The sequence below is a fragment of the Marinobacter sp. CH_CUG1437-1 genome (assembly GCF_037029655.1).
Classification (GTDB): domain Bacteria; phylum Pseudomonadota; class Gammaproteobacteria; order Pseudomonadales; family Oleiphilaceae; genus Marinobacter; species Marinobacter salsuginis.
In genome coordinates this window covers 1-57,671 of sequence record NZ_JAYMEW010000010.1, presented here as the reverse complement: position 1 = coordinate 57,671, position 57,671 = coordinate 1, and the positions used below count along the sequence as shown (strand labels likewise).

Sequence of the window (57,671 nt, the reverse complement as noted above, 5' to 3'; positions counted from 1 at the left end):
CCTCTTACACAACTTTTGAGTAGCGGTTTGTTCTGCTTACACCACGACAATGCCCGTAAACAGGGGGAACTTCGGGATAACGGGTTAACAAAGCACTCTGCTTACACCATTTTGGGAAACGGAAGGGCTTTTGCTTACACCATTGGGGTAAGAGCCAGCTTTCGTGCTGCTTACACCATATTTGGAGCCGCTATTGTGATGCTTACACCATGCAAATTTAAGATTTGGGAGGCCTGCCTTGATGACCGATAAGGATAATATATGCTTAATCAGGTGATGGTCGCCTAGACCCTAACCTTAGGAGAAAGCGAGGCTTCAATGCTCTATAAAAAGCGTAAAATGTAAGCGTTAAACAAAAAATCCAAGTCATTTCAGGATATCCCGTGCGACTAACTGGTATTGAGCCAACACCGTTTCATTCGCTGCCCTACTGGACGAGCGGGCCCGGCAAAACCCCTTATCAAAGAGGGCTGCCGTTTTTCCATGCTAAAGCTGAAGGACTCCCAGACGGCATTGAGTCTCTGGTTCTGTTGTCAGACCTGCAAGGAAGGGAATACTTGTCTGTTAATTTAGAAGGCACTGAACGCTTACTCGGCGAAGCGGTTGCGGAGGAGCTCTCGCTGCTTAAGGGCCTCGGTGAAATACCCGGCATCAGCGCGATACTGATATGCGGTGATCTATACGATTACCCGGACTGCCGTAAACCTGGGGGAACTGGCCCTGTTGAAACTGTACTTCTATCGCTTTCAGAGGTCTCTGAAGAAGTGATCGCCGTTCTGGGGAACCACGACACGTTGGACTCTCAAACTCAACTACCCTCCAAAATCAGTGTTTTGGACGGAAAGGTCATTACAACTAACTTTGGTCTGCGGATTGGTGGTCTCGGTGGAATCATTGGGGATCCTAAACGCCACAATCGTCGTGATGAGGACACCTTTCTCCGTCACATGAAACTGTGTACCCAAAAGCGTCCCCATATTCTTATGCTGCATCAGGGCCCCGAGGACAAGGAAAGAGGCCGGGAGGGCAATCCCGCAATTACTCAATCGTTGGAAAAGAGCTTTTCAGGCCTCACTTTATTCGGTCACACGCACTGGCCTGATTGCCCATTAATCTGGATCGGGGATGGCCAAGCACTGAATCTAGACGCGAGAGTAGTAGTAATTGTCCCGAGCAATCATTGATGCTGAACTTGGTTGGCCATTTCGTGTTTATGAGGCATCCGAGTGTCAACTTCTCGTGACTTAATCGCAAGCCTTTTACAGCTTCGCGTTTATCCGGAATGTGACCTTCTGCTTTCCTGCCAATTCACGTCATTTGATTGAGAAGCGTTGACAGCAGTGTTTTTTTGCTTGAAAGCCTTAAGTGGTGCGTCAACCACTTTACGGAAGACCGAGAGGGAACCAATGATTTGAACTTCTACCTTATCAAAAGAGAGGGCTGTGTATACCCTAATTCGATCCATAACTCTCCCTGCTTTCAGTAGAACGATTACACGCCGGAACTGGTCGCCTTGAGCTTTATGCAGGGTCATCGCGTAGCCAAGTTCCAGCGCATCCAGTGACCCACCTGCGGTTTCGACAGAATCCCCTGTGTCCAGCTCTACGATACCCAAAACGTCACCTTTTTGCTTAACTCTTACCAGCTTCCCGTGCGACCCGTTTCGCACACCGGCCCCGGGATTGTTTTGGGTAAACAAGATCTGACTGTTCAATCGCAGTTTTAGGTAATATTCTTCGCCTTACAATTTGAAACTCATAACCGGTGAGTCGCCGTTGTAAGCGAGCCCAAAGCTGGCGAGCTTTAGACTCTCCGATCCCCGCGAACGCTTTGTCCTTACCAACAAAGGTGATGAAGCTTTCGAGAGTCGCCAGTCTCAGGCATGTGAAGCTAGAACACTTCCTGCCGGTCATAGGCGCGTTCGTTGGTCTTGTAATGGCCATCATCCGTTTTTTTGACCGTCTTATTACCATGCACCTTCCAAAGCTGCCCGGAAGCTAGGTTTACCGGAAGAAACTGGGTTTCCGCAATCACTGAAACGAAATAGGTTGCCGACTTCACCCCGTGGTATTGGTTGACCAGCACTTCCCGAATCACTGTTGTGAAGCTGTGCCGGAATGGCACACTGGCGACCCGAATCTTTTCTTCGCAAGGGTTCAGTTCGTCGCACATTGCGTAAATACCGCTAAACCATCAGTGATTGCTTCGACTGTTTCCTTGCTTGGTGAGAGCCTGGATCGAAGCGCCTCGTTTTCTCTATCAAGCTCTCCGATTCGCACCCTCAGGTCATGATTGTCGGACTCCAGGTGTGCGACTCGTTGAAAGTCCATGGAGGCACGTCGTGCCTTCTTGTCATAGAGCGTTGGCCCCAACTGGGCCTTTTCACCTTCTTCGGTGAGTGGAGGCACCCCCCGATCCCTTGTGTCGCTCTCGAGATTGCTTAGGGCAGATGCCACCCCGGGATTTTTCTTGATCATACCCCCCCTCAAAAGGCCCTCTAAACCACAAAACGACCAAATCCGACCGAGTTGACGTGCCCAAACCAATAACGGCCTTGCAGAGCCTTTCCGAAGGCTCAGACGGAAAAGGGATACTTAATATGCTCGTGATGTTGGTAGCCGGTTACCTCAAAGTCATCCACGGCCACCCAGGTCTCAATGTCTTCGAGAGTCCTGATGTTCGGGTTGATATAGAACTTGGGTGATGGGTAGGGCTCTCGTTTAAGCTGGACATCCCGCATCAGATCCACCTGATCTTCGTAAATGTGGGCGTTCACGATCTTGTGATAAACCTTACCGGGCTTATGGCCGGTGATCTGAGCCATCATCGCAAGCAGGGCCGCACACTGAGGCGCATTAAACGAAATTCCGAGCGGCCAGTCTGCCGATCGCTGAGTGCTCGTTAAGAACAGCGTATCTCCGAGCAGGGAGAAATTGTGCGTGTGCATACAGGGACGAAGGCATCCCAAATGGAACTCACCGGGATTGTAGAAGGTGACGATTTCACCGCGGTCATCAATGCCTTTGGATAGGTTGTTAACCACCTTTCGAAGTTGATCAATGGTTTCCCCGTCCGGCCGCTTCCAGCGCCGGCCTTGCACGCCATAAACCCTGCCCATATCGTCCTCGCCCTTGCGAGCAGGATTATTCAGCCAGGCTTCATTCTGATTGGCATTGGCGTTCCATGTGTTGCACCCTATAGCTCGAAACTGAGCCGCGCTATCGTAACCTCGGAGGTAACCCAGCAGCTCTGCTATCGCCCCCTTCCAGAAGGCCTTTCGCGTCGTTACAAGCGGGAAATCGTTGTTGCTGATATCGTACTCCATGTCAGCATTTATGATCGTCAGGCATCGCTTTCCTGTCCGCTCATTGGTGACCCAGATGCCCTCATCAAGGATCCGCTGGGCTATCTCAAGATATTGCTTCATTTGTCCTCCACCGTAATCGTGTTGAGAAGGTCGCAAACGCGCCCGTACTCTTGCTCAAGCTCACGAACTCGCCCTTTCAGGGCTTCCACTTCTTGCTTGTAACTTTCCCGAGTTTTAGAGAGATACTTGACGTTTTCATTAGCACTCTCGTAGAACGCTTTGACCTCGTTGTATTGATTAAACCAATGCAAAGTTTCAAGTCGGGCCATTTCCAATTTCGATGTCAGAACATCCAGAGGATTTGGCATATCTGTCTTGTCGGTTTTCCGTTCTCGTTCAGCCTTTCGTTCAGCCTTAATCGCCTTGAGTCTCTCAGCCGGCCACTCTCGGTTCCTGATGGTATTTCGATGTACTTTTGCTCTTTTCGCCAATTCAGTAATCGTCGCTTTGACTTTCGAATCGGACGCAATTTCCAGAAGAGCCTCGTTGATCCGCTCAGTGACATCCTCAAAGTCTTCCTGGTTCCGCTGATCGAATGGTAATTCGGTCATTCAAAATGCCCCTAAAGACTGTAAAACCATTCGAGCTTCATTGGCTGCCTCCCGAGCGTGTTCTGTGGACACATCTTCACTTCCACTTTCAACAACTCTCATATTCTCGACATACACCTCACGCCACTTCGGAATGTGGGCCTCCGTGACGACAGCATTTGAGCATCGAACGGGATTGCATCTAAGCCCGCCAATACAAGGAAGGCTTTCATCGAAATCTTCGGTTTTACCCCCGTAACACATCCCAGTCCCAACGTTTGCGATTGCCATACCTTGCTCTGCCATAGCCTCAAAGATCTCTTCTTTAGTGAAGCCAGATGCCTGGTAGCCCTCAAAAACTCTTATCATTCTATTTTTGTGGTCTTCACCATTTACTCCTGCATAGGCTGCATCCGGATCGAAAGCGGCTCGCACAGCATCAACTTCTGCCTTATGGCGGAGATTTCTCGCTCTCCCGGATCCACTCAGCTGCTCGCCGATCTCACCGTAGCTCAGGGTGTTTACGGAAAAGCCTTTATTCGATGCTGTACTAAACGCACCCACGAGATTGCCGAAATGCTTGAGCTGGTGACTGATAAACGGAAGCCCTAAGTCGGCCCTGAAAAGCTGGTATGCAAGGGTGTGTCGCAGGAGATAGGGGTAGACCTCAATCTCTTCATAGTCCTCGGGAACAATTTGCTGAAAATGCAGCTTGAGCGGGGTTTTCAGCCCGTTTGCAGAGTAATGAGATGGCTCGCCACCGAAAGCTGTTGTCCCGTCTTTTGAAAGCAGATAGGGATTTACTCTGATGCGTGAAATGACCTTCGCTGCGTTAAGGGCATCAACCATTGCGGGAATGCAAACCCATTTATCGTCGAACAGCGATCGCTCAAATTCCTGGTGTTTTTTTACATGCGACACAATGCAAGGAACGCCGAAGGACTCTTCAAGAGGCTTGTCCAATCTAATTTCGAATAGCTCTGATGGACGCATCCCTGTGTATTGAGCAATGATATAGAGCGCTGATCGATAGACCAGAGCCAGATAGTCTTGAACAAGAGCGGATCCATTTCTAGCGTCAAAACGCTGGTTTAAAGCCCCGCGCATCGAGGCAACTTGCTGACCTTTCGTCAACAAGTTTGAAACATCGTTTAGATACTTAAGTGCTTCATCGTAGGGATAGCCTCGGCCTAGCAACCTATTCATTGTGTAGGTATCTATGACACCCCAATCAACATCTAGCAACCCCAGATCTTCAACTTCGAACGGAAAATTTCGCCTCATCTTTAGTGCAGTTTTGTCCGTAACTTCGACTCCAAGCTTTGTTAGAAAATCAGTTATAACATACCCCGAAATTGCAGATACTTTCTCAAAGACCTCACCTGGTAAAACCTTATCGCGGTCTCGCTTCGTAGACTCAGAAACTACTGCTTTTGTTTGGGCTAACCGAGGGAGAGCGAGCTTTTTGGCAAATACATATTCGCGAATACGCTTAGCATGAAAAAAACCAAAAGCTCGCTCAATCAGAGTTGCAGTTTGGCTTGTGATCTCAAAACCCTCGGAATACTCAACGAAGTGGGTCCTTTTCAGGTCCTGCAACGATTGGAAGTTATCGCTCACGACATCAGCACCAAAAGCATCAATCAAAGAAGAAAAGATGTGATCAAAATACCTAAGGGTAGCCTTGAACATGCTCGTGAGGGACTGAATTTTGAACAATGTGTTCTTTTTCTCAATCCTTTGGAGTTCAGAGCGTGGGAGTAGAGAGACCATCAAAATAACCATTTTTAACTCAAAAATGATGGGCTCAGGAATGTTTGGGTAATCATCAAAATTGAACTTAAACCTATCCTTTGATATTGATTTTGCAGACTTTTCTTGGGCTTCCTCGAAATGCCAAACTTTGTCTGAAAAAATTGAGGAACCAGATACTTTCAGATTCAATATTTCAAGTAGAGCCTTGACCTCTTTCGATTCCGAAGCACTGTTAGCCTTCTGTCCTTTCAGACTCAGTATGAGGAGCGCAGAGGATATTTGGCGGTACTGCCTTAAACTCTCAAATACATTCCCAATATTCATACAGCCGCCCCATCTATCATCACCGCAGAATCAATGTACCTGGAGAGCCGTTCGGCCTTTTCCAATTCGCTTTTCTGGAACTCCGATTCGTCTCCCAAAATCAGTTCTAGGATTTCAATATTCTCACGAATGACTGAGCCGTACGGCGTTGCTGCAACGCTTCCGTTTTTCCAAGCGACTCGGTAGTCGCGCAGCAAGGCAAAAAGATCTGGAAGGTGGGAAGTAGTGATTATCACATTTTCGCAACTCAAGCACTTATTGAAGTTAGAACATGCACCACCATCATAACTAGCTGAACTTTTTATGAAATCTGGCGGATTAAAGATATTCGCACACCCTCCCAAAGGAGTCTTAAAAATAACCTCCCCATGATCCTTTTCCTTCTCAGGCAGTTTATCCTTCTCCTGAGGAACCCAGGCGTTGTTATAAATTATCTCCAGCTTTTCGAGAATCATTTGGCGAGATTGTTTATTGAAATCCATTCGATCCAAATAGCTAAGGGTAGTTTTTATCGAAGAGTGCCCCATCATTAACTGAATTTCGCGCACAGACACTCCTGCCTCAATCATCTCGCTGACCATAGAGGCTCGGAAGCGCGTAGCAACAATTGAAACCATCTCGCCCGTATCAGAGTCTGTGAGCTCATTGATATATCTCGTTTCGAAAATATTTCGATACTTGTCGTAGCCAGAGGAGTAGAAACGAAGCACCGTGCCAAGGGCCTGTGGCGGTTTTGCTTCGGCTATAAACAATAGGTTTTTGTTCTCGTGATCTTCAGGGAGGCTGTCTCTGAGATTTTTTGTAAGAGCTTTTACTCTTTCAATAATTTCAGAAATCTTGGATGCTTGAGACGCTGAGAGCCACGTTATCTCAGAGCGAAAGATATCAAGGTGCATTTCCTTCGCTCCACTGCTTCGTTCTTTCCAATAACGCAAGCATGGCTTCAGTGTCGCCGGATGCTTTGGCTCGAATGAATCGACCTCTAAGTCCAAAGCGGACATGGGGTTCATGCCTGTGACTTGGACCAGACGCATGTAAAAAGCAAAAATGTCCTCTCGGTAAGGATTCCTTGGAACACCCCAGCAGTCGTAGAGCTGCGACAAAGTCATTTGCTCATCAGAATAACGCCACCGGTATTGCTCAAAGCCTGATCGGAAAAGCTTCTCGTTTGATTGGGCCTCACTCCCTATAAGTTCACTTAGACGGAATGGCTTACTCCCAAGTTTGTGATCGAAAAACCAACGCAAGTTTTCTTTCGTACAAAGGCTTCCGTCGATCTGGAGTCCACTTTTCGTTTCAACCACAAAGGTTTGACCACTCTGTGTAGGTTCGTAAACGCTAGAATATTGCTCCCATACTCGCCGCATATCTTTTTCCAAGACACCGGCGATAACTTCGCGTTCCGTTCGAGAGTAAGGCTGGTACTTCTCAGTTGTCCTTCCCATCACCTTAAAGCCAGAAGCTTTTATAAAATCGAAATGTTCCGCCCCGACCAGCTCAGAGAAGCGTTGAAGCGACCTCAGGAGATTCGAAACTTGTGTCGAGCCGTAGGTTGGAGAGATGTCTTTTGCAGCAATTAAATCTTCCAAATAGGCTCGAAACTTCACTGCAAGATAATCACTCAAGACTTCTCGGACAGTTTCAGAACCATCCATACCTTGAGATCTCAGGAAGCTTTCTACGAACTGCGCGGTTGTCCTGTATTGTTCTATTGCTGACAAAGACGATACACCTCGCGCACCAAGTGCGAACAAAAAATAGACCGAATCAAAAGGCTTTTTGCAAAGAGTCTCGAACTCTGAAACTGAAGAGATATCGATGCCATCCCTAGTTTCCTTAAAAGTATTATTTGCTGGCTCAGAACGCGGTTTTCTATTTGAGGCTGTAAATATTTCATCGCAAAGACCAGCCTTTTTGAGCTCATTAACAACTTCCGGCGCAAAAACACTGTGGAAATACTCGTATGAAACCCTTGACGATCGGTTGAAGGCAGACTTTGTGAAAATCGTTGGAAATTCGTACTCAGGAAACTCGTGGATAAATCTCGTAACCTGAATTTTTCTCCCGTGCATTGGAATTCTTTTTAGCAGGGCCGGATTCTTTTTAGCCCTCAATAAAAACAACTTCAGTTTGTTTATATGATTCATATTCTGAGCAGTGGCACCCGGGGTAACCAAGCCCTCAGAGCGCATCATCTCAAGAATTTGATCCAATTCGCCCCGACACATGCTGGGCAATACCCGGACAGCTTGCCTGCGCGAAAGACCAATCTTGACCCCTAAGTCGCCACTGCTAACTATCGGAACCTCGGTATTTCCCCGATCGGTCAACTTCACCTGGTAGAGAATCCCAGGATCTTTGGAGGCTTCTCCTATCCACTCCTGAACAAGCCTTCGGCATAAGTCCTTATTTTTTCGGCTCTTCAATTCCATCACTTCCTGTCTCCCGGCTTGATTCTGAGCTTGGTCTGTTCAACAACCTTTTCCATCTTGTCGATTTTGGTCCTCAGCGCGCCAAGTTCAGAATCTGCTATGGAGTTGTATATGTCGTGGGGAATGCTTGTATAACGCTCAGTGGTCGTAATCGAAGAATGACCAAGCGTCTTCTGGACATTAACCAAGCGATCAAGAAAATCCTCACCAAGATCGGGGTCTTCCAACGTCAAATAAGCTGATGCGTGTCGGAAAAGATGTGCGTGGATCGTTTTCGAAATACGTCCCTTTTTAAGAGCCTTGTCTGAGCGCCGCTCTATCATTTTCGCCAAGGAGTCTTCGTTGTAAGGGTTGCCTTCCGTGTTTAAGAAGGCAGGAAAAGTGTGTCGATTACGATATTTCTGCTGATATCGTTTATACAGTGGAGTCGAGTGGTACGAAGCGATTCTCTTCAAAGTCGCCGTCGTAACTACGGCAAACCGCTCTTTCACCGAGCCCCCCCGGCCCTTTGCGCCACGTATGAGCACGGGCGCATAGCCAGGACGAACAGGCACATCGACTTTCTCTGAATTTACAAAGGCCGAGTTCGTAAATCTTATAGCCTTTTGGACGTCCCCAAAGGTAATTCGCTCTACCTCGCTGATTCTGACACCAGCGTCGTACATAAACTGGAGAAGCAGTCGATCTCTCTCGTAACGACATTCATACATCAGCGCTAGGAGATCAATTAAAGAAGCACTGACAACCTGCTTCTTATGTGGTTGAGCGCTAATGTATTTTTTGGGGAAAGGGCTCTTTTCAAGAACAGAATCTTGCCGTTCATTGTCAGAAAGGAAATCATATAATGATCGCACTGAACTCTCGCGATTTCGGATCGTTGACCGATCCAACAACCCCGAATCCTGCTGTCTGATAATCCAGTCCTCAAGAACCGAGCGATTTACTCGGAGAAGAATTTCATCAGGAGCTAATCCAACGTATTCCGGCCTCTCAATCAAAAATTTGAGGAAATAGATCGTATTTCGCCCGTATGTCTCGGCGGATTTATATGAGATTTCCTGTAAATCAAGAAGCGTAGACAACCAATTGGAAGGATATCTGATAACTTTTTCATCATCATCCAGAACCAGAGCACCTGAGACGGTCTGCGAACCTAGACTCAATCCATCGATCTGGCTCTTGGATAAATTTTGTTTGTTAGCGATGAATATCTGCACAGCTTTCTCCCATCTTAACGGAGATGATAGCTACGCATTGTGCAAAATTCAATTGTCGGAAATAAATAGGAGTAAGACTTGGTGAGCGTTACGCAGCTACCATATATTGTGCATCTTTTTCTTGTTCGTCTAAAAGGAACAGGTCGGCGCTGCGCTGGTAGAGCTGGCAGGAAAGCCTGCCGTCGGCCACGTAGAACTGGAACAGGCAGTGACAGGGCGCCAGGGCCATGCGGCCTTCGCGAACGTTGTCCTGGGGACCAATGGATTCGTCCGGCAGTTCCGCCGGGTTCCAGGCGGAGACAATCAGACGGCGGGAATTGGGCTTGGTGCGGATCTGTTCGATCACTTCGCTGATCTGGTCGACCACCTCACCATTCGGGCACTGCCAGCTACGCCACTGTTTGCCGTAGATGGGTCCGAGGTCACCATTCTCCAGTGCCCACTCGTTCCAGATGGAGACCTTCCGCTCCTGCAGCCAGGTGTTGTCGGTGGAGCCCCGGAGAAACCAGAGCAATTCATAAATAATGCTGCGCAGGTGGACCTTCTTGGTGGTCACCAGGGGAAAGCCTTCCTGCAGGTTGAAACGGATCTGGCGGCCGAACACCGACCGGGTGCCGACACCGGTACGGTCTCCCTTGTCGAATCCGTTATCAACAACGTCTTGCATCAGGTCCAGATAGGCTTTCATCGGGCTTGTCTCCGGTAGGCAATAAACATCAGGGCGGCGCCGGCAACGATCATCGGGAAGGACAGTACCTGCCCCATGGTTAGCCAGTCAAAAGCAAGGTAGCCCAGTTGCGGATCCGGCTGGCGCACGAACTCCACCAGGAACCGGAATACGCCATAGCAGACCAGGAAAAGACCGGAAACCGCCATGGTCGGCCGCTGCCGGGATGAGAACCACCAAAGGATCACGAACAGGGCGACTCCCTCCAGGGCAAACTGGTACAGCTGCGAGGGGTGCCGGGCGAGCGAGTCCGGCGCCGTACGAAATACCATGCCCCAGGCAACATCCGTAGGCTTGCCCCACAGCTCGCCGTTGATGAAGTTTCCGATCCGCCCTGCGCCAAGACCCAGGGGTACCAGCGGCGCTACAAAATCGGCCATGCGCCAGAAACCACTACCCACCTTGCGGCCATACCACCACATGGCAAGCATCACGCCCAGCAAACCGCCATGGAACGACATACCGCCCTCCCACACCCGGAGCAGCCAGAGAGGATCCGCCAGGAAGGCGTCAAAGTTGTAGAACAGGACATAACCGAATCGACCGCCGAGTATCACCCCCAGAGCCAGATAGAACAGCAGGTCCCCCATCTGCTCTTCGTTGATCGGAGACCAGGGCTTGCGGGTACGAATGCGCCCAAGCCACCAGCCGGCCACGAAGCCGAACAGATAGGTCAGACCGTACCAGTGAATCTTGAACGGGCCGATGGCGATGGCCACCGGATCAATCTGGGGATGCTGCAGCATCAACTACCTCTCAGCTCAGTAGAAAACGAAGCCCCACCAGCAGGAGCATGATGGAGAAAGTGCGCTTGAGAATCCGGGCATTCAGCCGATGGGCCAGGTTGGCACCCACCCGGGCAAATAAAACGCTGGTGAGAATGATACCGATCAGGGCCGGCAGATAAATGAATCCGGCACTCAGCTCCGGCAATGCGGGGTTGCTCCATCCGGTCCAGATGTTACCCAGGGCACCGGCGATGGCAATCGGCAGGCCACAGGCCGCCGATGTTCCCACCGCCTGCTGCATCCGCACGTTGCACCAGCTCAGATAGGGAACCGTAAGGGTTCCACCACCGATTCCGAAAATCGCGGAGGCCCAGCCGATGCCGCCGCCGGCAACGCCCAGACCGGCGACGCCGGGGACATCGCGACCGGGTTTGGGGTCGACCTGGAAAAACATCTTGAGACCCACCAGGATCACGAAAATACCGATCACCAGTTCCAGGGCGCGCCCGCTCAACAGGGATGCTGTCCAGGCACCAACCAGAGCCCCGGCCACGATTCCCGCGGTCATGGGTCGGAACAGGTCCCAGCGCACGGCCCCATGCTTGTTATGGGATCGGATAGAGCTGACCGAAGTGAAAACGATGGTTGCCAGCGAGGTACCAACGGCCAGATGGGGAATAATGTCCGGATTGATTCCCTGCAGTCCAAAACTGAACATCAGCACAGGCACAATGATCAGCCCGCCACCAATGCCGAACAGGCCCGCTACGGTGCCCGCCAGGGCTCCAAGGGCAAGATACGATGCAATTACATAAAACAGGGTCATAGTTAGAGGCACACCGGGGAAAACCAAGGCTGGTATGATACACAGCGCAAGAGTCAACTTCATTAACTCCGGGAGCGCCATCTTCCACCATGTGCCTGATCGCCTTTGCCCTTGGCCAGAACCCTCATTTTCCGCTGGTAGTCGCGGCCAATCGGGATGAATTCTTCCGTCGCCCGACGGCCGCCATGGACTGGTGGACCACGGACTCCGGCACCCGGGTACTTGCCGGCCGCGACCTGCTTTCCGGGGGCACCTGGCTTGCGGTGAATGCCAAAGGCGAGGTCAGTGCTGTGACCAACGTTCGCGAAGGCACACCGGAAACCGGTCGAATCAGCCGGGGCGAACTGCCTTTGCGGGCTCTGACCGAGTCGCGGGAGCAGCTTGAGGGCTATCTGCTCGATAAGGCCGACCAGTTTTCCGGCTTCAACCTAGTGCGCCTGTCTGCTGAAAGCGGCTGGTATTTCAGTAATCGGGATGCACACCCCGGTCGGCATGTCCACCGTGGGGTCTATGGCCTGAGCAACCACCTCCTGCAGACACCCTGGCCCAAGCTTCTGCGTCTGCGCGAATCTGCAGGCGAGATCATTGGCGCCGCCGGCCAGAACGCCGAAAAGCTGCACAACGACCTGATTCCCCTGCTTCAGGACAGCACGCCGGCACCGGACCATCTGCTGCCCGACACCGGCGTTGGACTGGAGACCGAGCGTTTCCTGTCATCGCCCTTTATCGTCGGGACCGATTATGGCACCCGGGCAACCACCGTGGTGACCGTCTCTGCAGGGGGCGAAATCCAGGTGACCGAACAGAGCTGGGGCCCGGACGCCGAACCCGGTGAACGACGTCACTTCCATTGGCAGCGATAGCGATCAGGCTCTGGTATAATCCGCGAAATTCTGCCACCCGATCGGAGGGCCCCTGATGGCCGGTGAACAAGGCGCCACATCGATAGCCGATTTTGAGAAATCTCTGGATGAGCTGGAAAGGCTGGTTCGCGATCTGGAACAGGGCGAGCTGTCTCTGGAACAGTCCCTCACGGCGTTTGAGCGAGGTGTAAAGCTGACCCGTGAATGCCAGCAGGCGCTGAAGAGCGCCGAGCAACGGGTTGAACAGCTGGTCCAGAACAGCGACGGCACCCTCGAAACCCGCCCGTTTTCTCCGGATGATGCTGACTGATGCCCGGACCAAACCCGCTTGCCTCTGATTTTCTGGAAACCTGCCGGGCCCGCGTCGATGCGGAACTGGACCGTTGCATCACCCGTGATTCCGCCTCCGGCCGATTGCAGGAAGCCATGCGCTACAGCGTACTGGGCGGCGGCAAGCGGATCCGGCCAGCCCTTTGCCTTGCCGCGGCAAAGGCACTTGGACAGACCGGCGACGAGGCCCTGATCCCGGCCTGCGCGGTGGAATTGATCCATGCCTATTCACTGATCCACGATGACCTGCCGGCCATGGATGATGACGAATTGCGCCGCGGACGGCCCACCACCCACATAGCCTTCGACGAAGCCACAGCCATCCTGGCCGGAGATGCCCTGCAGGCGCTGGCATTCGGCTGGCTGGCCGAAGCTCCGGGACTGCCAGAATCCGTGCGCCTGATCATGGTGCGGGAATTGGCCCGGGCCAGCGGCCACGGTGGAATGGTTGGTGGCCAGGCCATCGATCTTGAATCCGTTGGCAAAACCCTGGCACTGGCCCAGCTCGAAACCATGCACCGGCACAAGACTGGCGCCCTGATCGAGACCAGCGTGCGGATTGGTGCCCTGACCGCACCCTCTGTCAGCGAACAGGCTCTGGCCTCCTTGACAGAGTACGCCAAGGCATTGGGCCTGGCCTTCCAGGTTCAGGATGACCTGCTGGACATAGAAGGCGACACAACGGTCATTGGCAAGCCCCAGGGTTCGGACGCGGCCCGAGCCAAGCCCACCTACCCCGCTCTATTGGGCGTGGCCGGCGCCCGGGAGCATCTGGCAGATCTGCTTGAACAGGCCCAGCGAAGCCTGAAGGATTTCGGCGCCGAAGCCGACCCCCTCAGGGCCATGGCCGATTACGTGGTGGCAAGAACCCATTGAACCCCGGCGCCCCGAAGGCGCACACTGGCCGTAAATATTTTCGTAACAACTGGCCCGCTTTGTGTGAAACAGCTTCCCCTGTTCCCTTATAATGCCAGTCAGTTACTGAACGTACCGGAAAAGACCCGAGCAGATGCAGGACACTTATATTTTCAAGGAAATCCCGTCGCAGCGGCCCAACACGCCTCTGTTGGACCGGATTGATGAACCGGCCCAGCTGAGAGAGCTGGCCCCGGAGCAGTTGACCCTGCTCGCCCGGGAGCTCAGGGCATTTCTGTTATGGTCAGTGGGCCAGACCGGCGGCCATTTCGGCGCGGGCCTCGGCGTGCTTGAGCTTACCGTTGCCCTTCACTATGTCTTTGATACGCCCAGTGACCGCCTGGTCTGGGACGTCGGCCATCAGGCCTATCCCCACAAGATTCTGACAGGCCGGAAGGAATCAATGGGCAGCATCCGGCGCAAGGGCGGGCTGGCCGGCTTCCCGAAACGGGCCGAAAGCGAATACGACACCTTTGGCGTTGGCCACTCGAGCACTTCCATCAGCGCAGCACTGGGCATGGCCATCGCCGCGCGTCTGCAAAAGTCCGGCCGCAAGAGTATTGCCGTTATTGGTGACGGCGCCATGACCGCAGGTATGGCGTTCGAGGCCCTGAATCACGCCGGTCACCTGCACGCCGACATGCTGGTTATTCTCAACGACAACGACATGTCGATCTCCCGCAATGTGGGGGGCCTGTCCAATTACTTTGCCAAACTGTTGTCCAGTCGCACCTACAACCAGGTCCGCGACAGCAGCAAGAAAGTTTTGCAGGGAGCGCCACACCTGATGGCGCTGGCCAAGAAGACCGAGGAACACTTCAAGGGCATGATTGCCCCGGGAACGCTGTTCGAGGAACTGGGGTTCAACTACATCGGCCCTATCGACGGTCATGATCTGCCCCTGCTGGTGGATACCCTGGAGAACATCCGCGAACTTGAAGGTCCGCAGTTCCTCCACGTGGTAACCACCAAGGGCAAAGGCTTTGCGCCTGCCGAGGCCGACCCGATTGGCTACCACGCCATCAACAAGATTGAACCGGTGCCACCGAGCAAGCCCGAACCGGTCAAGCCGACACCGAAGAAGCCCAAGTATGCCAACGTGTTCGGCCAGTGGCTCTGCGACTCCGCCGAGCAGGATGAGCGCGTGGTCGGCATCACCCCTGCCATGTGCGAAGGGTCGGATCTGCTGGCATTCTCACAGCGCTTCCCGGAACGCTATTTCGATGTCGCCATTGCCGAGCAGCACGCCGTCACTTTAGCCGCGGGCCTGGCCTGCGATGGCGCCAAGCCGGTTGTCGCCATTTACTCGACGTTCCTGCAGCGGGCTTACGACCAGTTGATCCACGATGTCGCCATACAGAACCTCGATGTCCTGTTCGCTATAGATCGGGCAGGGCTGGTCGGAGAAGACGGCCCGACCCATGCCGGCGCCTTTGATATCAGCTACCTGCGCTGCGTGCCCAACATGGTGGTGATGACACCGTCAGATGAAAACGAAACCCGCCAGATGCTCCAGACCGGCATGCTGTATGAGGGGCCGGCGTCAGTGCGCTATCCCCGCGGTACCGGGCCCGGCGCCGAAATACAGCAGGAATTGACCCCTCTGGAGATTGGCAAGGGCCGCAAGCTTCGCCGCGGCAGAGGAGTTGCCATCCTGAACTTTGGCACCCTGCTGGCCCCGGCGCTGGAGGCGGCGGAGGCAATTGGTGCAACAGTTGCCGACATGCGCTTCGTAAAGCCCCTCGATGAAGAACTGGTTCTGGAACTGGCCGAGCAGCATGAACTGCTGGTGACGCTGGAAGAGAACGCCATTGCCGGTGGCGCGGGCAGCGCTGTAACCGAGTTTCTGAACAGCCGGCTGGTGTCCATGCCGATTCTTCAACTGGGCCTGCCGGACACCTTTATGGACCATGGCAAGCATGGAGAACTGCTGGCCGAATGCGGTCTGGATGCAACCGGCATTGAATCTTCCATTCGCACGCGGATGGAAACCCTCCGCCACCAGAGCCTGAAAGTCGTCAAATAAACGAGCAAGTTGCCCTAAAAACGCAAAAAGTCCGCGAAACTCGCGGGCTTTTTCGTCAGCAGATCAGTAGCGGGTCGAGTCACACCTCGGGATCATCGTCCTGGTGTGTCTCCAACCAGTGCCCCAACTTGCTCTGCTTGGTATCGAGATAGTGTTCATTGTGGGGGTTTCTGCCCACATGCAGAGGCACTCTCTCGGCAATAGCAATACCGTAGGAAGATAACGCCTTCACCTTGCGGGGATTGTTGGTCATCAGCCGCAGGCTCTTGATACCCAGGTGCTCCAGCATGTCCTTGCACATGCTGTAATCGCGCAGATCCGCCGCAAACCCCAGGCGCTCATTGGCTTCAACTGTGTCAGCACCCTGATCCTGCAGGTGGTAGGCGCGGATTTTGTTCAGCAACCCGATGCCCCGCCCTTCCTGACGAAGATACATCAGAATACCCCGACCTTCCCGGGCGATGCTGCGCAGAGCCTCTTCCAGCTGATAACCGCAATCACAACGCATGCTGTAGAGGGCATCGCCAGTCAGACACTCGGAATGGGTGCGGGCAAGCATGGGTTCGTCACTGTCCAGGTCGCCCAGAGTCAGGGCAACGTGTTCCTTTCCGGTGTCCGGTTCTTCAAAGCCGTGCATATCAAACACCCCGAACGGGGTCGGCAACCGGCAGGTCTGGATGTAACGAACAGCCACAGTGTTTCCTCGTGGTTCAGTCAATCGGGCCGCGCATTCTAGCACGGGCCCGCCCGCTTGGCGTAGTCTCGGCACTGTCGCTCCTCCGGAGTGGTTCTGATAACCAGCTTTTACGAGCGCAGCGGTTCGCCAGATCAGGCGTTATCGGCGACCCAGTGGCCACTCCGGCCGCCTTTCTTCTCCAATAGACGCACCGAACCGATCTCCATGCCACGGTCTACGGCCTTGCACATGTCGTAAAGCGTCAGTGCTGTAACACTTGCTGCTGTCAGCGCCTCCATTTCGACACCGGTCTGACCGGACAGTTTGCAGCGGGTGAGAATATGCACAGATGCCCCATCGCTGCCCGGGTTCAGTTCGACTTTCACGGAGGTCAGGTTCAGTGCGTGACACAGGGGAATCAGGTCATGGGTTTTCTTGGCCGCCATGATGCCGGCAATTCGGGCAACGGCCAGCACATCACCCTTGGGGTGCTCACCCTCAATAATCATATTCAGGGTTTCCGGCGCCATGCGTATGGTGGCTTCAGCGCGCGCCTCCCGCTCAGTAGCCGCCTTGTCGGTTACATCCACCATGCGGGCTTCGCCCTTGTCATCGAGATGGGTCAGTTTGCTCACGGAATCCCCCGGAATCGGTTGTGCAAGATAGTGAAAAATGCAGGAACGACAGCATAACAGAGATGGGCCCGGCGTCGCTGACAAGCGTCAGTTCCGGGGCCACCAGAAGCCGATGCCGGCTATTCCCTGGCCGCCACATTGACGGGCTTCCTGAATATCGCCGGACGACAGCCCGCCAAGCGCAAAGACCGGCAGCGCAGCTTCCGACACCAGCTCGGCAAAGGCCGGCCAACCGAGGGTGGGCGCACCCGGGTGACTTTCCGTGGGCTGAACAGGCCCCAATGTCACGTAGTCCGCGCCAATAGCCTCTGCATGATCGATTTCCTGCCGGCTATGACAGGAAACTCCCAACCACACCTCTTGCGGAACCGGCCGGGCCGAGAGCGCCGCAGCCTCGCGCCAGGGCAAATGCAGCCCCCGGGCACCGGGGGTCGCACGGAATATCTCGGGACCACCGTGAACCATGAGCGCGACTCCGGCCCGGTCACAAACCGACACCGCTTCCTCAGCCAGCTGCCGGTACGCCCGCTCGCTCAAGGCCGGGGCCCGGAGCACCACCAGGGGCGGCCTCGCGAGTTCAAGCCCCATCTCAAGGCGTTTAACCGTCGGCTTCAGGTCACCGGTTTCGCCAGTGATCGCAAGCTGCCGGGGTAACCGCAGAGCACGAATGATTGGCCGGTTGGCGGCCGGGAAATCCTCGTCCCGTAGCTGATCCGGGGCGAGCCATTCAACGGGTTGCCCCTCGCACCCTGTTGCTTCGCCTTCCGCCGCCCCGGTTTCCCAGACGTCCAGAAAGACTCGCTTGTCACCGTAGTCGTGGCGAATTCCGATGACAGGCTCCAGGGAATCCTCAGGCACACGAAGACCGGTTTCTTCGGCAATCTCACGCACCAGTGCAGCCTGGACACTCTCCCCCGGCTCAACCTTGCCACCGGGAAACTCCAGCAAACCGCCCTGGTGGACATGGTCTGGCCGCCGCGCAATCAGCACCCGTCCATCCCGGACAATAACCGCAACGGCAACGTGAACTTCTTTCACCCCGGCTTCCGACGCAGACGCAGAGTCAGACATGGTCAGGTACGGTACTCGGCGTTGATGGTGACGTAATCATGGGAGAAGTCGCAGGTCCACACCGTCTCCCTTACCTCTCCCCGCTTGAGGTCAATGGCAATGGTGATCTCTTCCCGATCCATCACGGCCTGGCCACGGGCCTCGGAATAGTCGTCAGCGCGACCACCGTTGCGAACCAGGCAGACATCCCCCAGGTAGATTTCCAGGGCCTCAAGGTCCAGTCCGTCGACACCGGCGCGCCCGACTGCCGCGAGGATCCTTCCCCAGTTCGGGTCCGAGGCGAACAGCGCCGTCTTGACCAGCGGCGAATGTGCCACGGTGTATGCCACATCCAGCGCTTCCTGCTGGCTGGCAGCGCCGCTCACATCAATGGTGACAAACTTGGTAGCGCCTTCACCGTCACGGACGATGGCGTGAGCCAGTTCCAGGTAGACCTTTTGCAGCGCCTCCCGCAGCTTTGGCAGCGTCGAACTGGAGGCGGTAATCTCGGGGCCGGAATACTGGCCACTGGCCATCAGCATGCAGGCATCATTGGTGGAGGTATCGCCATCAATGGTAATCCGGTTGAAGGATTTCTCTCCCAGCTCGGAGGCAAGAGTCTGCAGCAGCTCTGGCGCAATCCGGGCATCGGTGGCAATAAACCCGAGCATGGTCGCCATGTTCGGGCGAATCATCCCCGCGCCCTTGCTGATGCCAGAGATGGTGACCGTGTGACCGTCCAGCTCAACCTGACAGGAGGCGCCTTTTGGGCGGGTGTCCGTGGTCATGATGCCGCTGGCGGCCTGTGCCCAGCGGTTCTCGGCGGTGTTCGCGAGGGCATCCGGAAGGGCGCCGACAATCTTCTGCACCGGCAGCGGCTCGCCAATCACGCCCGTGGAAAACGGCAGGATCTCGGCTTCGGCAACGCCCGCCTGGCTTGCCAGAGCCTGGCAGCAGGCCACGGCATCCCGCATACCCTGCTCACCAGTGCCGGCATTGGCGTTACCAGTATTGATAAGCAGATACCGGGGCGAGGTCTCGGCCAGATGTCGGCGGCTGAGAGTAACCGGTGCCGCGCAGAACTGGTTTTTCGTGAAAATCCCGGCAACCCGGCTTTCCGGGGCCAGCTCAAATACAACCACGTCCTTCCGTCCCGGCTTCTTGATGCCTGCACTGGCTATACCGATCTTGACTCCCGCCACCGGGTGAAACTCAGGTAAGGTTCCCGGACCTACCGCCATTCTGCCACTCCTCTTGTCTGGGATTGCGCTCGAAGTACCGCCCAACCCGCTGGAAACGAAAAAACCCGCAGCCCACCAGTCATGGCTGGCAGATTGCGGGTTCCGATGGTGCAGTCAGTATTCTGTATTAGCTGACCTTGCCATGACACTGCTTGTACTTCTTGCCGGACCCGCAGGGGCAGGGTTCATTTCGACCCACCTTGCGCTCCTGTCGAACGAAGGTTTCGGGGGTCGACTGGCGGGAATCGTCGGCGTTGCCCTCGCCCTGACTCTGGGCCGTGGCGCTGGTCTCATCGTGGCGCAGGCGAGCCCTGGCAAGCTCTTCTTCCAGTTCCTGCTTGCGACGGCGCTCGACTTCTTCCATTTCTTCACGGCTCTGGACACGAACATGACAGAGCACGCGGGTGACGTCCCGCTTCATGGTATCAAGCATGGTTTCAAACAGATTGAACGCCTCGCGCTTGTACTCCTGCTTGGGGTTCTTCTGGGCATAACCCCGCAGATGGATGCCCCGGCGCAGATGGTCCATGTTGGAAAGATGCTCTTTCCAAAGGGTATCCAACACCTGCAGGAATACCTGCTTCTCGAACTTGCGCATGGCCTCGGAGCCCGCGATTTCTTCCTTGGCTTCGTAGGCGGCGACAATCTCGTCCAGAATCTTCTGGCGCAGGTTTTCCTCATACAGCTTGTTATCTTCTTCCAGCCACTTCTGTACTGGAAGATCAATGGCCATCTCGGACTGGAGCTGTGCTTCCAGACCAGTGATGTCCCACTGTTCGGGCATGCTCTGGGGCGGGATGTATTCACTGATCAGCGAATCGACAACGTCCTCCCGGATGGTCTTGACCATGTCCGAGATGTCGTTTGAGGACATGACCTCATTACGCTGGTCGTAGATGACCGTCCGCTGATCGTTGGCCACGTCGTCGTATTCCAGCAGCGTCTTCCGCATATCGAAGTTGCGGCCTTCGACCTTGCGCTGGGACTTTTCGATCGCGTTGGTCACCATCCGGTGTTCAATGGCCTCACCCTTTTTCATGCCCATTGCCTGCATCAGGCTCTTGACCCGGTCAGGTGCGAAGATACGCATGAGGTTGTCTTCCAGGGACAGGAAGAACCGTGAGGAACCGGGATCGCCCTGGCGACCGGCACGGCCACGAAGCTGGTTATCAATCCGGCGGGATTCGTGACGCTCGGTACCAATGATGTGCAGACCACCGGCCTCAAGAACCTGATTGTGGCGCTCGGTCCATTCCGCCTTGACCCGGGCAACCTCCTCTTCCGAGGGATTCTCCATGGCGGCGACTTCGTGTTCCCAGTTACCGCCGAGTACGATATCGGTACCACGACCGGCCATGTTTGTGGCGATGGTGACTGCGCCCGGCCGGCCCGCCTGGGCAATGATATGGGCTTCGGATTCGTGCTGCTTGGCGTTCAGGATCTTGTGTTCGATCCGCGCCTTTTTGAGCAGCACAGAAAGAAGCTCGGAGGCCTCGATAGACGCGGTACCCACGAGGATCGGGCGCCCTTCGGCGGTGACATCCTTGATCTCATCAATGATCGCGTGGAATTTCTCTTCCTGAGTCAGATACACCAGATCGTTGTAGTCGGTCCGCTGAATCGGCTTGTTGGGCGGAATGACCACCACGTCGAGCCCGTAGATCTGACGGAATTCGAAAGCTTCGGTGTCTGCGGTACCGGTCATGCCGGCCAGCTTGTCGTAAAGCCGGAAATAATTCTGGAACGTCGTGGACGCGAGAGTCTGGCTTTCGGCCTGAATCTTGACGCCTTCTTTGGCCTCAACCGCCTGGTGCAGACCTTCGCTCCAGCGGCGCCCCGGCATGGTACGGCCGGTATGCTCGTCCACGATCACCACCTGGCCGCCCTGAACAATGTAATCCACGTCTTTCTGGAACAGATGGTGGGCGCGCAGTGCCGAGTGCACGTGGTGTAACAGGCTGAGGTTGGCCGCTGAATACAGGCTCTCTCCTTCCTTCAGAAGGCCACGCTCAAGCAGCAATTCTTCAACTTTCTCGTGACCGCCCTCGGTCAATTCCACCTGGCGGGATTTTTCGTCGATGGTGAAGTCGCCGGTAGGCTCACCCTCTTCAGGCACCTCACCTTTTTCCAGGCCCGGAATCAGCTCATTGATGGCCTGGTACAGTTTTGAACTGTCCTCAGCCGCACCCGAGATGATCAGCGGCGTTCTGGCCTCATCGATCAGTATCGAGTCCACTTCGTCCACGATCGCGTAGTTCAGCCCGCGCTGGACCTTGTCCTCGGTACTGAACGCCATGTTGTCACGCAGATAGTCGAAGCCAAATTCGTTGTTGGTACCGTAGGTAATATCCGCCTGATACGCCGCGCGCTTTTCTTCCGCCGGCTGGCCCGAGGCCACTACACCCACCTGCATGCCCAGGAACCGGTAGAGCTTACCCATCCACTCGGCATCACGGCGGGCCAGGTAATCGTTCACGGTAACCACGTGGACGCCTTTGCCGGGCAGCGCGTTCAGATACACCGCAGCAGTGGCAACCAGAGTTTTACCCTCACCGGTTTTCATTTCCGCGATACGGCCTTCGTGCAGGGTGATACCACCGATCAGCTGGACGTCGTAATGGCGCATTCCCATAACGCGACGGCCTGCTTCACGCACGGTCGCGAAGGCTTCAGGCAGCAGGGCGTCGAGGGATTCGCCTTCATCAAGCCGGCGACGGAACTCCGCGGTCTTACCTTGCAACTCGGAGTCGGACAGATTGCCATACTGCTCTTCAAGCTCATTGATGCGTATGACAGATTTACGCATTCTCTTGATTTCTCTGGCGTTTTTACTGCCGAACATCTTAGTTGCAAGCTTTGTGAACATAGACCACTGCTTCTTTGATTAAACGGAGGAAGCCGGCATTCTAACCTTATTTTGTAACAGGACAAAAGGCAGGCCTCACACAGGCGCAAGAAGTCGCCGGTGAGGCACCGGATTCACAGATAAAAACCGGCCCGGAGCCGGTTGACGGAGAGATTGTGAAAGCTGCGGCGCCGGGACCGGATCAGCGGCTGGCACGCTTGATGTAGGTTTCCGGGTTTTCAGACTTGCCATTCCGAATGACTTCAAAATGCACATGAGGACCGGTGGAACGCCCGGTACTGCCCATCAGCGCGACTACCTGGCCCTTCTGAACAACATCACCCACTTCCACTTTGATCGTCTTGCAATGAGCATAGCGGGTGATCAGACCATCGCCATGATCGACTTCAACAAGGTTACCGTAGCCATAGCGCTCGCCGGCATAGGTCACCACACCGCCCGCAACCGAGATAATATCGCTGCCATCCTTACCGGCCAGATCAACCCCGGCATGCCAGGTACGCTTGCCGGTAAACGGATCGGAACGGTAGCCGTACTTGGAGGACAGCCAACCCCAGGTTATCGGGCGACCTTCAAGGTACAGTTCGTCCTCAAGCCGTTTGCTGGATGCCAACTGGTCGAGCAAACGAAGTTGCTGTTCACGGTCTTCGATTCGCCATTCCATCTCCTCGATCATGCGGGTCAGCTCGGGCGCGGAGAAGGAATCGCCGGACAATGCATCCTCCGGGCCACCCACCGCAGCAGGCTGATCGAAGTTGAATTCATCGCTGGCCACCAGGCCGGATTCCACAAAACGCTGGCCCAGGGCATCCAGGCGCAATAACCGGCCCTGAATCTCGCCCAGGCGCAGAGTCAATGCATCTACCTGTTGCTGGACGTTCTCTTCAATGTTGGCCAACTCCGCCTTCTGCTCTGCCAGCTTCAGCTGCCACTCGGCCACCAGTTCGGCGTTGGTGGGCTCCCTGGCCTCTACCTGCTCAATCGCCGTCTGGTAACCGGCCCAACCCGCGGCAACCAGCAGGGAAAGCACCAGAAACAGCAGAGCAACAGCAAGCGTACTGTTGATAGACAACACCCGGGATTTTCCGTGGTGTTTGCCAACGAAAATAATGTTCATATCATCATCAGGTTTCATCGTTGAGCCGCAACCGCATCCTGTAGTGTTGCGCCCCGGAAAAATCCGAAGGGGGTCTGCCATCCTTTGGCAACAGCTACATACTGAAAAAATTGCAGCGCCCGGTAGACATACTCATTTATCACAATGTAAAACGAGTGTAATACAGGCACTACGCATAAACCGTGCCGAAGTGTAACTAATCGTAAACGGAGCCGTCGAGTAAAAACGCCACCATGAAACGCAAAAGCGAGCAAAAAATGACCTTCGACAAGCTGGGCAAGACCCCGGTACTCAAGGATCTAGTGGCAAAGGCCGAACTTCACCGACAGGCAGAGGCAGAAGTTCTCGCAGCCCTACCGCAGGATCTGGTTAAGGGCACACGCTTTGTCAGCTGCAAAGACGGCGAACTGGCTCTGACAGCCGAAACCGCCGGGAAGGCCAGTCAGATCCGGTTCCGCCAGCACGAGATCATGGAAAAGCTTAGAGAGAATGAACTCTTCCGGTTCGTCTGGAAACTGAGGGTCAAGGTTGCGCCGCCACGATTCCGGGAAAAACCGGTGTTCAAGAAAGAGCCCTTGAGTAAAGAAAATGCCCGGCTCCTCAAAGAGGAAGCCGGGCACACGAAGGATAAAGCATTACGCGAGGTTCTCGAAAAACTCGCTAGCCACGTCCGGGATTAAAGCGTCCGGCTTTAACCCGCCGCCAGCACGGGCTTCATGTAGGAAATCGGGGCAGTGGCCTCATCATCAAAGGTAACCACTTCCCAGGCATCCTCTTCTGCCCTGAGCTTGCGCAACAGCTTGTTGTTCAGATCGTGACCGGATTTGATACCGCGGAACTCACCAATCAGGCTGTTACCCAACTGATAAAGGTCACCGATGGCATCAAGCAGCTTGTGCTTCACGAATTCATCGTCATAGCGCAGACCGTCTTCGTTGAGGATCTTGTAGTCATCCACAACGATAGCGTTATCCACACTGCCACCAAGGGCGAGGTTCATGGCACGCAATTTTTCGATGTCACGCATGAACCCGAAGGTCCGTGCGCGGCTCACTTCCTTGACAAAGGAAGTGCTGGAAAAATCAACGGTTGCGGTCTGGGCGCGGCCTTTGAACACCGGGTGATCAAAGTCGATTCCGAAGCTGACCTTGAAGCCCTCGAAAGGCAGCAGGGTCGCTTTCTTGTCGCCTTCTTCAACCGTAACCTCACGCTTGATGCGGATAAAACGCTTGGCCGCATCCTGCTCGGCAATACCGGCGGATTGCAGAAGAAACACAAACGGACCGGCAGAGCCGTCCATGATGGGCACTTCCGCGGCGCTAAGCTCGACGAAACAGTTGTCAATCCCGAGACCAGCCATGGCCGAGAGCAAATGCTCAACAGTCGCCACACGGACACCGTCTTTTACCAGCGTCGTGGACAGCATGGTCTCACCCACATTTTCCGCAGAAGCACGAATCTCAACCATCGGGTCCAGATCGGTACGGCGGAAGATGATACCGGAGTCCACCGGGGCGGGCTTGAGGGTCAGATAGACCTTCTCACCCGAGTGCAAGCCAACACCGGTGGCACGGATGGTGTTTTTAAGTGTCCGTTGTCTGATCATCGGTACATAATTCCGTCACAAAAAGGCGATATTCTAGGCAAAAATCTGCCCGGAGAATATCAGAAAATAAGACTGAATACCATTTAACCAATCCGTTGTTGCCGAATGTTCATTCAGCGCGCAACTATTGGCAATCGGTGCACGTATTCACCGGTTTTCGGGTTCCATATTTCGATGACAAACCGGAACCGGATCACAATTGCACCAGATTATCAGTCAGCCTGACGACGGAGGAATGCGGGAATATCGAGATAGTCGACACCCTGCTCCTCGCTGTCCTTGCTCTGGTCGATAGCTACGTTCCCGTGGGAAACGGCCCGGCGACGCAGAACAGCAGGACGATCCAGCTGGTTGTAATCGGTTTTGCCGTCCAGGGTGCGGGTGTTGTCCACTACCTTGGTCGGCTTCTCGCGATCACCGCCCAGACCGGTCGCAACAACCGTTACCTTGAGTTCGTCGGTCATCTCCGGATCGATGACGGTACCAACAACCACCGTGGCAGAATCAGACGCAAACTCGCGCACAATGTCGCCAACCTCGGAGAATTCGCCCAGGTTGAGGTCCATACCGGCGGTGATGTTGACCAGAATACCTTTGGCACCCTGCAGGTTGATGTCTTCCAGCAGCGGGCTGCGAACGGCCGCTTCGGCGGCTTCCCGCGCACGGTTTTCGCCAGTCGCGCGAGCTGTGCCCATCATCGCCATACCCATTTCGGACATGACGGTCTTCACGTCGGCAAAGTCGACGTTGATCATACCGTTGCGGGTAATCAGGTCGGCGATGCCCTGAACCGCACCCAGAAGCACGTCATTGGCGGCGGCAAAGGCGTCCAGCAGGCTGGTTTTCTTGCCCATCACGGCCAGCAACTTCTCGTTGGGGATGGTGATCAGGGAGTCGACGCTTTCTTCCAGCTCTTTCAGACCGGATTCGGCAACGCTCATGCGCTTGCCACCTTCGAACATGAACGGCTTGGTGACCACGGCAACGGTCAGAATGCCGAGCTCACGGGCCACTTCCGCCACGATCGGCGCAGCACCGGTACCGGTGCCACCGCCCATACCTGCGGTGATGAAAACCATGTCCGCGCCCTTGATGGCCTCGGCAATGCGATCACGATCTTCCAGGGCGGACTGACGACCAACCTCCGGATTGGCGCCGGCACCCAGACCCTTGGTGATGTTGCCACCGAGCTGAATGATCTGGCGCGCGTCCATATCGGTCAGCGCCTGCGCATCTGTGTTGGCGCAGATAAATTCCACACCTTCGATGTCGCTGTTAAGCATATGGCGAACGGCGTTACCGCCACCACCGCCTACACCGACGACTTTAATGACAGCGTTTTGCTGGACATTATCGACGAGTTCAAACATTTCCCCTACTCCTTCGTGCTGTTTTCAGCCCTTGTTCCGGGCTGTTTGTTCGAGATTGTGTTTTCGAGATACCTTCGTGTACTACCCACCCGGTTCCGTCAGAAATGACCGGTAAACCAGGCTTTCATGCGCTCAAACAGCGAGGGTGCATCTTCACCCTTGAGCACCGGTGCCCGCCCCAGGTCCATCTGGCGGAAACCATGAATCAACAACCCGACGCCGGTGGCGTAGATGGGGTTATTGACTACCTCCGTCATGCCGGAAACTGCCTGCGGACAGGCCAGCCTTACCGGCATGTGGAAGATCTCTTCGGCCAGTTCCACCACCCCTTCCATGGTGGACGAACCGCCGGTTATCACGATGCCTGCCGGAATCAGATCCTCGAACCCGGACCGGCGCAATTCCGACTGCACCAGGGTGAACAGCTCCTCGTAACGCGGCTCCACCACCTCAGCCAGGGCCTGCCTGGAAAGATCCCGCGGTGCGCGATCGCCCACACTGGGCACCTTGATGGTTTCATCCGCGCCGGCCAACTGGGTCAGGGCGCAGGCATACTTGATCTTGATTTCTTCGGCGTTCTGCGTGGGTGTGCGCAGTGCCATGGCAATGTCGTTGGTGACCTGGTCGCCGGCGATCGGAATTACCGCCGTGTGTCGAATCGCACCGCCGGTAAACACGGCAATGTCGGTGGTGCCGCCACCGATATCGACGACGCAGACCCCAAGTTCCTTTTCGTCTTCGGTGAGGATGGCGTGACTGGAAGCCAGCTGCTCCAGGATGATGTCATCCACCTCGAGGCCACACCGCTTGACGCATTTCTCGATGTTCTGGGCGGCATTCACCGCGCAGGTCACCAGGTGAACCTTTGCCTCCAGGCGCACACCGGACATCCCCATGGGTTCCTTGATGCCTTCCTGGCTGTCGATCACGAACTCCTGGGGCAGAATGTGAAGGATCTTCTGGTCTGCCGGAATCGCGACCGCCTGGGCGGCATCAATCACCCGGTCAATGTCGGCCTGGGTGACTTCACGGTCACGGATGGCAACGATCCCGTGGGAGTTCAGGCTCTTGATATGGCTGCCCGCAATGCCCGCATACACCGAGTGAATGCGGCAACCGGCCATCAACTCTGCCTCTTCCACAGCGCGCTGAATGGCCTGGACGGTGGTTTCGATGTTCACCACCACTCCACGCTTGAGGCCCCGGGAAGGGTGAGAGCCAATGCCCACCACTTCGATGGTGCCGTCCATCTTGCGCTTGCCGACAATCGCAACCACCTTGGAGGTTCCGATATCGAGGCCGACAATCATGTTTTCCGTTTCAACCGATGACATGTGTTCCACCAAACCGTAGGTCTGAATTAACCGTTGCTATGATTTTGGGCTGGAGGCTGTCTCGACAGCTTTCCATTTGACCGCCACACCATTGGTGTAACGGGCATCCACCCGACTGACTTCGTCCGACCGTGCTGCCAGCCGGTTTTCATAAACCGTGATAAACCGCTCGAATCGCTGCTCCACCTGATCCCGGCCAAGCACCACTTCGATGCCATTGGCCAGCTGCAGGGTCCAGGCGCCCCGGTGCTCCAGGGCCAGGCCAGAAAATCCCAGTCCCCGGGCGACCAGCTTGTCACTCATGGTCCGCGCCATATTGATCACATCCCGCACCCTTTCATCCGGCCCCGCGAGTCTCGGTAACCGCCCCGCCACTTCCGGGTTGGACGGCGCGAACAATTCTCCAGTCCGGCTGACCAGGCGCCCGTCGGTCCAGTAAGCCAGGGGCTTTTTTTCCCGGATATCGATCACCAGCCGATCCGGCCAGACCCGGCGCACGGCAGCGGACTCAACCCAGGGCCGGCGCTCCAGGCTTTCCTTGATTTCTGAGAGGTCCGTGGCGAAATAGCTCTTGCCGATCCAGTCGCCAGCCGCACGTTCAATAGCCACCCGGCTGTCGCCCACGAAATCCCCTTTTACATCCACCGCCAGGATCTGCTGATCCATGGCCCCCAGCACCTTTCCGGTGCCCCAGGGCACCAGCGCGGCCAACAATACAATCACGGCGCCCATGCCCACCTGAAGCCAGGGCACGGCCGCCAGCACACCTTTCAACACTCCAAACCGGTCCCGCTCAGGACCAAGGGACGTTGCCCCCCGGCGTCGCGGGGGCTCGGACGGTGTCGCCCGGCTCCGGATCAGCAGTGTTTCAAGCATCGGCGCCCTCCAGGGTGTCCTTCAGTATCCGGACCACCAGCTCTTCGAAACTGATGCCTGCCGCCTTCGCTGCCATGGGCACCAGGCTGTGGTCGGTCATTCCGGGCACCGTGTTGACTTCCAACAGCCAGAACTGACCGTCGCTGTCCTGCATGATGTCAACCCGCCCCCAGGTCCGGCAGCCAACAACCCGAAACGCATCCAGAGCCAGGTGCTGGAGGCGAACTTCGTCCTCGGGTGCCAATCCACAGGGAATCTGGTATCGGGTGTCGTCCGCCAGGTACTTGGCGTCATAATCGTAAAAAACGTGCTCAGTGCTGGCACTCAGACCGATGGCCGGAAGCGCCTGATCCTGCAACAGACTGACGGTGAACTCGGGCCCCTCGATCCATTCCTCCACCAGCACAAGGCTGTCCAGCGCGGCCGCAGCTTCGTACGCATCTGCCAGCTCGGCGGCGGTATGCACCTTCCGGATACCGATACTGGAACCTTCCCGGGAAGGCTTCACGCTCAGTGGCGCGCGCAATTCACCGATAATCTGGTCCGCCTGGTCGACGCTGGTCATGGTCCGGAACTTCGGCGTCGGCAGGCCGCAACCTTCGAAGACGTACTTCGTTCTGAGCTTGTCCATGGCCAGGGCGGAGGCCAGAACCTCACTGCCGGTATACGGAATCCCGGCCTGCGAAAGGATGGCCTGCAAGGTACCGTCCTCGCCGCCCCTGCCATGCAGGGCAATAAAGACACGATCAAATTGCGGATTATCGACCGTTTTCAGAAGACAGCCTTGAACGTCCTCCGCGTAGGCATCCACGCCCGCAGATACCAGTGCTGCCAGTACCGCCTTGCCGCTTTTCAGGGACACTTCCCGCTCTGCGGAATCGCCGCCCATGAAGACAGCGACTCGTCCGAGGGCCCTTACGAGCTCGGGATCTGCCTGATAGGCCTGCGTTTCGTTATGATGCATATCACTCACCCGCAATCACTCCCGCGGCCGCCAGCCGCGAAGCCACACCGCCAATATCGCCTGCTCCCTGGGTTATCAGCAGGTCACCATCCTTCAGAACATTGGCCAACAGGGCTTCGATCTCCCGGTTATCCTCGACGAAGACCGGCTCCACCTGCCCGCGCTGGCGAATGCTGCGACACAGGGCCCGACCATCGGCACCCGGAATCGCCGGTTCGCCGGCGGAATACACGTCCATCAGCAGCAACGCGTCCACTTCAGAGAGGACCCGAACGAAGTCTTCATAAAGGTCTCGTGTCCGGGTAAACCGATGCGGCTGGTAAAGCATGACCAGGCGACGGTCCGGCCAGGCATCGTGTGCCGCCCGGATCACTGCCTCCACTTCCGTCGGGTGATGACCGTAATCGTCTACCAGCGTCACTGTACCCTTGGGTGTCTTGTAATCGCCGTAAACCTGGAACCGGCGCCCGACACCGGCAAAACCAGCCAGCCCCCGGCAGATGGCATCGTCGTCAACGCCTTCGTCTGTGGCCACGGCAATGGCCGCCAGCGCGTTCAGTACGTTATGTCGGCCCGGCATTTTCAGCTCGACGGTCAGATCGCTCCGTCCAGCCGGTCGCTTAACAACAAAGTGTGTGCGCAGACCGTCAGAGTGGATGCCTTCGGCACGGTAGTCCGCGTCCGGGTTGTCAATGCCGTAAGTAATGATCGCCCGGGAAATCCGGGGAATGATTTCCTGAACGTACCCATCGTCTACGCACATCACCGCGATGCCATAGAAAGGAAGGTTGTGCAGGAAATCCACAAAGGTCTGCTTCAGTTTTTCAACATCGCCGCCATAGGTATCCATGTGGTCGGCTTCGATGTTGGTCACCACCGAAATCACCGGCGTCAAATGCAGGAAGGAGGCATCGCTCTCATCGGCTTCCGCCACCAGATAACGGGATCCGCCCAGCTGGGCGTTGGTACCGGCGCTGTTCAACTTGCCGCCAATGACAAAAGTGGGGTCCAGACCCGCCTCGCCCAGAATGGATGCAATCAGGCTTGTGGTGGTGGTCTTGCCGTGGGTTCCGGCCACGGCAATGCCATGACGGTAGCGCATGATTTCCGCCAGCATTTCTGCCCTGGGTACGATCGGCACCCGACGACTGCGTGCGGCCACAACTTCCGGGTTTTCCGCGGATACCGCCGAAGAAACCACAACCACATCAGCACTGGCGCTGTTTTCTTCCCGGTGGCCGATCTGGACTTCAACGCCCATGGCTTTCAGGCGATCGGTCACCGCACCTTCTTTCAGATCCGACCCGGAAACGTCGTAGCCCTGGTTCTTGAGCACCTCGGCGATGCCGCTCATCCCTGCACCACCAATCCCCACGAAGTGGATGTGACGGATCCGGCGCATTTCAGGCACCTGATAGACCAGGGGCGGATTGGTTGCATCAGCCATTGGCGGCCTCCAGACAGTAATTCACGACTCTCTCCGTTGCATCGGGGCGGGCCAGCGTTCGAGCGGCCTTTGCCATATCTGTTGCCCGGCTGCGATCCCGGGCAAGATCGCCCAGAGTTTCCGCCAGCACCGCCGGGGTCATCTTCGATTGGGGGATGAGGATGGCTGCTTTCGCCGCCACCATCTGTTGGCCATTTTTCGTCTGGTGGTCATCCACCGCGTGGGGAAATGGCACCAGTACTGCGCCGATACCGGCCGCACACAGTTCGGAAACCGTGAGTGCGCCGGCCCGGCAAAGCACCAGATCGGCCCATTGATAGGCCTCTGCCATATCCTTGATAAACGGCTCCACGCTGGCTTCAACCCCGTGTTGCTCATAGGCCTGCCGGGCTGCATCTGCATGGCGCTCACCACATTGGTGACGAACCACCGGCCGATCGGCCTCCGGCAACATGGCCAGAGCCTCGGGCAGCTGCTCGTTGAACACCTGGGCGCCCAGGCTGCCACCAACCACCAGCAACCTGAGGGCACCTTCCCGTCCTGCCATCCGCTGCTCGGGTACCGGCAGGTTCGCGAGATCCTCCCGGACCGGGTTGCCGGTACAGCGGGTAACGACTTTTGGCCCAAAGCTGCCGGGAAACGCTTCCAGTACGGTTTCTGCAAATCGCACCAGAATCCGGTTGGTCATGCCTGCAATGGCGTTCTGTTCATGAATCACCAGGGGTGTGCGGTTCAACCAGGCGGCCACACCACCTGGCCCGGTGACAAACCCTCCCATACCGACGACACAGTCCGGGCGAATCCGGCGCAGGATGGTGAACGCCTCACCGAGTGCGCGCATCAGGCGGAACGGGGCCAGCACCAGGGCCAGTTTGCCCTTGCCGCGCAAACCGGAAATGTGAATCAGTGACAGCGGAATATCGGTTTCGCCGATCAGCCTCTGTTCCATGCCACCACTGGCACCGAGCCAGTACACCTGGTGACCACGGGCTTCAAGTGCCCTCGCCGTTGCGAGGGCCGGGAAGACATGGCCTCCGGTGCCGCCGGCCATCATCAGGAAGCGGCGCTGCTCAGTCATACACCGCACCTCCCCGCGTCTTCGGGCCGGTCTTTTCCCGGGCCAGTTTTTCCTGATCAAGCCGTTCCATTTCCACCCGGGCCAGAATGCCAATGCAGATACAGGTGATCATCAGGCTGGACCCGCCGTAACTGACCAACGGCAGGGTCAGCCCCTTGGTCGGCAACAGGCCGGTACTGACCGCCATATTGATGCCCGCCTGCAGGCCGATCAGCAGGGTCAGACCATAGGCAAAACAGGCGCCGAACGGCATATCCGCTTTCTCTGCCCGGCGGGCAATGACAAAACCGGTCACTACCAGCAGGGTGAACAGGCTGAGTACCAGCAGCGATCCGAGGAGTCCGAACTCTTCCGCGATAATGGCAAAGATGAAGTCGGTGTGTGCCTCTGGCAGGTAGAACAGCTTCTGGATGGAATTGCCCAGGCCGACACCGCCCCAGTCTCCCCGACCGAAGGCAATCAGCGACTGGGTCAACTGGTATCCGCTGTCGAACTGGTCTTTCCAGGGGTCGAGGTAACTGACAACCCGTTTCAGCCGATAGGGCTGGGTAACGATCAGAATGGCACCCAAAACCACCAGCGTACCGATCAAAGGTACAAACCGGCTAAGCCGCACACCGCTCAGGAAAATCATGCCCGCCGCGGCCGTCACCAGCACCACCGTGGCACCGAAATCCGGCTGAATAACCAGCAGCACCGATGCCAGACCAAGAACCACCAGCGGTTTGAGGAAGCCAGGCCAGGTATTGAGCAATTCATCCCGGCGACGGACCACGTAGCCGGCCAGATAGGCAATCAGGCAGAGCTTCGCCACTTCCGAAACCTGGACATTAAACAGCCCAAACGGAATCCAGCGAGTGGAGCCGTTAACGGTACGCCCCAGCGGCGTAAGCACCAGAACAAGGGCCAGCAGACCGATGCCCAGGAGCAACCAGCCACTGCGCTCCCACCATGCCACCGGAACGTTCACGGCGACCAGCGCCAGCAGGCAGCCAAGACCGGCAAACATCAGCTGGCGAATCACATAGTGGTAACTGTTGCCCATGGTCTCAGCGGCCATATCCATGGACGCCGAGGAAATCATGACAACCCCGAGCACCAGCAAGGCGACCGAACTGATCACCAGCATCGGCAGCGGTTGGACCTCGCCCAGCCATTGATTCCGGTTCTGCAGGGAAAGATCTGCGTGCATCACAGGCCCTCCACCAGAGATCGGAACTGGTCACCGCGATCAAGATAATCACGGAACATATCAAAGCTCGCGCAGGCCGGCGAAAGCAGGACCCGATCCCCGGGCACCGCCAGCTCCGCGGAGCGAGAGACCGCCTCGGCGAGGCTGTCCATCCGATGAACCGGAATGCCGCTTCCCAGCACATCGGCGATCGCCGATGCATCACGACCAATCAGCAGCACCGCCCGACAATAGAGCGCAATGGGGGCTTCCAGTGCAGTGAAATCGGCCCCTTTGCCATCACCGCCAGCAATCAAAACGACTTTGCCATTGGCGGGTGCAAGGCTTTCAATGGCGGCTACCGTGGCGCCGACATTGGTGCCCTTGGAATCGTTGATGAAATCCACATCGTTCACACGGCGCACAAACTCGCATCGATGCGGCAGGCCCGGGAATTCCCGGGCAACCTTCAGCATGACATCCATGGGCAGACCAGCGGCATGACCCAGTGCCAGCGCAGCCATCACGTTGCTTATATTGTGATGCCCCATCAGTTTCAGTTCACTGGCCAACACAAGGTTGTCGAAACCAAAAGTAATCCAGGTACCCTGGTCATCGTCCCGGGTACTGAAGGTCTCGGGATTCACCCGGTGGAAGCCGAAACACAGGAACCTGAGGTTGTCCCTCGCCATGGGTGTGCTCAGCGCATCGTCCAGATTGACAACGGCGTTCTTGCAGCCCCGGAAAATCCGCTGTTTGGCCTGAAAATAAGCCATCTTGTTCGGGTAACGATCCATGTGATCGTCGCTGACGTTCAGTACCGTCGCCGCCAGGGCGTTCAGTTCGTCCGTAGTCTCGAGCTGGAAACTCGACAGCTCGAGTACGTACAGATCGGCGCCCTGCCCCAGTAGATCCAGCGCGGGGATGCCGATATTGCCGCCGACAGCGACCTTCCGGCCGGCGGCCTTTGCCATTTCACCCACCAGGGTGGTGACGGTGGTTTTACCATTGGAACCGGTAATGGCCACAATGGGCGCATCGGCAGCCTCGGCAAACAGATCAATGTCGCCGCGGATTCTGGCGCCCTGGCCCGCAGCAGCGGCAATGGCAGGCTCCGAAATGGCGATGCCCGGGCTTACCACCAGCTCGTTGAAGCCGGCAAACAGTTCTTTGTCAAAGGTCCCCAGGTGCACAGGAACATCCGGCCAGCCTGCTCTCAGCTGCTCAAGACCGGGAGGGGCCTCACGGCTGTCGGCCACAGTGACGTCCCGTCCCTGTTCGGACAGATAGCGCACGCAGGAAAGCCCGGTTTTACCGAGCCCTACGACCAGTGTGCGACGATCCGAAACAATGACACTCATAGTTGCTGTGCTTTCCTATCTCAGTTTCAGACTGGCAATGCCAATCAGGACCAGAACAACGGTGATCACCCAGAACCGGACGATCACCCTCGGCTCCGGCCAGCCTTTCAATTCGAAGTGATGATGCAGCGGCGCCATGCGGAAGATCCGCCGACCGGTCAGTCGGAAGGATGCAACCTGCAGGATCACCGATATAGTCTCCATCACGAACACACCGCCCATGATGAACAGGACGATTTCCTGGCGAACAATAACCGCAACCACACCCAGGGCCGCCCCAAGCGCGAGAGCGCCCACATCACCCATGAATACCTGAGCCGGATAGGTGTTGAACCAGAGGAAACCAAGCCCGGCTCCGACCAGGGCGCCACAGAAAACGATAAGCTCACCGGTGCCCGGAAGGTGCGGGATCAGGAGGTAGTTGGCGAACTGGGCGTGCCCGGACAGGTAAGCGAAGATGCCGAGTGCACCAGCGACCATGACCGTTGGCATAATGGCCAGCCCGTCCAGACCGTCAGTGAGGTTGACCGCGTTGCTGCTGCCGACAATGACGAAGTAGCTCAGCAGGATGAACAATACCGGACCAAGAGTGAGGGACACCTGTTTGACGAACGGCACGTACAAAGAGGTCTCCTGCGGCAACGCCGAGCTGAAGAACAGAACCACGGCCGCCGTGGCACCAATGACCGACTGCCAGAAGTATTTCCAGCGACCCGGCAGACCTCTCGGATTGCGCTCCACCACCTTGCGATAGTCATCAACCCAGCCGATGGCGCCGAACAGAAGCGTCACCAGGAGCGTAACCCAGACATAGCGATTACCAAGATCGGCCCAAAGCAGCGTGCTGATGCCAATGGCCACCAGGATCAGCGCGCCCCCCATGGTCGGCGTGCCGGCTTTGCTGAGGTGGGTCTGGGGACCGTCATCCCTCACCGCCTGGCCAATCTGGTACTGGCTCAGCTTGCGGATCATCACCGGGCCGATGATCAGCGAAATCAGCAGCGCCGTGAGTGTGCCCAGAATTCCCCGCAGGGTCAGATACTGAAACACCGTCAGTGCCGAAAAATACTGTGATAGAACCTCTGTCAGCCAGAGCAGCATGAGTTATTCACCTTTTCTTTAATCCCCTCCACCACACGCTCCATGGCGGAACTGCGAGAACCCTTGACCAGCACTGTCAATGGTGTGTTTTTGTCCCCAATGGCCGATTCGACGGCCTGCTCGTGGCTCAGCCCAAGTTCCGTGGACTCTCCAAACCCGTCGGCATAACCCTCGCAACCCGGCCCCACGGTAATCAGTCGATCAATACCGCGCTCCCGGGCGCATTCCCCAACCTCACGGTGCAGGGTCCTGGCCTCGGCGCCAAGCTCTGCCATGGCACCAAGCACAGCCACTTTCCGACCCTCGCGCCCGGCCAGAACTCCAAGCGCGGCCTTCATGGAGGACGGGTTGGCGTTGTAACTGTCGTCAATCAGCGTCAGCTCCGGTGACAGCATCAGAACCTGGAGCCGCCCCTTTACCGGCGCAACACTGGCCAGCCCTTCGACAATCGCCCGATCACTGGCGCCCAGCTCGCGGGTGGCTGCGATGGCAAGCAGCATATTGGTGATGTTGTGGTCACCCTCAAGTCCCAGGGTGACCCGGCACTGCCAGCCGTCCGGACCGCTCACCTGAAGGATTCTGGTTCCAGCGTCCTGGCTCACGAGGACCGCGTGATAGTCGGCTTCGGAACCGAGACGGCTCACTCCGGCAACACGACGGGCTCCAGCACGCGTTCGCCACTGCTCGAAAGCCGGATCGTCGCGGTTCAGCACCATCAGCCCGTCTGCCGCCACGCCATCAATGATTTCACCCTTGGCCAGCACAATATTCTCGTAGCTGCCAAACCCTTCCAGATGGGCCTCGCCCGCATTGGTGAGGATGGCAACGCGGGGCTTCGCAAGGGCAACCGTATGGGCAATTTCACCCAGCCCGCTGGCACCCAGCTCGATCACGCCATACTGATGCTCTGGCGAAAGACCAAACAGGGTAAGCGGAACACCGATGTGATTATTCAGGTTGCCTTTTGTGGAAAGCGTCTTGCCCATCTGCGAGAGAATGGCGGCACACATCTCCTTGACCGTGGTCTTGCCGCTGCTACCGGTGATAGCAAGAATGCTGGCTTTGCTTTCTCCGCGGTTGCCCAAAGCAAGCTTGGCCAGGGCATCCAACGTGTCGTCTACCACTAACTGGGGCAGGTCGACACTGTTGTCAGGCGTATCGACTACCAGCCCAACCGCGCCCCTGGCCAACGCCTGTTGCAGGAACCGGTGGCCATCAAAGTTTTCGCCGCGAAGCGCCACGAACAGCTGCCCTTGTTCCAGGGTACGGGTGTCGGTAGAAACCCCAGTGAACGCCACTGACTCGAGGTCGCCCGAGGCGCATTCGGCGTCGAGCCAACCCTTGGCTTCGGCCAGCGAAAAGGCGCGCATCATGCCACACCCCCGTTGAGTTTCAAGTTGTGGCGAACCTGCTCAGCATCGCTGAATGGGTATTTCTGGCCGGCGATTTCCTGGTAGGCCTCATGCCCTTTTCCTGCGATCAAAACGAGGTCGTTCGGAGTAGCAGAACGGATCGCCGACTGGATGGCCTCGGCCCGGTCATGAATGACAGTCACCTTTGCTGAATCCGAGAATCCGGCAAGGATATCCCGCGCAATTGCTTCAGGATGTTCACTACGGGGATTGTCGTCCGTTACCACTACACGGTCCGCCAGCTTCTCGGCTTCCCGGGCCATGTCCGGACGTTTGCCGGTATCACGGTCACCGCCGCAACCGAAAACACAAATCAGTTCGCCGTCCACATGAGGTCGCAGTGCAGCCAAGGCATTGGCCAAGGCATCGGCAGTGTGGGCGTAATCAACCACCACTCTGACCCCATTGGCACCATCGAATCTCTCAAGCCTGCCAGGGGGCGGCGCGAGTCGGCCGACGGCCTGCTGTACACGATCGACCGGAACCCCGAGCGTGAGGACTGTCGCCATCGCCGCCAGGACATTACTTGCGTTGAAGCTGCCCATCAGGGGAACCGCGATAACAAACCGTCCCCACTCGCCATCCACTTCCGCTTCAAAACCGTCGTCGGTTGGCCGGAACTCGCGCAACCATAGCTCTGTCTGGGCCTCGTGAAGGCTGTAGCGCACGCGATCACATTTGCCTTCAAGCTGTTCAAACAGCTGCCGACCGAAAGGATCGTCAAAGTTGATCACCGAAAAGTGCAGCTCCTCTCGTTCGAAGAGGCGTGCCTTGGCCGCACCATAGGCTTCCATGGAGCCGTGATAGTCGAGATGATCCCGGGTGAGATTGGTAAACACGGCCCCGGTCATGGAGATGTTGTCCACCCGACCCTGATCCAGCGCGTGGGAGGACACCTCCATCACGGCAGCGCGACCTTCCTGCTTCACGATCCGGGACAGGACACGATTGACCTGAACCGCATCCGGCGTGGTGTGAGTTGCTGGTTGAAGCGAGCCAGGCATGCCGTAGCCCAGAGTGCCGAGGATGCCGCACGGGGTACCAGTTTCCCTGAGCAACTGCGCCACATACTGGCAGACCGATGTCTTGCCATTGGTACCGGTTACACCGATCAGGCGAAGACGTTGGGAGGGGTGCTCAAAGAACCGATCTGCAATTCGACCCACCAAACCGCGCAGGCCGGCAACAGGCACTATCAGGGCGCCGTGGTGCTCTGCGCACTCGCCGGCCTGTTCGGTTTCCAAAAGGATGACCGTCGCGCCAGCGGTGATCGCCTTGTCCACGTAAAAATCAGCGGGCGTTTTGGCACCCGCCAGGGCTATAAACGCATCGCCGGAGGCGACTTCCCGGCTGTCGGTTTTCAGACCGTGAATGGTCACGTCGAAGACCGATGGAACCGCCACAATACCTTGCAATAACGTGCTGAGAGATGTGATGCACATAGGCTTACCCTCGCTCTCCGGTAGCAGAAGAACCGATTTCGGCCTCTCCCACTTCCAGTTCAGGCTTCACATTCAACAGTCGCAGTGCGTCACTCATTACCCGTGAGAATACCGGCGCCGCCACTTCGCCACCGTAGTACTCTCCGGACTGCGGCGCATCAACGGCCACAACCGTAACCAGTCTCGGATTATCAATGGGCGCCATACCGGCAAAAATCGCCTTGTACTGGCTGTCTTCGTATCCCTGGGCACCAACAAGATGAACCGTCCCGGTCTTGCCGCCGGCCGAGTAGAATCCCGGCTGTGCACGTTTACCCGTTCCCCTCGACACTGCCTCGCGCAACATAGCGCGAACCTGATGGGTTACCTGCTCCGACAGCACCCGTTGCCCCTCCGGCTTTTTATCCTGCCGAACCAGGCTCAGTGGATAACGCACACCACCGTTGGCAATCACCATATAGGCCTGGGCCAGCTGAAGAGCATTCACACTCATGCCATAACCATAAGACAGCGTTGCTTCTTCCACTGGACGCCACTTGGGCGGCGATGGCAAGACCCCCACCGCTTCACCCGGAAAACCGATACCCGTTGGCTGGCCAAGCCCAAGCCTGGCGTAAAGATCGCGAATCACATCACCACCAAGATCGGTGGCAATCCGGCTGATTCCAACGTTGCTGGATTTGACGATGATCTCGGCCATATCCATCACGCCATAGTTGCGGTGGTCCCGAATGGTAAAACGACCAAACCGGCGAAAGCCCGGATTGGTATCAATGGTGCTGTTAACCGAGTAAGTGCCGGACTCCAGGGCGGCCGCCATGGTAATCGGCTTCATGGTTGAGCCGGGCTCGAACAGATCGGTGATGGCCTTGTTCCGGAGATTCTCGGCGGCAAGCTGGCTGCGATCGTTGGGGTTGTAGGACCCCTGGTTGACCATTGCCAGGACCTCACCGGTATCCACGTCGAGCATGACCAGCGTGCCCCCTCTGGCATTATGAGCCGCCACCACCGCCTTGAGTTCCCGGTAAGCCAGGTACTGGAGGCGCAGATCAATGCTGAGCGCGAGATTCTGGCCCGGACTGGCATCGCGAATCAGGGTCAGATCCTTGATGACTCGACCCCGGTTGTCTTTCAGAACACGCTTGCGGCCGGTTTCGCCGGACAACCACTGGTTGTAGGCAAGTTCGATCCCTTCCTGGCCACGCTCATCAATATCTGTGAAGCCCACAACGTGAGCGGTCACTTCGCCCGCAGGGTAATATCGGCGGTACTCCTGGCGGGCGTAGACACCATCAATCTCCAGATCCAGGACCTTTCTGGCCAGATCCGGCTGAACCTTTCGGCGCAGGTAGATAAACTCCCGTCCGGAGTACTCTTCCAGACGCTGCCGGAGGGAAGCCTCATTGATATCCAGAAGCCGCGCGAGGTTAGTCAGTCGCGCCTCGGCGGGATCGGCCTCCGAAGGATTGGCCCAGATGGTCTGCACCGGAGTGCTGACGGCCAGCGGCTCGGCGTAACGATCAGTGATCACACCACGATGGGCATCAATACTCTCAACCCGGATGGTCCGGACATCTCCCTGCTTGCGCAGAAACTCGTTGTCGACCACATGAAGGTCAACCAGGCGCCAGCCAAGCACACCTACGACCAGGAGAAAGACGCCCACGACGGAGCCAAAACGCCAGGCTGCCAGCCCGGACGCCAGACGCTGCCCCCATGTTGTCTTCTTTCCCTGATCGGACACGTCGATCACCCTGAATCGTTGTTGTTTTCGTTGACTATCGGTCAGCAACCGGCGACATCAGCGGTACCAGAACAATGTCCTGACGCCCCGGCACCACCATGCCGAAACGCTCGGCCGCCAGTTTCTCCACTCGCCCGTGGGCGCTCAGTGCGCTTTGCTCCAGCAGCAACTGGCTCCACTCGCTCTGGTAGCGATCGCGCTCGGACTGAAGCTGGGACAGGGTATTAAAGAGCTCCCGGTTCTCGTGAGCACTGACCACCACGCCGATGGAGGAGGCCAGCAACACGGCAACCAGCCCGAGCGAGACCAGCACTCTGCCTTGCTTCGTCGCAGCAAACACTTGCCTTGAAATCCGGACTGCAGTTGCAACGCCGTCCCGGACCTTCTGTTTGTTCAGCTTTGCCGTTTTTACCGGCTCTTCAATGGCTACCGCGCCCATGGTCACGCGCTCCCCTGCGAGTTTTTTCTGGTATCTGTGCGTTCCAGAACCCGCATGACTGCGCTGCGGGCACGTACGTTGTCACTTACTTCGTCAGCGCCAGCCTTGCTGGCCTTGCCAACAAGCCGGAAGTCCGACGCTTCCTGTTCCGCGGTTACCGGAACACCCTTGGGCAGCTGCGGCCCCCGGGCCAGATCCCTCATGAATCGCTTGACCAGCCGGTCTTCCAGCGAATGAAAACTGATCACCACCAGGCGCCCGCCGGGTGCCAGGTGGTCAACAGCAGACTGAAGGCCGATTTCCAGATCCTCCAGTTCCCGGTTGATAAAAATCCGGATGGCCTGAAACGTCCGGGTGGCCGGATGCTTGTGCTTTTCTTTCTTGGGCACGGCCTCGCTGACCAGCTCCGCCAACTGACGAGTAGTCTCGACCGGCGCCTCTTGCCGACGCTCGACCAGCAGCCGCGCAATGCGCCTGGAGAACCGTTCCTCGCCATAGCGGAAGATCACATTCGCTATATCCGATTCTTCCGCCGTTGCCAGCCACTCCGCCGCACTGGGCGATTGCTCGGTGTTCATGCGCATGTCCAGCGGACCATCCCGCATGAAACTGAAGCCACGTGAGGCATCATCAAGCTGCGGCGATGACACGCCCAGATCCAGCAAAACGCCATTGACTGTCTGCCAACCCTGACCGGCCAGCGCGGCGCCAAGCTCTGCAAAGGAACCATGAAAACAGTGGAAGCGGCTATCCTGGGCTTCCAGCTCCCGCGCCGCGCGAATTGCTTCCGGATCCTTATCAATGCCAAGCAGCTGACCCGACTCTCCGAGACGGCCCAGAATCAGGCGACTGTGGCCACCCCGTCCGAAGGTGCCATCCACGTAATAGCCATCGGGGTCGTTAACCAGATAGTCGACCGCCGAATCCAGGAGTACCGAGCGATGCGAGTACACCGCCCCAGCCTCCTGATTGCGATCGGAGGTCATAAGGACAGCGCCTCCATCTCGGGCGGCATCTCTTCGTCATCAGAGGACTCATCCAGCCAGGCGAACCAGCGCTCCTCGCTCCAGAGCTCAAGTTTCTTGCCTTGCCCGATCAACATCAGCTTCTTCTCCAGATGGGCATAGCTTCTCAGCGTTGGCGGAATCAGTATGCGGCCGGCAGAGTCCAGCTCCATGGGCGCAGCGTTACCCAGGATCAGGCGCTGGAGACGCCGGGCCGCTTTGTTCATGTTCGGAAGCGCCTCGATTTTGGGCCGTAAAACCTCCCATTCGGGCTCGGGATAAAGCAACAGGCACCGCTCCTCGTCAGCGTTTGCCGTCAATACAATGCGCCCACCACAGGCCTGCGCGAGCTCTTCGCGCACCTTGGCGGGGATCGCCAGGCGACCCTTCGCATCCATATTGATGGCATGACTGCCAAGAAAATTGCTCATTTACGCTGTCTCTGGGTGCCTGATATCCACAAAAAACCACTATAATCCACTTTTTCCCACTTCTGCACACTATAGAAACACGCAATACACAATGCAAGCGCCGCAAACAGCGCCACTCTTGGAAAACTTCCTTTAACGACAAGAGGTTACAGGGCTGGATTCGATGAAATCGTGAGATTACGGAAAAGAAAAGAAGTAAAATCAAATACCTGCAAAAAAGTCTGAAGACTGCAAGTGAGGTTTAAGATTTTTTGGCTATAAAGAACGCCTGCTGAGAATGACAGACGTCACACGAAGGGAAAAAAACGAGCTCGCCGATAAGCCGGGTTCTGTCTTGGACAGTCATTCATCTAGGGCCTGCGTCACCACAGGCCTCAAGCAACCTACCCGAATCCAGCGCGGGCCACGCCATTGGATTCCTATTTGGTCTTGCTCCAGGTGGGGTTTACCATCGCCGTGGACTGTTGCCAGCCACGCGGTGCGCTCTTACCGCACCATTTCACCCTTACCGGCGCCCGAAGGCGCTTAGGCGGTATACTTTCTGTTGCACTTTCCGTCGGCTCGCGCCGCCCAGGCGTTACCTGGCACCTTGCCCTGTGGAGCCCGGACTTTCCTCCCCCGGAAAACCGGCGGCGACTGTCTGGCGAGCTCGGGCGAGACAATACTCCTGCACCTATGGCCTTGCAAGAGAAACTGCCCCTGAATTCAACCATCCTTTAATGCCAAGGCCCTTTGATAAAGCTCGTTTTTCGATAGCCCGGTCAGCTCTGAAGCCATTTTGGCGACCTTTTTGACCGGCAGCTCCGCAAGCAAAACACGAAGCATACGGTCTACATCCATGGTAGCGGCCTCTTCACTACCGGCCTGAGCCGCTGCGCCGCGAACCATCACTACGAACTCACCGCGGTTTCCATGAGGGTCCCGCTCCAACTCAGCCAGAACGTCGGCCACCGAGCCAGAGTAGAAGGTTTCGAAGGTCTTGGTTATTTCGCGACCCAGCACCATCTCACGATCCGGTCCCAGCACCTTGGCAATATCGCGCACCGATTCCAGAATCCGATGGGGCGACTCATAAAAGACCAGGGTCGCCACTTCACTGCTCAGCAGGTCGAGACTGGCCCTGCGGCCAGAGCGCTTTGCAGGCAAAAATCCCACGTAAAGGAATCGATCCGTCGGCAGACCGGCGACACTCAATGCCGCCACCAGAGCACAGGGCCCGGGGATCGGGCTGACTCGATGGCCTGCAGCCCGGGCCTCGCGCACCAACACATAACCGGGATCTGAAATCAGCGGCGTACCCGCATCGGAGATCAGAGCCACATCACGTCCGGCCTGCAGCTCAGTCAGGATCCCGGCGGCGCGATCCTTTTCATTATGATCGTGCAACGCGACCATGCGCTTCTGGATACCCAAATGGCTCAACAACCGCCCGCTGTGGCGCGTATCCTCTGCTGCCACCACATCCACACTGGCCAGTGTCCGGGCCGCCCGCGGAGACAGATCGTCGAGATTGCCGATGGGTGTGGCAACAACATAGAGCGTTCCTTTCAATTTACCCTTGCGGCTGTCTGACGATGTGAAATCGCTAACTTCATCTTTCAAAGCTTCTGCCTCTCTCATGGGGAGCTCGGGACCGTGACAGTTACGTCATGTGAATTAACCCCGGAGCTGTTAAACTTGCCACCGTTAATCTGGCGCTACAAGCCCAATCATCCGGAGTATGTCGAGCCTGCCATGATAAAGATCCGCATTCATCAACGAGCCCTGGCCAGCGTATTTATTGCCGCCCTTTTGTCGGCTGGTTGCGCCACCGTGAACCTCGAAACCCACGTTGCACAAACTGCCGACCAGGCCCTGGAACTGGCGAGCAACGAGGACAACACCGAAACCGCACAGGCCTATCTGCTTCGGATCGCCAGCAGGTTCCAGGATCAGGGCAATCACGAAGCGGCCAGAACGCTACTGCAAAGTCGGCAGCTCGCGCAACCCGCCTCCGGGCTTGGCAATCAAAAACTGCTGCTGGCCATGGCGAGCGCCACCGCCCTTGGGGATGAGTCCTGGGCAAAAGCAATCGCCGGCGAACTCGCTCCTTCTACCTTTATCGACTACCCGGCTGACCTGATCACCCGGGCGGCCAACCTTCAGACCGACACATACAGCCTCGCCGGCGAGCCCATACCTGCGGCAATGACCCTAATTCTGCTGGCGCAAACCGATAACACGGCGGATGCGCAGCAGATTCACAACCGGATCTGGTCCCTGCTGGAACAGGTCTCTGAGAGCGACCTGAGCTCGGCTTCTGCCGAGGCCATCGGCTATGAAGCCCAGGGCTGGCTGGAACTGGCCAGCCTTGTCAAAACACCGGACGCCGGCATTGACGAGCAGGGACGAATCATCCGCAACTGGCAAAACAATTGGCCGGGTCATCCGGCCGCCCAGGTTCTGCCTGCGGAATTGCGACTGATCGCGACACTGGCCGAAAGTCGCCCCGAAAAAATCGCACTTGCCCTTCCCCTCGAGGGGCCGCTGGCAACGGCAGGCAAGGCAATCCGGGACGGCTTTCTGGCGGCCTACTACCTTGATGACTCTGCCGACCGGGGCGAAACAGACATTCGCATTTTCAACACCGCCGGCACAGCGTTCGCCGATCTTTACAAGCAGCTGTCCGAACAGGATATCGACCTGATTGTCGGCCCCCTCGAAAAGGAAGCGCTTGCGGGGCTTGGCTCAATGAATACGCTGCCGGTGCCTGCGCTCGGGCTAAACTATCTGCCAGCCGATACCCGGCCAGCTGACGGGCTGTATCAATTCGGGCTTTCCGCCGAAGATGAGGCCCGACAGATTGCCGACCGACTTGCCGCAGAACAACTGCGCCAGGTTCTGGTTCTTATCCCCGGTGGCGAATGGGGCGATCGGGTTGAGGCCGCGTTATTGAAGCGAATGGCCTCCAACGAAGGGGTTGCACTGGATATCGAGCGCTTCTACCGGGAGGACAATCTTCGGGCGGTAACGGCCGACCTTCTGGGCATCACCGTTTCCCGGGACAGGGCCATTCAGGTTGAGCGGACCATCGGCATGGATGTCGAGTTCGAGCCGAGGCGCCGGCAGGACGCCGACGCCATCGTCATGGTGGCAGAGCCTACCGTTGCGCGGCAGTTCAAGCCTCTGTTCGCCTTTTATTTCGGTGGTGACCTGCCCGTTTATTCGCCATCCATCATCTACGAGGGCACACCCGCACCCTCCCGGGACCGTGACCTGAACGGGGTTATTTTCACCGACATTCCCTGGGTGCTGGGAGACGACAACGAACTTCGAACCCGTGCTACAGAGAACCTTTCCGGTACCCGTGGCCAACCCGGGCGCCTGTTCGCCATGGGCGCCGATGCGTGGCACCTGAGCAAACGCCTGCCCCTGTTGAGACAGGTTGAAAGCGCCTCGATCTCCGGGCAGACCGGAATCCTGACCATGACAGCCGAAGGCAGCATTCACCGGGAACAGCTCTGGGCGCAGTTCCGCAATGGGGTTCCTGAGCTCATCCCCGACCCGGTGACCGAAGAGAGCGAGCCAGAAGTCACGAACCAGGAAACGGCCCCCATTAGCGAGTAACACGACAGGAGCAGACCAGCTGCCATGGATGGCACCAAAACCACGGGCAACCATTTTGAAGGCGTCGCAGCCCGATACCTCGCCAGTCGAGGCGTCCGGATTCTAGAGCGCAATGTCTACAATCGCGGCGGCGAAATCGACATCGTCGGCCAGGATGGCGAGACACTCGTGTTCTTTGAGGTCCGTTATCGGGGGACGGGCAGTCTTGTTGACCCTGCAAGTTCGATCAATTACCCCAAACAGAAACGCCTGATCCGTGCCGTTTCCTTTTATTTGCACCGCCATGGGCTCTGGAACAGCGTCTCGCGGATTGATGTGGTTGCCATCAGCCCGGGTACCGTTAAAAAATACCGGGTACAATGGATCAGGAACGCAATTCTGGCAGGATAGTGATACTGAAAATGACCGATACCGAACACCAGATCAATCAGTGGTTCGCCAGCCATATGGAGCATACCGCACAGACCGCCAGCACCGTTGGCCCCGACATTGAAGAGGCTGCCAATGCCTTTGTGGGAACGCTGCTCCAGGATGGGAAAATCATTACCTGCGCCAACGGCAATGCCAATATTCTGGCCCAGTACTTCTGCACCGCCCTTCTTAACCGGTTCGACCAGGACCGCCCTGCACTACCGGCCATCAATCTTGGCGCCGATGCGACAACCTATTCCGCGATTTGCCGGGATAATCGCTTCAACGACACTTTTTCCCGCCAGGTCAGGGCCATTGGCAAACCCGGAGATCTTCTTTTCGTAATCGTGGACGATGGCCACAAGGCAAACCTGATCCAGGCGATCCAGGTCGCCCATGACCGGGAGATGAGCGTTGTGGTCCTTAGCGCCAGGGAGAAATCCGACATAACATCGCTCCTGCATCCGGAAGATCACGAAATTGCGCTGAATAACCTCAGCCCCACAGAGGCAACGCCGTTACTTCTCCTCATCATCAATGCCCTCTGCGGGCTGATCGACGCCAAGATTTTTGGCGGATAAAAAAAGCCAGCATAAGCTGGCTATTTCAAGACTACGGGGTGCGGTTTATTTCACCACTTTGAGGGTTGGCCTGCCCGAAGGGCGATCCTCCTGCCCGGATGCAGACTGCTCGCCCTCACGCTCACGGGAAGTGCCATCCGGATCCGGAGAGCCTGGCTCACTGCCGAACACCATGCCCTCACCGTTCTCCTTGGCGTAGATTGCCATAACCGCCTGCAGCGGAATGAAAACCTGCATGGGGACGCCACCGAAACGGGCACTGAACTCGAGTGCACCGTTACCGATAACCAGACCACGGACCGCTCCCGGACTGATATTCAGAACAATCTGCCCATTGGCGACATGCTCGGTCGGCACCTGTACACCCTGAATGCCTGCATCCACCACGATGTATGGAGTGCAGTCATTGTCCAGAATCCATTCATTGAATGCTCGTACCAGGTACGGGCGGCTGGACGTCATAGTGTTTTTACTCTCAGCCACTGCCACTCTCCTGCTCCGGCCAGCGGAACGTTACCAAATCAGCTGCGAATGTCTTCTTCCAGGTCGGACAGGCTTGCCTTGAACCCTTCCCGACTGAAGATGCTCTCCATGTACTTCTGCAGTGGCTTGGCCTGCTTTTCGTTCAGCTCGATACCGAGGGCCGGAAGGCGCCACAGGATCGGGGCAATACAGCAATCCACGATGGTGAACTCTTCAGACAGGAAGAACGGCATCTCCCCGAACAGCGGCGCCGTCGCCAACAGGCTTTCTTTCAGCTCTTTGCGCGCCGTTTCAGACGCTTTGGCGTTCGGCTGCGCCAGGATCTGGTCCACCAGGCCACACCAGTCCTTCTGAATCCGATGAATCATCAGGCGGCTATTGGCACGGGCAACCGGATACACCGGCAACAAGGGCGGGTGCGGGAACCGCTCGTCCAGGTACTCCATCATGATATTGGGCTCATAAAGAACCAGATCACGATCCACCAGTGTCGGCAGGGCGTTGTACGGGTTCAGGTCGGCCAGCTCAGCCGGCGGATTGTCCGGATCCACATCAACGATATCGACGGTAACACCCTTCTCTGCCAGAACAATGCGCACCCTGTGACTGTAATGGCTGGCCGGATCCGAGAAAAACGTCATTGATGACCGCTTGGTCACAACGCCCATAGAACTACCTCACGAGTAAACAAACCGAAATGATCCTGAAAAACGCAAAAATCCAGCGGGCCGGTTATGCCCGCTGGAACTCAGGGGACGGGATTATACCCTATTTCTCAGTGTACGTCCTTCCAGTACTCACGATTGAGCATGTAGGCGAACACGAAGAAGATGGCCACGAAGATCAGGACAAAGATCCCCAGACGCTCACGCTCAAGCTTGACCGGATCACCCATGTAAGACATGAAGTTGGTCAGATCGTACATGGCCTGGTCGAATTCCGGTCCAGACATGCTGCCTTCGATGGCGTACTCCGGGCATACGTCGGCGTTGTTGATGTTGCCACTCAAGGGCTCAACGCTGGCCGGAGTCCCGATGTTGGGCTCAACGGCACACAGCCCCTGCATCCCCACCAGAACGTGAGGCATACCCACGGCCGGGAACACCACGTTGTTCACGCCCAGCGGTCGGGACTCATCCTTGTAGAAGCCACGCAGGTAGGAATACACCCATGCTTCGCCCCGCAAACGCGTTTCCAGCGTGAGGTCCGGTGGCGGCGCACCAAACCAATCGGCAGCCATGTCCTTGCTCATGGAGTTCTTCATCAACTCGCCAATCTTGGCGCCAGTGAAGATCAGGTTTTCCTCGTACAGCTCATCGGGAATCTCCAGATCATCAGCCACGCGCTTGTATCGAGCGTACTCCATGGAATGGCAACCCATGCAGTAGTTGGTAAACAGAGCTGCACCACGCTGCAGAGAGGCTTTGTCAGAGTGATCTGACTCGAAGCTGTCCAGCGGCACGGTTGAACCCGCTGCCAGCCCGAGTGCCGGCAGGACCGCGATGAAAAGACCAAAAATCAGCTTTCTCATTATCCTGTCACCCTCTCTGGAACTGGCTTGGTTTTCTCCATACGCGTATAGAACGGCATAAGGATGAAGTAGAGGAAGTACAGCACCGTCAGAACCTGGGCAACCATGGTGCGGCCTTCAGTCGCCGGTACCAGGCCGAGATAGCCAAGCACCACGAAACTGACTGCGAAAATGGCCAGGGCAATGCGACTCAGCCAGCCCTTGTACCGCATTGAGCGTACGGGGCTCTTGTCGAGCCATGGCAGCACAAACAGAATGGCGATCGCTGCGCCCATCACGACAACACCCCAGAACTTGGCATCCAGACCGAACAGGTCAATCGTTACCGCACGCAACATTGCGTAGAAAGGCGTGAAGTACCAGACCGGCGCGATGTGATCGGGCGTCTTGAGCGGGTTAGCTGGCTCGAAGTTCGGCTTTTCAATGAACAGCCCGCCGCCTTCCGGGAAGAAGAACACGACGATGAAGAAGATAAAGAAGAATACACCGACGCCCAGAAGGTCATGCACAGTGTAATAAGGGTGGAACGGGATACCATCTTTCGGAATACCGTTTTCGTCCTTGTTCTTCTTGATATCGATACCGTCAGGGTTGTTTGAGCCCACTTCGTGCAGTGCCAGAATGTGAAGCACAACCAGGCCAAGGAGAACGATCGGCAGGGCTACCACATGCAACGCAAAGAAGCGGTTCAGGGTAATGCCGGAAATCAGGTAATCGCCACGGATCCACAGTGACAGATCTTCACCGATGACCGGAATAGCACCGAAGAGGTTTACGATAACCTGGGCACCCCAGTAGGACATCTGGCCCCAAGGCAGCAGATAACCCATGAACGCCTCAGCCATCAGGATCAGGTAGATCAACATACCGAAGATCCAGATGAGTTCACGCGGCTTCTGATAGGAGCCATACATCAGCCCCCGGAACATGTGGAGATAGACCACAACGAAGAATGCCGAAGCACCGGTAGAATGCAGATAACGGAGCAACCAGCCCCACTCGACATCACGCATGATGTACTCGACAGACGCAAACGCGCCTTCGCCGGACGGGTTGTAGCTCATGGTCAGCCAGATCCCGGTAACCAGCTGGTTCACGAGGACCAGCATGGCAAGGGAACCAAAGAAGTACCACACGTTGAAGTTCTTCGGCGCGTAATACTTTCCAAGATGCTTGTTCCAGGCATCTACGATTGGCAGACGCTCGTCTACCCAGTTAATCAGCTTTTGCATTACGCTGCCTCCGGATCAAGACCAATCGTGAGGGTCGAATCGTCGTCAAAACGATAAGGCGGCACCTCAAGGTTCAGGGGAGCAGGCTGCGCCTCATAGACCCTTCCGGCCATGTCATATCGGGAACCGTGACACGGGCAGAAAAGACCACCCAGCCACTCATCACCGAGATCCGCCGGAGCAACTTCCGGACGGTAGGACGGAACACAGCCAAGATGGGTACACAACCCTACAAGCACGGCAAACTCCGGCTTCAGGGAACGCAGGATGCCATCAATATACGGTGGCTGCTGAGGCGCTTCTGACTGGGGATCTTTCACCCGGTCGTTGAGCTTCTCGATATTCGCCTGCATCTCTTCGGTACGGCGAATGATCCAGACCGGCTTACCTCGCCACTCGACCGTAATCTGCTGACCCGGTTCAATCTTGCTGACATTGACGGTTACCGGTGCACCCGCTGCTTCCGCTTTGGCACTGGGATTCCAGGATGCCACGAAAGGAACGGCCGCACCGACGACGCCGACTCCACCCACCACAGACGTGGCACCGATCAGAAACCGGCGCCGGCCTTGGCTCACGTCGCCATTACTCATTATGGTTTTCTCCCATCAGGCGATGTCACAGCCCGCAAAACCGCCGGCGATGTGCATCTTAAAGGACTTCACAACCCAAAAATATAAGCGCCCAAATGGTAATGAAATTACCTTGGCCTTACAAGTCGGAAAGCCGGCGCTGGCGCCTCATCACTGTTCCAGATCAATTTGCTGACAAATCGTCCGAACATAAAAAAACCCGACCGAAAAGGGCCGGGTTTTCCAGGATCTGTTCCAGCGAAATTAACGCTTGGAGTACTGAGGACGCTTACGCGCCTTGCGCAGACCCACTTTCTTACGCTCGACTTCACGCGCATCACGGGTAACGTAACCCGCTTTACGCAGCGCCGGACGCAGAGTTTCGTCGTAATCCATCAGGGCGCGAGTCAGACCGTGGCGAATAGCGCCGGCCTGACCACTGATACCACCGCCCTTCACGGTGATTTGGATATCAAAACGATCGGTAGACTCGGCAACAACCAGCGGCTGACGAACGATCATTCGCAGGGTGTCGCGACCGAAGAAATCTTCGATTGAGCGACCATTGATAGAGATGTTACCGCTTCCCGGCTTGATAAAAACCCGAGCCGTGGATGTCTTGCGGCGACCAGTACCGTAATTTTGTGCTACAGACATATCCGCCTTCCGTTAAATGTCGAGTTCTTTGGGCTGCTGGGCTGCGTGAGGATGCTCAGCGCCGGCATAGATTTTCAGCTTCTTGAACATGGCGCGACCGAGCGGGCCTTTCGGAAGCATGCCTTTGACAGACTTCTGAATGATTTGCTCGGGAGCCTTGTCGACCAGCTTCTCGAAGTTGATGGACTTGATTCCACCCGGAAAGCCGGTATGACTGTAGTACATCTTGTCAGATGCCTTCTTGCCGGTAACCCGCACCTGGCTCGCGTTGATCACAACAATGTAATCGCCAGTGTCTACGTGAGGGGTGTACTCAGGCTTATGCTTGCCCCGCAGACGTAGGGCGATTTCGGTTGACAGACGACCCAGCGTCTTGCCGGCTGCGTCTACAACGTACCAGTCACGTTTTACTGTTTCTGGTTTCGCACTCAGAGTCTTCATTGATTCCGCCTTGAACGCTATATAAGAAACGTTAAAAACCACCACCGGTAAATGCAAGGCATCCGGAGGAGGTTCCATACCTGTGTTGCGCTGCCATCATTCGGGGCTGAGATAATGACATCGCCTTGAAAAGCCAGGGCGCGAAGTATACTCGAACCACCCGGGAAAGCCAACCCTGTGTCGGCTCGTTTCGTTATTCCCCTATATCCGCGCCGGACCAACCGTAAAGCCGGAACACATTATCCAGCAACACCGGCGCCAGCTGCTCTGACGTGTCACCACGAATTTCTGCAAGCACCTTCAGAATATCCGGCAAATACCGGGGAGAATTCTGCCCCTGCGGTACACCCTCCGGCGCCATGTCCGGCGCATCCGTTTCAAGCACCAGCGCTTCCAGTGGCAACCTTGCGATTGCATCACGGGTCTTTCGTGCCCGGGGGTGAGTGATCACGCCTCCCACGCCGATGAAGCACCCCAGATCGACCAGCTTTACGGCCTGCTGAAAACTGCCGCTGAAGCCGTGAATCAGGGCCCGTCCCGCCCACTGCCGACGGTTAAGCAGGCTGTGTACTTCGTCATGAGTCTTAACGGAATGAATCACCAGCGGCATGTCGAACTCGTCGGCTAGTGCCACCTGGCTGTTGAACCAGGGCCACTGCACTTCAAGGCTGCCCTTGAGGCGATCGAGCCCACACTCCCCTATGGCGACGCAGCGCTCGGGCCGAGCCGCAAGTCGCCTGCGAAGCTCCGTCAGATCCTCTTCGGAATGCTCATCAACAAACCAGGGATGAATCCCGAGACAGTAGAACAGGCCATTATGGGCAAGCGCTGTGTCACGGACCCTGTCCCAGTCTGGCCGCCGGACACCGGGTATGACCAGTCGACGGAGTCCGAGCGATCGGGCCCGCTCGAGCTCCGTTTCGCGCCGGCTATCGAACTGAGGGAAATCAAAATGGCAATGGGCGTCGATCAGTTGCACGGTCACCTCCGCCCGGAACGTTTAATGCTCCCGGGTCTTGTGGAACTGGATGTCCGGATACCTTTCCTGAGCCAGATTCAGGTTTACCATGGTCGGAGCAATGTAGGCGAGCCGGTCACTGCCATCAAGAGCCAGGTTGTCGTTGTTCTTGCGCTGGAACTCGTCCAACTTGCGCTCATCGCTGCAGGTCACCCAGCGAGCTGTGGCTACGTTGATCGGCTCATAAATCGCCTCTACCTTGTACTCACTTTTCAGGCGACTGACCACCACGTCAAACTGCAGAACACCCACGGCCCCGACAATCAGGTCGTTGTTACGCAGAGGCCTGAACACCTGAACAGCCCCTTCCTCTGACAACTGGATCAGGCCTTTCTGGAGCTGCTTGGCCTTGAGCGGGTCTTTCAGGCGAATCCGGCGGAACAGTTCCGGAGCGAAGTTCGGGATGCCGGTGAATTTCATATCCTCACCCGCGGTAAAGGTATCCCCCAACTGAATGGTCCCGTGGTTGTGCAAGCCAATAATATCGCCAGCAAAGGCCTGCTCGGCGTGCTCACGGTCCCCGGCCATAAAGGTTAGTGCGTCTGAAAAGCGGACCTCTTTGCCAATACGAACATGACGGGCCTTCATGCCCTGGTTGTAACTGCCAGAGACGATTCGGAGGAACGCAACGCGATCGCGGTGTTGCGGGTCCATATTTGCCTGGATCTTGAATACGAAGCCCGAAAAGGCGTCCTCTGCAGGCTGGACCAGTCTCTGGTCAGTTTCTCGGGGCTGTGGCGCCGGAGCCCACTCCACCAGGCCATCCAGCATGTGGTCGACACCGAAATTGCCCAGTGCGGTACCAAAGAACACCGGCGTCAACTCGCCAGCAAGAAAGGCTTCCTGATCGAATTCGTGGGAAGCGCCCTTCACAAGCTCAATCTCATCGCGCAGGTCGTCAGCATAGGCACCAATCGCCTCGTCCAGCTCCGGGTTATCGAGCCCCGAGATAACTCGCTTGTCTTGAATCATGTGCCCCTGACCGGACTGATAGAGGATGACTTCATCCCGCAGCAGGTGATACACACCCTTGAAGCTCTTGCCCATGCCAATAGGCCAGGTGATCGGCGCGCAGGCGATCTTCAAGACCTCTTCAACCTCATCCATCAGCTCCACCGGATCCCGGGTATCCCGGTCCAGCTTGTTCATGAACGTGAGAATGGGGGTATCCCGCAAGCGGGTTACTTCCATCAGCTTGATGGTTCGCTCCTCGACACCCTTGGCGCTGTCAATCACCATCAGGCAGGAGTCGACCGCTGTCAGGGTCCGGTAGGTATCCTCGGAGAAATCCTCGTGGCCCGGCGTATCCAGCAGGTTCACCAGCTTGCCACCATAAGGGAACTGCATTACGGAGGTGGTAACCGAGATACCCCGCTCTTTTTCCATTTCCATCCAGTCAGACTTGGCATGCTGACCGGATTTCTTTCCCTTGACGGTACCAGCCTTCTGAATGGCCTGGCCGAATAACAGCACCTTCTCGGTAATCGTAGTCTTACCGGCATCCGGGTGCGAAATAATGGCAAAGGTGCGGCGCTTGGCCACTTCCTGGGAAAGGTTAGACATAATCGAAAAGCAACCTGAATCTGATGTTCTGGAAAAGGCGGCCATTATAGGCCCTATGCCGCTGTGACGCTAACTCGCACTTGAGCACTCACTGGCCGAGAGCACGCATCATAACGCGTGCATCCTCCCGTCCATTGACAGCCGGATAATACCCGGGGCGCAGACCGATTTCGCGAAAACCCTCATCCTGGTACAACGCGATAGCGGCATGATTGCTGACCCTGACCTCGAGCAACAGCTGGGACATACCCTCATGAGCTGCGGTTGCCAGAACGTACCTCAGGAGATAGCGTCCCACGCCCTCCCCGCGGACTCTCGGGTGCACGCAGATATTCAGCAAATGCGCTTCATCAACGATGTAAGCCAGGACAGCGTAGCCAACAAGATCGCCGCCATGACAGGCGCCCCAGACCCGATAGTTGTCCTTGAAACAATCCAGAAACACGGATTCGCTCCAGGGATGGGAATACCCCTGGCGCTCTATATCAAGCACTGCCGGCACATCCTCAGGCGCCAGAGGACGCATGAGCAGATCGGCGTTGAGAACTTTTTGGTAGGCTTCCGGATAGGGCATTAACGGGCGACCATAGGCCGTATTTGTTGCCACAGGGATCGCTTGAGCGTCGGGTTACCGGCAATCTCCGCGAGGGTGTGCGGAAACCGAACTGCCGCATCACGGCCGAGAGCTGCTTCCACCCAGCCCTGCTCCGAATCTTCTCCGGCCTGCAGAACAACAACAGGCTTACGCTCCAGACCCGACAGAATGTGGCGAATCACCTCAACAAGGTCATGACCGGAGTTCCCGGGGACCAGCAGATTGTTGAAGATGGGCCAGACCACACGGCCCAGAACCCGGGGCTTATGCTCTCCCAAGCTCTTGAGAATATTCATCGCAAGGGTCTCCTGCAGACGACCGCTGGCATCCTCGGACATGCCTCCGATAAGAACCACATTGCTCCCCGCCCAGATCATGAGATTGGCACTCACGGTTGGGATTCGGGACGGTCGCACCGACACTTCCTCAGAAAACCCTGAATTCGGAGCTTCGGTTGGCACCTCTGGCAAAGAGGGCGTTGCGGGGGACTGCGGCGGCGCCTTTTCCGGAACGCCAGCGTTACCACCCATCAATGCCTGCAGATCGGCTATTCGGGCGACGCCTTCGGTGCGATCCGGAACAGTCGGCTTCTCCATGCCAGCGCGGCCCGAACCACTTGCCCGACGGGCTACCGGCTCGGGCTGCCCTGGAACTGTCTCAGGAGCTGCGCCCTCCTCTGGATACACAAAGTCTGGACTGGGCGCCGCACCCGGGAGCGGCTGCCGGGCATACCACATCCGTATCCCCGCCGCTCCCAGATAAAATTGACGCTCTGCTTCCGATCCAATCATTCACTTCGCCTGTCGGAACTCACCGAATTCAAACGCTCACACATCAGCAACCTGGGGATGCTGTCGAATTCCGCCCTTACTAATCAGGTTCAGAGCCTCTATGTAGGCTTTGGCGGACGCAATGATGATATCAGTATCCGCACCCACGCCGTTAACGATCCGACCACCGCGTTCCAGGCGCACAGTCACTTCGCCCTGGGCATCGGTGCCGCTGGTGATGTTGTTTACGGAATACAGCTGGAGATTGCAGCCTGAATCCACCAGAGATTCGATTGCCTTGAAGGTCGCATCGACCGGACCGCTACCTTCCGCCTCGACCTTATGTTCTTTGCCGTCCACTGTCAGGGTCAGATTGGCCTTGGGCACGACTCCGGTCTCAGAGCATACCTGCATGCAGACCAGCCCATACCGACCGTCTTCCTCTTTCTGGCGGGTATCACTAGCAATCGCCTGCAGATCCTCGTCGAAAATTTCGTGCTTGAGATCAGCGAGTGCCTTGAACCGTGTGAACGCTTCATTCAGTTCGGTTTCGGTCTCAAACTGGATCCCGAGTTCTAGCAAACGGGTACGGAACGCGTTGCGCCCCGAATGTTTACCCAACACCAAACTGTTGGTGTGCCAGCCCACATCCTGCGCACGCATGATCTCGTAGGTTTCCCTGTGCTTCAGCACCCCATCCTGGTGAATGCCCGATTCATGGGCGAAGGCATTGGCCCCCACTATGGCCTTATTGGGCTGAACAGGAAACCCGGTGATGGTGGAAACCAGCCGCGACGCGGGCACGATGTGCTGGGTATCAATACGAGTGTCGATGTTGAACAGGTCCTGCCGGGTACGGACCGCCATCACGATTTCCTCAAGGGCCGCATTACCGGCTCGCTCACCTAACCCATTGATGGTGCACTCAACCTGGCGAGCGCCCTGGGATACCGCCGCTAGTGAATTTGAGACAGCCAGACCCAGATCGTTATGGCAATGTACCGAAAAAATGGCTTTATCCGCGTTGGGGATCCGGTTCATGAGCTGACGGATGGTTTCACCGAACTGCTCTGGGATCGCGTAGCCCACGGTATCGGGAATGTTGATCGTGGTGGCGCCGGCATCAATGGCTGCCTCAATGATCCGGCACAGGAAGTCCAACTCGGAGCGCCCGGCGTCTTCGCATGAAAACTCAACGTCATCCACATGGCTTCTAGCACGTTTGACCGAGCGAACCGCCTGCTCAATCACTTCATCCGGCTGCATCTGCAACTTGTGCTTCATGTGAATAGGCGACGTGGCGATGAACGTATGAATACGACCGCGGTGTGCCGGCCGGATAGCTTCCGCTGCGCGGTCGATATCCTTATCAAGCGCCCTGGCAAGACTGCAGATTGTGGAATCCTTAATGGTTTCTGCTATCCCTTTAACCGCCTCGAAATCGCCCTGGCTCGCAATCGCGAATCCTGCCTCAATAACGTCGACCCGGAGCTTTTCCAGCGCTTTCGCAATGCGGAGCTTCTCCGCTTTATTCATGGTGGCACCGGGGCTTTGCTCACCATCGCGGAGCGTTGTATCAAAGATGACCAGATGATCAGTGGCAGGCATTGGGTGACTCCATTGTCAGAGTTTGTTCTTTGTGGAGGAAGTATATCACCGGGTTGTGGTGAGTGAGGGCGTGATTTTCAGGCAATAAAAAACCCCAGCACCGAAGATGCTGGGGTTTTTGGTATTAGGAGCCTGACGATGACCTACTCTCACATGGGCAACGCCACACTACCATCGGCGCTGGTCTGTTTCACTTCT

53 protein-coding genes, 1 other RNA gene and 1 pseudogene are annotated in these 57,671 nt (G+C 56.7%); 9 read left to right on the top strand and 46 right to left on the bottom strand.

Going from position 1 to position 57,671, the window contains the following annotated elements:
• The first annotated feature begins 383 nt into the window (after positions 1-383).
• Positions 384-1,184 (top strand): metallophosphoesterase family protein, encoded by an 801-nt coding sequence (locus tag WA411_RS18640; RefSeq protein ID WP_291910368.1) that lies wholly within the window; start codon positions 384-386, stop codon positions 1,182-1,184.
• Between the two features lie 89 nt (positions 1,185-1,273).
• On the opposite strand, the gene WA411_RS18635 is transcribed toward WA411_RS18640, so the two are convergent.
• The 10 genes and pseudogenes from WA411_RS18635 to WA411_RS18590 form a co-directional block, all read right to left on the bottom strand.
• The gene (locus tag WA411_RS18635) at positions 1,274-1,615 is read right to left on the bottom strand and encodes a hypothetical protein (RefSeq protein WP_291910366.1); all 342 of its coding nucleotides are present in this window, start codon (positions 1,613-1,615) and stop codon (positions 1,274-1,276) included.
• 275 nt (positions 1,616-1,890) lie between these two features.
• Complete coding sequence (locus tag WA411_RS18630) at positions 1,891-2,172, bottom strand: hypothetical protein (protein WP_291910364.1); 282 nt, start codon at positions 2,170-2,172, stop codon at positions 1,891-1,893.
• A 403-nt stretch (positions 2,173-2,575) separates the two neighbouring features.
• Positions 2,576-3,427, bottom strand: a complete 852-nt coding sequence (locus WA411_RS18625) for a thymidylate synthase (protein ID WP_291910363.1) — start codon at positions 3,425-3,427, stop codon at positions 2,576-2,578.
• Entirely contained in the window at positions 3,424-3,918 is a 495-nt protein-coding gene (locus tag WA411_RS18620; protein WP_291910361.1) for a hypothetical protein, read from the bottom strand. Before WA411_RS18620 ends, WA411_RS18625 begins: the two co-directional genes overlap by 4 nt.
• Positions 3,919-5,976, bottom strand: a complete 2,058-nt coding sequence (locus WA411_RS18615; RefSeq protein ID WP_291910359.1) for a hypothetical protein — start codon at positions 5,974-5,976, stop codon at positions 3,919-3,921.
• Positions 5,973-8,411 (bottom strand): site-specific integrase, encoded by a 2,439-nt coding sequence (locus WA411_RS18610; RefSeq protein WP_418766820.1) that lies wholly within the window; start codon positions 8,409-8,411, stop codon positions 5,973-5,975. The genes WA411_RS18615 and WA411_RS18610 overlap by 4 nt, the downstream gene beginning before the upstream one ends.
• On the bottom strand, positions 8,408-9,625 hold the full coding sequence (locus WA411_RS18605; RefSeq protein ID WP_291910356.1) for a tyrosine-type recombinase/integrase: 1,218 nt from the start codon (positions 9,623-9,625) through the stop codon (positions 8,408-8,410). Before WA411_RS18605 ends, WA411_RS18610 begins: the two co-directional genes overlap by 4 nt.
• Before the next feature lie 133 nt (positions 9,626-9,758).
• Positions 9,759-10,313: pseudogene (gene thyA, locus WA411_RS18600) on the bottom strand (thymidylate synthase); the annotation flags it as partial.
• Positions 10,310-11,098, bottom strand: a complete 789-nt coding sequence (lgt, locus tag WA411_RS18595; RefSeq protein WP_291910354.1) for a prolipoprotein diacylglyceryl transferase — start codon at positions 11,096-11,098, stop codon at positions 10,310-10,312. The gene lgt and the pseudogene thyA, both read right to left, overlap by 4 nt.
• 10 nt (positions 11,099-11,108) lie before the next feature.
• Positions 11,109-11,906 (bottom strand): sulfite exporter TauE/SafE family protein, encoded by a 798-nt coding sequence (locus WA411_RS18590; RefSeq protein ID WP_291910353.1) that lies wholly within the window; start codon positions 11,904-11,906, stop codon positions 11,109-11,111.
• A gap of 89 nt (positions 11,907-11,995) precedes the next feature.
• Here WA411_RS18590 and WA411_RS18585 point away from each other — a divergent pair, with 89 nt between their 5' ends.
• The 4 genes from WA411_RS18585 to dxs all read left to right on the top strand — a co-directional run bounded on the left by WA411_RS18585 (position 11,996) and on the right by dxs (position 16,040).
• Positions 11,996-12,769: an NRDE family protein gene (locus WA411_RS18585; RefSeq protein ID WP_291910351.1), complete on the top strand. Its 774-nt coding sequence runs from the start codon at positions 11,996-11,998 to the stop codon at positions 12,767-12,769.
• A gap of 55 nt (positions 12,770-12,824) precedes the next feature.
• Positions 12,825-13,079, top strand: coding sequence for an exodeoxyribonuclease VII small subunit (locus tag WA411_RS18580; RefSeq protein ID WP_069183983.1), 255 nt, complete (start codon positions 12,825-12,827; stop codon positions 13,077-13,079).
• On the top strand, positions 13,079-13,975 hold the full coding sequence (locus tag WA411_RS18575; protein WP_153634596.1) for a polyprenyl synthetase family protein: 897 nt from the start codon (positions 13,079-13,081) through the stop codon (positions 13,973-13,975). Before WA411_RS18580 ends, WA411_RS18575 begins: the two co-directional genes overlap by 1 nt.
• 133 nt (positions 13,976-14,108) lie before the next feature.
• A complete protein-coding gene (dxs, locus tag WA411_RS18570; protein ID WP_291910347.1) occupies positions 14,109-16,040 on the top strand; it encodes a 1-deoxy-D-xylulose-5-phosphate synthase in 1,932 nt (643 codons plus the stop codon).
• Positions 16,041-16,119: 79 nt separating this feature from the next.
• Here the strand turns inward: dxs and ribA are convergent, their stop codons facing one another.
• The 6 genes from ribA to WA411_RS18540 all read right to left on the bottom strand — a co-directional run bounded on the left by ribA (position 16,120) and on the right by WA411_RS18540 (position 23,643).
• Positions 16,120-16,734, bottom strand: coding sequence for a GTP cyclohydrolase II (gene ribA, locus WA411_RS18565; protein WP_209398879.1), 615 nt, complete (start codon positions 16,732-16,734; stop codon positions 16,120-16,122).
• Positions 16,735-16,868: 134 nt separating this feature from the next.
• Positions 16,869-17,351, bottom strand: a complete 483-nt coding sequence (moaC, locus tag WA411_RS18560; RefSeq protein ID WP_153634599.1) for a cyclic pyranopterin monophosphate synthase MoaC — start codon at positions 17,349-17,351, stop codon at positions 16,869-16,871.
• An 87-nt stretch (positions 17,352-17,438) separates the two neighbouring features.
• Complete coding sequence (locus WA411_RS18555) at positions 17,439-18,422, bottom strand: Nudix family hydrolase (RefSeq protein WP_222466199.1); 984 nt, start codon at positions 18,420-18,422, stop codon at positions 17,439-17,441.
• Positions 18,423-18,424: 2 nt separating this feature from the next.
• Positions 18,425-19,642, bottom strand: coding sequence for a bifunctional glutamate N-acetyltransferase/amino-acid acetyltransferase ArgJ (argJ, locus tag WA411_RS18550; protein WP_291910344.1), 1,218 nt, complete (start codon positions 19,640-19,642; stop codon positions 18,425-18,427).
• 127 nt (positions 19,643-19,769) lie between these two features.
• Entirely contained in the window at positions 19,770-22,508 is a 2,739-nt protein-coding gene (gene secA / locus WA411_RS18545) for a preprotein translocase subunit SecA (RefSeq protein WP_291910343.1), read from the bottom strand.
• 181 nt (positions 22,509-22,689) lie between these two features.
• Positions 22,690-23,643, bottom strand: a complete 954-nt coding sequence (locus WA411_RS18540) for a M23 family metallopeptidase (RefSeq protein WP_222466196.1) — start codon at positions 23,641-23,643, stop codon at positions 22,690-22,692.
• 215 nt (positions 23,644-23,858) lie between these two features.
• Between WA411_RS18540 and WA411_RS18535 the strand changes: the two genes are divergently transcribed.
• Complete coding sequence (locus tag WA411_RS18535) at positions 23,859-24,305, top strand: DciA family protein (RefSeq protein ID WP_069183992.1); 447 nt, start codon at positions 23,859-23,861, stop codon at positions 24,303-24,305.
• An 11-nt stretch (positions 24,306-24,316) separates the two neighbouring features.
• Here the strand turns inward: WA411_RS18535 and lpxC are convergent, their stop codons facing one another.
• The 18 genes from lpxC to rsmI all read right to left on the bottom strand — a co-directional run bounded on the left by lpxC (position 24,317) and on the right by rsmI (position 44,025).
• Complete coding sequence (lpxC, locus tag WA411_RS18530; protein WP_136631481.1) at positions 24,317-25,231, bottom strand: UDP-3-O-acyl-N-acetylglucosamine deacetylase; 915 nt, start codon at positions 25,229-25,231, stop codon at positions 24,317-24,319.
• A 212-nt stretch (positions 25,232-25,443) separates the two neighbouring features.
• Positions 25,444-26,601, bottom strand: coding sequence for a cell division protein FtsZ (ftsZ, locus tag WA411_RS18525; RefSeq protein WP_008176500.1), 1,158 nt, complete (start codon positions 26,599-26,601; stop codon positions 25,444-25,446).
• A gap of 98 nt (positions 26,602-26,699) precedes the next feature.
• On the bottom strand, positions 26,700-27,935 hold the full coding sequence (gene ftsA / locus WA411_RS18520) for a cell division protein FtsA (protein ID WP_008176504.1): 1,236 nt from the start codon (positions 27,933-27,935) through the stop codon (positions 26,700-26,702).
• 36 nt (positions 27,936-27,971) lie between these two features.
• A complete protein-coding gene (locus tag WA411_RS18515) occupies positions 27,972-28,811 on the bottom strand; it encodes a cell division protein FtsQ/DivIB (protein ID WP_064227013.1) in 840 nt (279 codons plus the stop codon).
• A complete protein-coding gene (locus tag WA411_RS18510; RefSeq protein ID WP_069183994.1) occupies positions 28,804-29,775 on the bottom strand; it encodes a D-alanine--D-alanine ligase in 972 nt (323 codons plus the stop codon). The genes WA411_RS18515 and WA411_RS18510 overlap by 8 nt, the downstream gene beginning before the upstream one ends.
• Position 29,776: 1 nt before the next feature.
• Entirely contained in the window at positions 29,777-31,222 is a 1,446-nt protein-coding gene (gene murC / locus WA411_RS18505) for a UDP-N-acetylmuramate--L-alanine ligase (RefSeq protein ID WP_136631479.1), read from the bottom strand.
• Positions 31,215-32,300 (bottom strand): undecaprenyldiphospho-muramoylpentapeptide beta-N-acetylglucosaminyltransferase, encoded by a 1,086-nt coding sequence (gene murG / locus WA411_RS18500; protein WP_136631478.1) that lies wholly within the window; start codon positions 32,298-32,300, stop codon positions 31,215-31,217. Before murG ends, murC begins: the two co-directional genes overlap by 8 nt.
• Positions 32,293-33,492, bottom strand: a complete 1,200-nt coding sequence (ftsW, locus tag WA411_RS18495) for a putative lipid II flippase FtsW (protein ID WP_291910335.1) — start codon at positions 33,490-33,492, stop codon at positions 32,293-32,295. The genes murG and ftsW overlap by 8 nt, the downstream gene beginning before the upstream one ends.
• Positions 33,492-34,832, bottom strand: coding sequence for a UDP-N-acetylmuramoyl-L-alanine--D-glutamate ligase (gene murD / locus WA411_RS18490; protein ID WP_291910334.1), 1,341 nt, complete (start codon positions 34,830-34,832; stop codon positions 33,492-33,494). Before murD ends, ftsW begins: the two co-directional genes overlap by 1 nt.
• 15 nt (positions 34,833-34,847) lie before the next feature.
• Positions 34,848-35,933, bottom strand: a complete 1,086-nt coding sequence (gene mraY, locus WA411_RS18485; RefSeq protein ID WP_064227007.1) for a phospho-N-acetylmuramoyl-pentapeptide-transferase — start codon at positions 35,931-35,933, stop codon at positions 34,848-34,850.
• Entirely contained in the window at positions 35,918-37,306 is a 1,389-nt protein-coding gene (locus WA411_RS18480; protein WP_291910330.1) for a UDP-N-acetylmuramoyl-tripeptide--D-alanyl-D-alanine ligase, read from the bottom strand. The genes mraY and WA411_RS18480 overlap by 16 nt, the downstream gene beginning before the upstream one ends.
• Positions 37,303-38,787 (bottom strand): UDP-N-acetylmuramoyl-L-alanyl-D-glutamate--2,6-diaminopimelate ligase, encoded by a 1,485-nt coding sequence (locus WA411_RS18475; protein ID WP_291910328.1) that lies wholly within the window; start codon positions 38,785-38,787, stop codon positions 37,303-37,305. Before WA411_RS18475 ends, WA411_RS18480 begins: the two co-directional genes overlap by 4 nt.
• 4 nt (positions 38,788-38,791) lie before the next feature.
• Entirely contained in the window at positions 38,792-40,531 is a 1,740-nt protein-coding gene (locus WA411_RS18470) for a peptidoglycan D,D-transpeptidase FtsI family protein (protein ID WP_291910326.1), read from the bottom strand.
• Between the two features lie 34 nt (positions 40,532-40,565).
• Positions 40,566-40,970, bottom strand: a complete 405-nt coding sequence (gene ftsL / locus WA411_RS18465) for a cell division protein FtsL (RefSeq protein ID WP_153634610.1) — start codon at positions 40,968-40,970, stop codon at positions 40,566-40,568.
• 2 nt (positions 40,971-40,972) lie between these two features.
• Positions 40,973-41,956, bottom strand: coding sequence for a 16S rRNA (cytosine(1402)-N(4))-methyltransferase RsmH (rsmH, locus tag WA411_RS18460; RefSeq protein ID WP_136631474.1), 984 nt, complete (start codon positions 41,954-41,956; stop codon positions 40,973-40,975).
• Complete coding sequence (gene mraZ, locus WA411_RS18455) at positions 41,953-42,405, bottom strand: division/cell wall cluster transcriptional repressor MraZ (RefSeq protein ID WP_064227001.1); 453 nt, start codon at positions 42,403-42,405, stop codon at positions 41,953-41,955. Before mraZ ends, rsmH begins: the two co-directional genes overlap by 4 nt.
• Before the next feature lie 302 nt (positions 42,406-42,707).
• Positions 42,708-43,057: RNase P RNA component class A (rnpB, locus tag WA411_RS18450), an RNA gene on the bottom strand.
• Between the two features lie 53 nt (positions 43,058-43,110).
• Positions 43,111-44,025 (bottom strand): 16S rRNA (cytidine(1402)-2'-O)-methyltransferase, encoded by a 915-nt coding sequence (rsmI, locus tag WA411_RS18445; RefSeq protein WP_418766819.1) that lies wholly within the window; start codon positions 44,023-44,025, stop codon positions 43,111-43,113.
• Between the two features lie 57 nt (positions 44,026-44,082).
• Here rsmI and WA411_RS18440 point away from each other — a divergent pair, with 57 nt between their 5' ends.
• Genes WA411_RS18440 through WA411_RS18430 form a run of 3 tightly spaced genes read left to right on the top strand, consistent with a single transcriptional unit; the run spans position 44,083 to position 47,003 of the window.
• Positions 44,083-46,011, top strand: a complete 1,929-nt coding sequence (locus WA411_RS18440) for a penicillin-binding protein activator (RefSeq protein WP_291910321.1) — start codon at positions 44,083-44,085, stop codon at positions 46,009-46,011.
• Between the two features lie 24 nt (positions 46,012-46,035).
• The gene (locus tag WA411_RS18435) at positions 46,036-46,401 is read left to right on the top strand and encodes a YraN family protein (RefSeq protein WP_136630356.1); all 366 of its coding nucleotides are present in this window, start codon (positions 46,036-46,038) and stop codon (positions 46,399-46,401) included.
• Between the two features lie 11 nt (positions 46,402-46,412).
• Positions 46,413-47,003: a D-sedoheptulose-7-phosphate isomerase gene (locus WA411_RS18430; protein ID WP_069184005.1), complete on the top strand. Its 591-nt coding sequence runs from the start codon at positions 46,413-46,415 to the stop codon at positions 47,001-47,003.
• Between the two features lie 45 nt (positions 47,004-47,048).
• Here WA411_RS18430 and WA411_RS18425 read toward each other — a convergent pair whose 3' ends face one another.
• The 12 genes from WA411_RS18425 to WA411_RS18370 all read right to left on the bottom strand — a co-directional run bounded on the left by WA411_RS18425 (position 47,049) and on the right by WA411_RS18370 (position 57,473).
• Positions 47,049-47,465 carry a ClpXP protease specificity-enhancing factor gene (locus WA411_RS18425; RefSeq protein WP_174805052.1) on the bottom strand — a complete coding sequence of 139 codons (417 nt, stop codon included), beginning with the start codon at positions 47,463-47,465 and terminating at the stop codon, positions 47,049-47,051.
• A 59-nt stretch (positions 47,466-47,524) separates the two neighbouring features.
• The gene (locus tag WA411_RS18420; protein ID WP_069184007.1) at positions 47,525-48,154 is read right to left on the bottom strand and encodes a glutathione S-transferase N-terminal domain-containing protein; all 630 of its coding nucleotides are present in this window, start codon (positions 48,152-48,154) and stop codon (positions 47,525-47,527) included.
• A 107-nt stretch (positions 48,155-48,261) separates the two neighbouring features.
• Positions 48,262-49,017: a cytochrome c1 gene (locus WA411_RS18415; RefSeq protein ID WP_136630355.1), complete on the bottom strand. Its 756-nt coding sequence runs from the start codon at positions 49,015-49,017 to the stop codon at positions 48,262-48,264.
• The gene (locus tag WA411_RS18410) at positions 49,017-50,249 is read right to left on the bottom strand and encodes a cytochrome b (protein WP_069184009.1); all 1,233 of its coding nucleotides are present in this window, start codon (positions 50,247-50,249) and stop codon (positions 49,017-49,019) included. The genes WA411_RS18415 and WA411_RS18410 overlap by 1 nt, the downstream gene beginning before the upstream one ends.
• On the bottom strand, positions 50,249-50,842 hold the full coding sequence (gene petA, locus WA411_RS18405) for a ubiquinol-cytochrome c reductase iron-sulfur subunit (RefSeq protein WP_069184010.1): 594 nt from the start codon (positions 50,840-50,842) through the stop codon (positions 50,249-50,251). Before petA ends, WA411_RS18410 begins: the two co-directional genes overlap by 1 nt.
• A gap of 243 nt (positions 50,843-51,085) precedes the next feature.
• Entirely contained in the window at positions 51,086-51,478 is a 393-nt protein-coding gene (gene rpsI, locus WA411_RS18400) for a 30S ribosomal protein S9 (RefSeq protein ID WP_069184011.1), read from the bottom strand.
• Positions 51,479-51,490: 12 nt separating this feature from the next.
• Positions 51,491-51,919, bottom strand: coding sequence for a 50S ribosomal protein L13 (gene rplM / locus WA411_RS18395; protein ID WP_008176556.1), 429 nt, complete (start codon positions 51,917-51,919; stop codon positions 51,491-51,493).
• A gap of 193 nt (positions 51,920-52,112) precedes the next feature.
• Entirely contained in the window at positions 52,113-52,898 is a 786-nt protein-coding gene (locus WA411_RS18390) for a TatD family hydrolase (RefSeq protein ID WP_291910311.1), read from the bottom strand.
• A 21-nt stretch (positions 52,899-52,919) separates the two neighbouring features.
• Positions 52,920-54,500, bottom strand: a complete 1,581-nt coding sequence (gene prfC / locus WA411_RS18385) for a peptide chain release factor 3 (RefSeq protein WP_291910309.1) — start codon at positions 54,498-54,500, stop codon at positions 52,920-52,922.
• A gap of 88 nt (positions 54,501-54,588) precedes the next feature.
• Entirely contained in the window at positions 54,589-55,074 is a 486-nt protein-coding gene (rimI, locus tag WA411_RS18380; protein WP_291910377.1) for a ribosomal protein S18-alanine N-acetyltransferase, read from the bottom strand.
• The gene (locus tag WA411_RS18375; RefSeq protein WP_069184015.1) at positions 55,074-55,886 is read right to left on the bottom strand and encodes a 2-isopropylmalate synthase; all 813 of its coding nucleotides are present in this window, start codon (positions 55,884-55,886) and stop codon (positions 55,074-55,076) included. The genes rimI and WA411_RS18375 overlap by 1 nt, the downstream gene beginning before the upstream one ends.
• A gap of 36 nt (positions 55,887-55,922) precedes the next feature.
• Positions 55,923-57,473, bottom strand: a complete 1,551-nt coding sequence (locus WA411_RS18370) for a 2-isopropylmalate synthase (RefSeq protein WP_153634616.1) — start codon at positions 57,471-57,473, stop codon at positions 55,923-55,925.
• Positions 57,474-57,671: the final 198 nt, after the last annotated feature.

Bases quoted from the DNA above. Each gene is read 5' to 3' on its own strand.
- rimI (WP_291910377.1), bottom strand. From the start codon at position 55,074: ATGCCCTATCCGGAAGCCTACCAAAAAGTTCTCAACGCCGATCTGCTC.
- WA411_RS18475 (WP_291910328.1), bottom strand. From the start codon at position 38,787: ATGTGCATCACATCTCTCAGCACGTTATTGCAAGGTATTGTGGCGGTT.
- prfC (WP_291910309.1), bottom strand. From the start codon at position 54,500: ATGTCTAACCTTTCCCAGGAAGTGGCCAAGCGCCGCACCTTTGCCATT.
- murD (WP_291910334.1), bottom strand. From the start codon at position 34,832: ATGAGTGTCATTGTTTCGGATCGTCGCACACTGGTCGTAGGGCTCGGT.
- WA411_RS18375 (WP_069184015.1), bottom strand. From the start codon at position 55,886: ATGATTGGATCGGAAGCAGAGCGTCAATTTTATCTGGGAGCGGCGGGG.
- murC (WP_136631479.1), bottom strand. From the start codon at position 31,222: ATGGCTGATGCAACCAATCCGCCCCTGGTCTATCAGGTGCCTGAAATG.
- WA411_RS18480 (WP_291910330.1), bottom strand. From the start codon at position 37,306: ATGATGCGCGCCTTTTCGCTGGCCGAAGCCAAGGGTTGGCTCGACGCC.
- mraY (WP_064227007.1), bottom strand. From the start codon at position 35,933: ATGCTGCTCTGGCTGACAGAGGTTCTATCACAGTATTTTTCGGCACTG.
- ftsA (WP_008176504.1), bottom strand. From the start codon at position 27,935: ATGTCATCGGTTGAAACGGAAAACATGATTGTCGGCCTCGATATCGGA.
- secA (WP_291910343.1), bottom strand. From the start codon at position 22,508: ATGTTCACAAAGCTTGCAACTAAGATGTTCGGCAGTAAAAACGCCAGA.
- dxs (WP_291910347.1), top strand. From the start codon at position 14,109: ATGCAGGACACTTATATTTTCAAGGAAATCCCGTCGCAGCGGCCCAAC.
- ftsZ (WP_008176500.1), bottom strand. From the start codon at position 26,601: ATGTTTGAACTCGTCGATAATGTCCAGCAAAACGCTGTCATTAAAGTC.
- WA411_RS18575 (WP_153634596.1), top strand. From the start codon at position 13,079: ATGCCCGGACCAAACCCGCTTGCCTCTGATTTTCTGGAAACCTGCCGG.
- WA411_RS18515 (WP_064227013.1), bottom strand. From the start codon at position 28,811: ATGCTTGAAACACTGCTGATCCGGAGCCGGGCGACACCGTCCGAGCCC.
- mraZ (WP_064227001.1), bottom strand. From the start codon at position 42,405: ATGAGCAATTTTCTTGGCAGTCATGCCATCAATATGGATGCGAAGGGT.
- rsmH (WP_136631474.1), bottom strand. From the start codon at position 41,956: ATGACCTCCGATCGCAATCAGGAGGCTGGGGCGGTGTACTCGCATCGC.
- WA411_RS18630 (WP_291910364.1), bottom strand. From the start codon at position 2,172: ATGTGCGACGAACTGAACCCTTGCGAAGAAAAGATTCGGGTCGCCAGT.
- ftsL (WP_153634610.1), bottom strand. From the start codon at position 40,970: ATGGGCGCGGTAGCCATTGAAGAGCCGGTAAAAACGGCAAAGCTGAAC.
- WA411_RS18625 (WP_291910363.1), bottom strand. From the start codon at position 3,427: ATGAAGCAATATCTTGAGATAGCCCAGCGGATCCTTGATGAGGGCATC.
- rplM (WP_008176556.1), bottom strand. From the start codon at position 51,919: ATGAAGACTCTGAGTGCGAAACCAGAAACAGTAAAACGTGACTGGTAC.
- WA411_RS18615 (WP_291910359.1), bottom strand. From the start codon at position 5,976: ATGAATATTGGGAATGTATTTGAGAGTTTAAGGCAGTACCGCCAAATA.
- WA411_RS18535 (WP_069183992.1), top strand. From the start codon at position 23,859: ATGAAACGCAAAAGCGAGCAAAAAATGACCTTCGACAAGCTGGGCAAG.
- WA411_RS18580 (WP_069183983.1), top strand. From the start codon at position 12,825: ATGGCCGGTGAACAAGGCGCCACATCGATAGCCGATTTTGAGAAATCT.
- rsmI (WP_418766819.1), bottom strand. From the start codon at position 44,025: ATGAGAGAGGCAGAAGCTTTGAAAGATGAAGTTAGCGATTTCACATCG.
- murG (WP_136631478.1), bottom strand. From the start codon at position 32,300: ATGACTGAGCAGCGCCGCTTCCTGATGATGGCCGGCGGCACCGGAGGC.
- WA411_RS18420 (WP_069184007.1), bottom strand. From the start codon at position 48,154: ATGGGCGTTGTGACCAAGCGGTCATCAATGACGTTTTTCTCGGATCCG.
- WA411_RS18540 (WP_222466196.1), bottom strand. From the start codon at position 23,643: ATGAAACCTGATGATGATATGAACATTATTTTCGTTGGCAAACACCAC.
- WA411_RS18410 (WP_069184009.1), bottom strand. From the start codon at position 50,249: ATGCAAAAGCTGATTAACTGGGTAGACGAGCGTCTGCCAATCGTAGAT.
- ftsW (WP_291910335.1), bottom strand. From the start codon at position 33,492: ATGCACGCAGATCTTTCCCTGCAGAACCGGAATCAATGGCTGGGCGAG.
- WA411_RS18370 (WP_153634616.1), bottom strand. From the start codon at position 57,473: ATGCCTGCCACTGATCATCTGGTCATCTTTGATACAACGCTCCGCGAT.
- WA411_RS18555 (WP_222466199.1), bottom strand. From the start codon at position 18,422: ATGTCTGACTCTGCGTCTGCGTCGGAAGCCGGGGTGAAAGAAGTTCAC.
- WA411_RS18590 (WP_291910353.1), bottom strand. From the start codon at position 11,906: ATGACCCTGTTTTATGTAATTGCATCGTATCTTGCCCTTGGAGCCCTG.
- argJ (WP_291910344.1), bottom strand. From the start codon at position 19,642: ATGGCGGTAGGTCCGGGAACCTTACCTGAGTTTCACCCGGTGGCGGGA.
- WA411_RS18510 (WP_069183994.1), bottom strand. From the start codon at position 29,775: ATGCATCATAACGAAACGCAGGCCTATCAGGCAGATCCCGAGCTCGTA.
- WA411_RS18425 (WP_174805052.1), bottom strand. From the start codon at position 47,465: ATGACGTCCAGCCGCCCGTACCTGGTACGAGCATTCAATGAATGGATT.
- WA411_RS18585 (WP_291910351.1), top strand. From the start codon at position 11,996: ATGTGCCTGATCGCCTTTGCCCTTGGCCAGAACCCTCATTTTCCGCTG.
- WA411_RS18435 (WP_136630356.1), top strand. From the start codon at position 46,036: ATGGATGGCACCAAAACCACGGGCAACCATTTTGAAGGCGTCGCAGCC.
- WA411_RS18430 (WP_069184005.1), top strand. From the start codon at position 46,413: ATGACCGATACCGAACACCAGATCAATCAGTGGTTCGCCAGCCATATG.
- WA411_RS18620 (WP_291910361.1), bottom strand. From the start codon at position 3,918: ATGACCGAATTACCATTCGATCAGCGGAACCAGGAAGACTTTGAGGAT.
- petA (WP_069184010.1), bottom strand. From the start codon at position 50,842: ATGAGTAATGGCGACGTGAGCCAAGGCCGGCGCCGGTTTCTGATCGGT.
- rpsI (WP_069184011.1), bottom strand. From the start codon at position 51,478: ATGTCTGTAGCACAAAATTACGGTACTGGTCGCCGCAAGACATCCACG.
- WA411_RS18415 (WP_136630355.1), bottom strand. From the start codon at position 49,017: ATGAGAAAGCTGATTTTTGGTCTTTTCATCGCGGTCCTGCCGGCACTC.
- lpxC (WP_136631481.1), bottom strand. From the start codon at position 25,231: ATGATCAGACAACGGACACTTAAAAACACCATCCGTGCCACCGGTGTT.
- lgt (WP_291910354.1), bottom strand. From the start codon at position 11,098: ATGCTGCAGCATCCCCAGATTGATCCGGTGGCCATCGCCATCGGCCCG.